36 protein-coding genes and 1 tRNA gene are annotated in these 42,023 nt (G+C 59.0%); 24 read left to right on the top strand and 13 right to left on the bottom strand.

The annotated features are described in order from the left end of the window. Positions 1 to 625: hypothetical protein (locus tag O3A94_13265; GenBank protein MDA1357220.1), on the bottom strand; the 625-nt coding region annotated here is incomplete at its 3' end. A 258-nt stretch (positions 626 to 883) separates the two neighbouring features. After that, on the bottom strand, positions 884 to 1,600 hold the full coding sequence (gene sfsA / locus O3A94_13260) for a DNA/RNA nuclease SfsA (GenBank protein ID MDA1357219.1): 717 nt from the start codon (positions 1,598 to 1,600) through the stop codon (positions 884 to 886). Between the two features lie 114 nt (positions 1,601 to 1,714). Here sfsA and O3A94_13255 point away from each other — a divergent pair, with 114 nt between their 5' ends. The 3 genes from O3A94_13255 (at position 1,715) to O3A94_13245 (ending at position 5,736) form a co-directional block, all read left to right on the top strand. Then, complete coding sequence (locus tag O3A94_13255; GenBank protein ID MDA1357218.1) at positions 1,715 to 2,512, top strand: molybdopterin-binding protein; 798 nt, start codon at positions 1,715 to 1,717, stop codon at positions 2,510 to 2,512. A gap of 55 nt (positions 2,513 to 2,567) precedes the next feature. Further along, positions 2,568 to 2,654 (top strand) — tRNA-Leu (locus tag O3A94_13250). A 1,000-nt stretch (positions 2,655 to 3,654) separates the two neighbouring features. Continuing rightward, entirely contained in the window at positions 3,655 to 5,736 is a 2,082-nt protein-coding gene (locus O3A94_13245; protein MDA1357217.1) for a methyl-accepting chemotaxis protein, read from the top strand. A 221-nt stretch (positions 5,737 to 5,957) separates the two neighbouring features. Here O3A94_13245 and O3A94_13240 read toward each other — a convergent pair whose 3' ends face one another. After that, the gene (locus O3A94_13240) at positions 5,958 to 6,758 is read right to left on the bottom strand and encodes a formate/nitrite transporter family protein (protein MDA1357216.1); all 801 of its coding nucleotides are present in this window, start codon (positions 6,756 to 6,758) and stop codon (positions 5,958 to 5,960) included. Positions 6,759 to 7,321: 563 nt separating this feature from the next. Here O3A94_13240 and O3A94_13235 point away from each other — a divergent pair. Both O3A94_13235 and O3A94_13230 read left to right on the top strand, forming a co-directional pair. Next, positions 7,322 to 8,701 (top strand): FAD-containing oxidoreductase, encoded by a 1,380-nt coding sequence (locus O3A94_13235; protein ID MDA1357215.1) that lies wholly within the window; start codon positions 7,322 to 7,324, stop codon positions 8,699 to 8,701. A 119-nt stretch (positions 8,702 to 8,820) separates the two neighbouring features. Continuing rightward, the gene (locus tag O3A94_13230) at positions 8,821 to 9,570 is read left to right on the top strand and encodes a glucose 1-dehydrogenase (protein MDA1357214.1); all 750 of its coding nucleotides are present in this window, start codon (positions 8,821 to 8,823) and stop codon (positions 9,568 to 9,570) included. Here the strand turns inward: O3A94_13230 and O3A94_13225 are convergent. From O3A94_13225 to O3A94_13215, 3 genes are read right to left on the bottom strand one after another with little or no spacing between them, the layout of a single operon-like run. After that, positions 9,567 to 10,424, bottom strand: coding sequence for a metal-dependent phosphohydrolase (locus tag O3A94_13225; protein MDA1357213.1), 858 nt, complete (start codon positions 10,422 to 10,424; stop codon positions 9,567 to 9,569). The genes O3A94_13230 and O3A94_13225 overlap by 4 nt on opposite strands. A gap of 30 nt (positions 10,425 to 10,454) precedes the next feature. Continuing rightward, positions 10,455 to 11,219 carry a histidinol-phosphatase gene (gene hisN, locus O3A94_13220; protein MDA1357212.1) on the bottom strand — a complete coding sequence of 255 codons (765 nt, stop codon included), beginning with the start codon at positions 11,217 to 11,219 and terminating at the stop codon, positions 10,455 to 10,457. 46 nt (positions 11,220 to 11,265) lie between these two features. After that, the gene (locus tag O3A94_13215; GenBank protein ID MDA1357211.1) at positions 11,266 to 12,051 is read right to left on the bottom strand and encodes an SDR family NAD(P)-dependent oxidoreductase; all 786 of its coding nucleotides are present in this window, start codon (positions 12,049 to 12,051) and stop codon (positions 11,266 to 11,268) included. 148 nt (positions 12,052 to 12,199) lie between these two features. Here O3A94_13215 and O3A94_13210 point away from each other — a divergent pair, with 148 nt between their 5' ends. The 3 genes from O3A94_13210 to O3A94_13200 all read left to right on the top strand — a co-directional run bounded on the left by O3A94_13210 (position 12,200) and on the right by O3A94_13200 (position 14,506). Next, the gene (locus tag O3A94_13210; protein ID MDA1357210.1) at positions 12,200 to 12,532 is read left to right on the top strand and encodes a TraR/DksA C4-type zinc finger protein; all 333 of its coding nucleotides are present in this window, start codon (positions 12,200 to 12,202) and stop codon (positions 12,530 to 12,532) included. Between the two features lie 113 nt (positions 12,533 to 12,645). After that, the gene (locus tag O3A94_13205; GenBank protein MDA1357209.1) at positions 12,646 to 13,749 is read left to right on the top strand and encodes an LLM class flavin-dependent oxidoreductase; all 1,104 of its coding nucleotides are present in this window, start codon (positions 12,646 to 12,648) and stop codon (positions 13,747 to 13,749) included. A gap of 37 nt (positions 13,750 to 13,786) precedes the next feature. Beyond that, positions 13,787 to 14,506, top strand: coding sequence for an SDR family oxidoreductase (locus tag O3A94_13200; protein ID MDA1357208.1), 720 nt, complete (start codon positions 13,787 to 13,789; stop codon positions 14,504 to 14,506). Between the two features lie 100 nt (positions 14,507 to 14,606). On the opposite strand, the gene O3A94_13195 is transcribed toward O3A94_13200, so the two are convergent. Together O3A94_13195 and O3A94_13190 are read right to left on the bottom strand one after the other, a co-directional pair. Then, entirely contained in the window at positions 14,607 to 15,773 is a 1,167-nt protein-coding gene (locus tag O3A94_13195; protein MDA1357207.1) for a mandelate racemase/muconate lactonizing enzyme family protein, read from the bottom strand. 134 nt (positions 15,774 to 15,907) lie between these two features. Then, positions 15,908 to 17,050, bottom strand: a complete 1,143-nt coding sequence (locus O3A94_13190) for a mandelate racemase/muconate lactonizing enzyme family protein (GenBank protein ID MDA1357206.1) — start codon at positions 17,048 to 17,050, stop codon at positions 15,908 to 15,910. Positions 17,051 to 17,186: 136 nt separating this feature from the next. On the opposite strand from O3A94_13190, the gene O3A94_13185 reads away from it, so the two are divergent. Both O3A94_13185 and O3A94_13180 read left to right on the top strand, forming a co-directional pair. After that, a complete protein-coding gene (locus O3A94_13185; GenBank protein MDA1357205.1) occupies positions 17,187 to 18,941 on the top strand; it encodes a hydantoinase B/oxoprolinase family protein in 1,755 nt (584 codons plus the stop codon). A gap of 4 nt (positions 18,942 to 18,945) precedes the next feature. Beyond that, on the top strand, positions 18,946 to 20,985 hold the full coding sequence (locus tag O3A94_13180; protein ID MDA1357204.1) for a hydantoinase/oxoprolinase family protein: 2,040 nt from the start codon (positions 18,946 to 18,948) through the stop codon (positions 20,983 to 20,985). On the opposite strand, the gene O3A94_13175 is transcribed toward O3A94_13180, so the two are convergent. Genes O3A94_13175 through O3A94_13165 form a run of 3 tightly spaced genes read right to left on the bottom strand, consistent with a single transcriptional unit; the run spans position 20,982 to position 24,735 of the window. Then, positions 20,982 to 21,785, bottom strand: coding sequence for an SDR family NAD(P)-dependent oxidoreductase (locus O3A94_13175; GenBank protein ID MDA1357203.1), 804 nt, complete (start codon positions 21,783 to 21,785; stop codon positions 20,982 to 20,984). The two genes, O3A94_13180 and O3A94_13175, sit on opposite strands and share 4 nt — an antisense overlap. Positions 21,786 to 21,801: 16 nt before the next feature. Beyond that, positions 21,802 to 22,533 (bottom strand): GntR family transcriptional regulator, encoded by a 732-nt coding sequence (locus O3A94_13170; GenBank protein ID MDA1357202.1) that lies wholly within the window; start codon positions 22,531 to 22,533, stop codon positions 21,802 to 21,804. Positions 22,534 to 22,539: 6 nt separating this feature from the next. Further along, positions 22,540 to 24,735 (bottom strand): thiamine pyrophosphate-dependent enzyme, encoded by a 2,196-nt coding sequence (locus tag O3A94_13165; GenBank protein ID MDA1357201.1) that lies wholly within the window; start codon positions 24,733 to 24,735, stop codon positions 22,540 to 22,542. A 164-nt stretch (positions 24,736 to 24,899) separates the two neighbouring features. Here O3A94_13165 and O3A94_13160 point away from each other — a divergent pair, with 164 nt between their 5' ends. Genes O3A94_13160 through O3A94_13135 form a run of 6 tightly spaced genes read left to right on the top strand, consistent with a single transcriptional unit; the run spans position 24,900 to position 30,667 of the window. After that, complete coding sequence (locus tag O3A94_13160; protein ID MDA1357200.1) at positions 24,900 to 25,769, top strand: allophanate hydrolase subunit 1; 870 nt, start codon at positions 24,900 to 24,902, stop codon at positions 25,767 to 25,769. A 2-nt stretch (positions 25,770 to 25,771) separates the two neighbouring features. Then, positions 25,772 to 26,749 carry a biotin-dependent carboxyltransferase family protein gene (locus O3A94_13155; GenBank protein MDA1357199.1) on the top strand — a complete coding sequence of 326 codons (978 nt, stop codon included), beginning with the start codon at positions 25,772 to 25,774 and terminating at the stop codon, positions 26,747 to 26,749. Then, positions 26,746 to 27,615 carry a carboxyltransferase domain-containing protein gene (locus O3A94_13150; protein ID MDA1357198.1) on the top strand — a complete coding sequence of 290 codons (870 nt, stop codon included), beginning with the start codon at positions 26,746 to 26,748 and terminating at the stop codon, positions 27,613 to 27,615. Before O3A94_13155 ends, O3A94_13150 begins: the two co-directional genes overlap by 4 nt. A 17-nt stretch (positions 27,616 to 27,632) precedes the next feature. Beyond that, positions 27,633 to 28,529: an NAD(P)-binding domain-containing protein gene (locus tag O3A94_13145; protein ID MDA1357197.1), complete on the top strand. Its 897-nt coding sequence runs from the start codon at positions 27,633 to 27,635 to the stop codon at positions 28,527 to 28,529. Then, positions 28,526 to 29,500, top strand: coding sequence for a biotin-dependent carboxyltransferase family protein (locus O3A94_13140; GenBank protein MDA1357196.1), 975 nt, complete (start codon positions 28,526 to 28,528; stop codon positions 29,498 to 29,500). The genes O3A94_13145 and O3A94_13140 overlap by 4 nt, the downstream gene beginning before the upstream one ends. Positions 29,501 to 29,509: 9 nt before the next feature. Continuing rightward, positions 29,510 to 30,667 (top strand): mandelate racemase, encoded by a 1,158-nt coding sequence (locus O3A94_13135; GenBank protein MDA1357195.1) that lies wholly within the window; start codon positions 29,510 to 29,512, stop codon positions 30,665 to 30,667. Positions 30,668 to 30,680: 13 nt separating this feature from the next. Here O3A94_13135 and O3A94_13130 read toward each other — a convergent pair whose 3' ends face one another. Continuing rightward, a complete protein-coding gene (locus tag O3A94_13130) occupies positions 30,681 to 31,535 on the bottom strand; it encodes an MOSC domain-containing protein (protein ID MDA1357194.1) in 855 nt (284 codons plus the stop codon). Between the two features lie 220 nt (positions 31,536 to 31,755). Here O3A94_13130 and O3A94_13125 point away from each other — a divergent pair, with 220 nt between their 5' ends. The 5 genes from O3A94_13125 to O3A94_13105 are packed head-to-tail and all read left to right on the top strand — an operon-like array spanning position 31,756 to position 37,772. Continuing rightward, on the top strand, positions 31,756 to 33,876 hold the full coding sequence (locus tag O3A94_13125; GenBank protein ID MDA1357193.1) for a hydantoinase/oxoprolinase family protein: 2,121 nt from the start codon (positions 31,756 to 31,758) through the stop codon (positions 33,874 to 33,876). Between the two features lie 9 nt (positions 33,877 to 33,885). After that, positions 33,886 to 35,715 (top strand): hydantoinase B/oxoprolinase family protein, encoded by a 1,830-nt coding sequence (locus tag O3A94_13120; protein ID MDA1357192.1) that lies wholly within the window; start codon positions 33,886 to 33,888, stop codon positions 35,713 to 35,715. Next, positions 35,712 to 35,984, top strand: coding sequence for a hypothetical protein (locus tag O3A94_13115; GenBank protein ID MDA1357191.1), 273 nt, complete (start codon positions 35,712 to 35,714; stop codon positions 35,982 to 35,984). The genes O3A94_13120 and O3A94_13115 overlap by 4 nt, the downstream gene beginning before the upstream one ends. An 8-nt stretch (positions 35,985 to 35,992) precedes the next feature. Further along, positions 35,993 to 36,676, top strand: coding sequence for a cysteine hydrolase (locus O3A94_13110; GenBank protein MDA1357190.1), 684 nt, complete (start codon positions 35,993 to 35,995; stop codon positions 36,674 to 36,676). A gap of 22 nt (positions 36,677 to 36,698) precedes the next feature. Next, the gene (locus tag O3A94_13105) at positions 36,699 to 37,772 is read left to right on the top strand and encodes a nitronate monooxygenase (GenBank protein ID MDA1357189.1); all 1,074 of its coding nucleotides are present in this window, start codon (positions 36,699 to 36,701) and stop codon (positions 37,770 to 37,772) included. 16 nt (positions 37,773 to 37,788) lie between these two features. Here the strand turns inward: O3A94_13105 and O3A94_13100 are convergent, their stop codons facing one another. Continuing rightward, positions 37,789 to 38,538, bottom strand: coding sequence for an SDR family oxidoreductase (locus O3A94_13100; protein ID MDA1357188.1), 750 nt, complete (start codon positions 38,536 to 38,538; stop codon positions 37,789 to 37,791). Positions 38,539 to 38,666: 128 nt separating this feature from the next. Between O3A94_13100 and nanR the strand changes: the two genes are divergently transcribed. The 3 genes from nanR (at position 38,667) to O3A94_13085 (ending at position 41,987) form a co-directional block, all read left to right on the top strand. Beyond that, entirely contained in the window at positions 38,667 to 39,386 is a 720-nt protein-coding gene (gene nanR, locus O3A94_13095; protein MDA1357187.1) for a transcriptional regulator NanR, read from the top strand. A 63-nt stretch (positions 39,387 to 39,449) separates the two neighbouring features. Further along, positions 39,450 to 40,247, top strand: a complete 798-nt coding sequence (locus O3A94_13090; GenBank protein ID MDA1357186.1) for an aldolase/citrate lyase family protein — start codon at positions 39,450 to 39,452, stop codon at positions 40,245 to 40,247. Positions 40,248 to 40,259: 12 nt separating this feature from the next. Beyond that, positions 40,260 to 41,987 (top strand): hydantoinase B/oxoprolinase family protein, encoded by a 1,728-nt coding sequence (locus tag O3A94_13085; GenBank protein ID MDA1357185.1) that lies wholly within the window; start codon positions 40,260 to 40,262, stop codon positions 41,985 to 41,987. Positions 41,988 to 42,023 lie beyond the last annotated feature (36 nt).

Here is a 42,023-nt window from a genome sequence, read left to right as displayed (position 1 = left end):
CTGTAATCAATGTCACTCGGTAGATGCCGTTTGGCATCTCCGTGGCAAATCTCTTCACTCCGACGATTCCGTGCGCTACCACCGGCTTATCCGTTGGGCGGCGCAAGCCCGACATCTCGGTATCGCTTTCGAGGCGTGAATCGTTTGGCGTGACCCGCTCGTACCCTGAAATCTGTTTTGAATCGGGCGTCGCGAAATCGAAGCCGATCGCCGCTTCGGGCAGACTGAAATCTTCATCATCTTCAAAGCGCGTGACGTATTGAGCGTTCAAAGCGTCGGTGGCAGCGTCCGCAATACGTTCCGCTGCATCGGCAAGATGTTCGCTCCCAGCCAATTCGCGAATCATGTCGGAGGCCATTTTCGCGACGCCTTCCGCGTCGCGGCCGTTGGACGCAAAGTAATCGGAGAGCAGCTCGATATCTGATTCGCTGCCGCCGGTTGCCAATTCAACCGCCTGTTCGCGCGAGACGGCGGTGCTGGTCTGGCCGGTACCAACCAGAGCCTCGAACTCGTTCAGGTCCATCTCCTGGGCATGAATGATGCTGGTTCCCGCGAACAACACGAGTGCCAGTGCCAGGCTCGTCGCAAAAGAGCGACAGGAACGGAGAGGGGTGCGAAGGAACATGATATCGATCCTGCTCATTATTTCGTTGTTAGCCCGATCGCCGGCAGCGCCTCGCGCCAGCGGCAAAATTAATACAATCCAACGGTTTATAGCATAGTTCTAAGGCGTATCTTGATACCGGGTCATTTTCCGCTCGACCCCAACAAAGTACCACTTACGATGACATTGTTAACATATGGTGGTGCAGATGGGAAATGTCATCTGTCACAAACTGTAACGTAAATTAATTAACGTAGGTTGACCGTTTTCGACCCTGATTTAGTCAGGCAGTATAAGGGGTAACTGTCGGGCAGTTCGGATTTCTCGCCCGTCTAGCTCACAATCGAAGCACAGCGCTTCGACGCCGCTTTTGCTGGCCGCTTCGAAGGCGGCCGCATATTCTGGGTCGATATCGCCGGCGAGCGCGAAGGATTCGCAGTCGGCGCGCTGCACGAGATAAAACATTACGGCCCGCCCACCGGCCTCCACGACGGCCGCAAGTTCGCGCAAATGTTTGGTTCCTCGCGCCGTTACGGAATCAGGAAATTCCGCTAGTTTTGCCCGGCGCCGAAGATGAACATTTTTGACCTCCACATAGCAGGGCGGTGCGCCGTCCCGCTCCAGCAGCAAGTCGATACGTGAATTTTTGCCGTATTTCACCTCGCGGCGGATGCCGTCGTAGCCATCAAGCTCGGACACCCGCCCCGCCGCGATGGCTTCCGCGACGATGCTGTTCGGCAGCGAAGTATTGATGCCCACTAGGCCACGCCGGCCCGGCGCGACGCGTATCAATTCCCAGGTGTGGCGCAGTTTGCGTTCGGGATTGCGCGCCGGGGATAACCAAGTCTCGGCTCCGGGCGCAGTTAGACCAAGCATGGCTCCCGGATTGGCGCAATGGGCGGTAACGGTGCTGCCATCTTCAAGACGGTGATCGGAAAGAAAGCGCTTGTACCGTTTGATCAGGGTGCCGCGAAGCAGGGGGTCGGGAAACTGCATGCGTTCGAACCTAGGCAATGCGTTGACTTTGGGCAAGGTGCGCTGTCGCTGGGCGGTCAGTAAGCGATGGGCTATGATCTGCATCCCTTTTTTGACATCCCGGAGCGCTCTGTCATGGCCGATTCGACTAAAATCGTTACCGCGGCTCTTCTGTTAATTGGCAATGAACTCCTGTCAGGCCGCACGCAGGACGCAAATCTCAACTACCTCGCGCGTCAATTGACCGCCATGGGTATCCGCCTTGCGGAGGCGCGTGTGGTGGCCGACGGCGAGGCGGAAATCGTCCAGGCCGTCAATGAGCTGCGCGCCCGATATGATTATGTTTTTACCACGGGCGGCATCGGCCCGACACATGACGATATTACCTGTGAATGCGTCGCCAAAGCGTTCGGACGCCGCTATGTCCTGAACCCTCAGGCGCAGGAAATCCTAGAAGATTATTATGATGGATCAGGACGTGAATTGAACGAAGCCCGGCTCAGGATGGCGTATACGCCGGAAGGGGCGGAGCTGGTGGACAACCCGATCAGCAAGGCGCCTGGATTCAGGGTCGAAAATGTCATCGTGATGGCCGGAATTCCAGCAGTTATGCGCGCCATGTTCGAAGCGATCGCACCGAAGCTTGAAGGCGGCAGCAAGGTGATCTCGCGCTCCGTCTCGGTGCTCATGGGCGAGGGCGATATCGCCCGCCCACTGGGCGAACTACAAGCCCGCAATGAGGGATTAGAAATCGGCAGTTATCCATTCGTGCGCAAAGGCAAATTTGGCACTACCCTGGTGCTGCGTGGCGTCGATCAGGCAGCGGTGGACGCAGCTGCCGAAGAATTAAGGACCATCCTCAAGGAACTCGGCGGTTCGCCGGAAGACGAGGCTGCCGTTTCCGATGGAAGTTGGCCGAGGCCTGAGGCCTAGACATGTGTCGGAACTTTGGACAGAAGCGTCAAAGGGGCCTAATTTGCTGCCCGGAGCCCGCGTGGCGGAACCGGTATACGCGACGGACTTAAAATCCGTTGGCCTTACGGCCTTGGGAGTTCGAGTCTCCCCGCGGGCACCAATTTTTTCGATGCTTAATACAAATACGACCCTCCGCCCCAGGGCGGCAAAGATTACGCACTCTGCGCCGTGCGCGGGGCTATTTCCACAATATTACGGAGCGCGAACGGGCCGCAGCAGCGCGCACGGCAGAAACAGAGCTCGTTGAACTGTCGTACCGTTTAACGGCATCGGCGAACCATGCCGGCAACGTGGATCAAGTGACTCAGACCTTCCAAGATGAAGTCTGCGCCTACACCGAGTGGCTGGTTGGTCACGCCCACTAACTCCCGCCACGCCGGCCAAATGCGTTCGTTCTCTCGACTATCTAGCATCTCAATGGTCGTGAGCGTTTCTCGGCGTTCCGCCATGTGCTGAAAGAGGTTGCGCAAAACCTTACGGCCAGCGTCCGTGAGACAGATAGGGCGGCCGGCATTGGCGGCGACGAATTCATCGTCTTGCTAACCGAGGCCGCAGCAAAGGCGGCAGTCGCTGCAGTTGCGCAAAAATTGATTAATGGGTTGTGCACATCCTATCGGTTTGATGGGCATCGCGCTTCATGCGCAAGGCGGGAATCGGTGCCGACCCTTTGTCTCGCCGAGCCGAGAGGCCTTGTGCGAACCGCCGAATTGCTTCTGCACCAAATGCTCGAACCTCGTCATCAGAGACCTGATCATCTGCTGCAAACGAAAATATAGAATCGCAGGTTCGCAGCGCAGAATTACGCGAGCGGCAAAGGCCACTTTTCTTAAGTCTTATGTAACTCTTTCTCCCGATTCGAGAATTAACGGATTTTTTATTTCAGGACGGTATTAACCCGTGAATGAATTTTCATAGCCGTCGTCCCGTAGTGCCTGCTGGAGCGACAATCAGAAATGAAGGGTTGACCTAGCAATGCAAAATCAAACGGCGGAAACATTAGAAAGCGTAAACGGATCGACGGACCCTGCCGCGCTCAAAATATCTGCTAGCGGTGTCTCCCGCACGCGTTCGCGAATCAAGATGAATATCCGCAGCGGTTAATTTTTGGTTTCGCCGCCATTTGCCTGGTTCTTGTCGTTTCTATAGGGACAACAATCGTCAAGGTTGGTGGAATCAACGAACAAGTCGAACGTATCGAGGCGCTGCGGGTCCCGACGGCCTTTGCTAGCGGGACCCTTGTTGCAGAGATATACGCGTCGCTCGCCGCCTTGCGCGGCTGGATGCTGACCGGAAATTCGTCCTTCAAAGATCAGCGCACGGAAGTATGGGACTCGATCGACGCCGTCAGCACGGACATGGATCAACTATCCCAGAACTGGACGAATCCAAAAAACATCGAGAACTGGACAGCGTTTAAAGCGACGCTTGCCGAATTCCGGGCCGCTCAGCAGCGCGTCGAGGCAATCGCCCATAGTGACGACGAACAGCCCGCCACCAAGGTCCTGGTGACCGAAGCGGCGCCGCGCTCGGCTGTCATTATTGCAAGCATTACTGCCATGATCGATGCCGAGGCTAAACTCGGAGCGACACCTGAGCGCAAAGCCCTGTTGGGAATGATGGCCGACGTCCGGGGTTCGATGGGTCTAGGAGTGGCCAACATTCGCGCCTATCTGCTGACCGGCGACGAAAAATTTAAAGCCGGGTTCGACGGTATGTGGGCCAAGAATGAGAGGCGCTTCGCCGATCTTGGCAATAACTCTCATTTGTTTACCGCAGCACAACAGACGGCTTTCGACAAAATGTTGAAGGCGCGGGGCGAGTTCGCGCCCCTGCCACCGCAGATGTTCGAGATTCGCGGTTCCAATAAATGGAACATGGCAAATTTCACCTTGGTTACTGAAGCGGCGCCACGGGCCGGAAGTTTACTGAACACCCTGCTCGGCAAGCCTAACGCTTCCGGCGAACGCGCGGGTGGCATGGTCAATAATCAACGGCAACTGCTCACAAATGACGTCGTTGACGCCACCTACCAGGCCGGCCTGCTTGAGACAATCGTGTGGGCTTTGCTGGGTGTGGGTCTTCTCGGCTCCGGCGTGATCGTGTTTTTCACGTCGCGCTCCATCGTCAACCCAATAACAGCCATGACGTCGGTAATGGGTAAATTGGCGGAAGGCGACAAGACTGTCGAAATTCCAGGTCGTGGGCGCAGTGACGAAGTCGGCGAGATGGCCGGCGCGGTTCAGGTGTTCAAGGAGACCGCCATAGAGACTGACCGGATGCGCGAACAGCAGGCGGAGCAAGAGGCGAATGCAGCACAGGAGCGAATGGATGCCGCCAGCGAGGCTCGAGTGTCCCTGGCCAACGATCTGGATACCCAGATCAGCGGGATGCTCGAGACAGTGTCTTCGGCTGCCACCCAGATGGAGTCAACCGCAACCGCGCTGATCTCCACGGCTGAGGAAACCAGCCGTCAGTCGGGGGTCGTGTCGGTCGCCTCGGAGGAGGCCAGCACCAACGTTCAGACAGTCGCCTCGGCAACGGAAGAACTCTCTAGTTCGATCCAGGAGATCACCCGGCAGGTCGCTGAAGCCAACAACATTGCCAATACGGCGGTCGAGGAAGCCAAGCGCACTAACGATATTGTCCGGGGCCTGGCCACCGGCGCCGATGAGATCGGGAATATCGTCGGCTTGATCAACGACATCGCCGACCAGACCAACTTGCTGGCACTCAATGCCACCATCGAGGCGGCGCGTGCCGGTGAGGCGGGCAAGGGCTTCGCCGTTGTTGCTTCTGAAGTCAAATCCCTGGCCAGTCAGACCGGCCAAGCGACCGAGGAAATCGCTGCCAAGGTGCAGTCCATGCAGTCGACCACCAATGATGCCGTCGGCGCTATCGAAACGATTTCGACAACCATCGGCAAGATCGACGCCATTTCCGCCGCTATTGCCTCGGCCATGGAAGAACAGGGCGCGGTAACTGAGGAGATCGCCCGCAATGTTCAAGAGGCTGCAACGGGCACATCGGAGGTGACTAAAAATATCACCGGCGTCAACGCAGCGGCCGAGCAGACCGGCAGCGCCGCCACCGAGGTTCAGCGCTCGACCTCAGAACTCAACGGCCAGGCCGTAGAGTTGAGAGCTAACGTCTCCAAGATCCTCGACGAGTTGCGGGCGGCATAGATAGAGCGTTCTGAACAGATACTTTGGATCAAGCCCCGCTTCTGCAGCGGGGCTTTTTTCGCTATTGATTGGGCCAAGGCAAGGCTCAGCTCATATTGGTTATTTCTGAGCGGCGGATATTGGCTATTGCTTGCTGTTAGCAGCGGTTACCACACATGACCGATGCCAAATTCGACCGATATATGGCTGGTCTCGCATCCTGGGCGCAGACCCGGCGATGGCTATTTGCTGACCGGATTGCCTTCGAGGTCAACGCGTGGCCGACCGCAAACGAGCCAGTAACCGAAGCCCATTATACCGGCACCACTTATGGCATTGCCGACAGTTACCCAGAGAAGGTTCCAGGCCGCTCCCGAAACGGTGACGCTGTCCGGATGATCCGACAGCAGAGCTACCGCGAAAATAGTCATATTGGCTACGCTGTGCTCGAATCCGGCGGCAATAAATGCGAACAGACACCAAAAGATCAGAACGCATTTCGCCGCGTCGTTCGTTGTTCTTGCAGACGTCCAGATCGCCAGACAAACCAACCAATTACACAATATCGCGCGAGCGACCAACTCTCCCGCCGGGGCGTTCATTTTTCTTGCGGCAACGGCGTTGAGTAGGTCGGCGCCATCCTGGAGGATCGTTCCACCGCCGCCGGCGACGAAAAGTAGGGCAAGGACAATGCACCCGACCAAATTTCCGAACCAAGCTGCGATCCAGCAGCGGGCCAAACCCGAAAGCGAAACCGTGCCGGAAAGCCGTCCCAACGTCATAAACATGGCATGACCGGTAAACAGCTCCGAGCCGGCGAAAATGACTAGGGTAAGCGCAATTCCGAAGCTGCACCCCATCACCAGATTTCGTACCGACGGATCGACAGTTTCTCCGACGCTGAATATCAACAGGACACCGATTCCTATGTATGCGCCGGCCATCATTGCAGCAATTAAGAATCCGAGGGGGTTGCGGCGCAGCGAGTCAGATTTACTGCGCGCGAGCATCGCGAATTCGATGGCCGTTTCGGTGAGCGTCATGACATCGAATTTCCCCGGATTCTCGCTGCAAGACAAGCTGGAAGTTAGACGTTGTCGACGGCGCGGCGGTTTGACACGCCCGGCCCAGGATTCTCCGAGTTGTATCGGAGGAAGCAGTATTAGCTCACCGGCTTCTTCGCCGCCACGGTGCTTGGCGGTCTTGGATTAGGTACTTCCATGGGGCATCAACTTTGGGTTCAGACCGTTGGCGTTGGCGCCACTGCGCTATGGTCCCGCGTGTTCAGTTTCGTTATTATGCTGTTCGTAAGGGCGATCTTGGGACTGCGGGTCAGCGAACATGCAGAAGCCGAGGGTTTGGACATTACGGATCACGGTGAGGGTGGTTATGATTGGTGAGCGTTTAGGTTAAACGGAAATCTGCGCGCGGGACCTCCCGGTCTCCCGTTTGGTTCCTTGATCGGCGCGGAATCGGAATCGCGGCCGGCGCATCGGCAGTGCATTGTCGCCTGAAGGTTTGGCGGCAATCGTTGAACGCTCGACAAATCGATCTAAATTGTTTCGACGCATCAAATATAGGCCGGTTTGGATTGAGGAGTGGGTGAATGCCGACAAGTTTCGACGCGATTATTATAGGCACTGGCCAGGCCGGACCGTCGATGGCGCAGCGCATGACGCGGGAAGGCTTGAAGACGGCGATCATCGAGCGAAAACTTTTCGGCGGCACCTGCGTAAACGTTGGGTGCATTCCGACTAAGGCGCTGGTGGCGAGCGCACGCGCTGCCTATATGGCGCGCCGGGGCAGCGATTTCGGCGTCACCATCGACGGCAACATAAACGTCGATATGAAACGCGTGAAGGCGCGCAAGGATGGCATCGTCCTACAGTCGAACCAAGGTGTGACCAACTGGATGAAAAACATGGACGGCCTGACGGTGTATGAAGGGCATGGCAGCCTGGAAAGCGCCACAACCGTCCGTGTCAACGGCGAGTTGCTGGAAGCTGATAAAATAGTTCTGAACGTCGGCGGCCGTGCGACCATTCCCGATATGCCGGGTGTCCGCGAGATCGATTACCTGACCAACTCCAGCATGATGGAAGTCGACTTCCTGCCCGAACATCTCGTCGTCATTGGCGGCAGCTATATCGGCTTGGAATTCGCTCAGATGTACCGACGTTTTGGCTGCCCGGTCACCGTGATGCACCGGGGAGACAGGCTGGTTGATCGCGAAGATCCCGATGTTTCCGAAGCGATCAAGGGTATCCTCGAGAATGAAGGAGTTGAGGTCCGCCTCGGCGCGCAGTGCGTTGGATTTAAGAAACGCGGCACTCAGGTTGTGGTTTCTGCGGCGTGCGAGTCAGGCCCTGAAGATGTCGTCGGTAGTCATGTATTACTCGCGGTCGGACGCCTTCCGAACACTCATGATCTCGGTTTGGAGGCGGCCGGCATCGAGACCGATGCGCGCGAATTTATTACCGTCGACGACCAACTCGCGACCAATGTACCCGGCATTTGGGCAATTGGTGACGCCAACGGAAAGGGCGCGTTCACCCACACTTCCTATAACGACTACGAAATTCTCGCCGCCAACATGTTCGACAATGATCCCAGACGAGTCTCGGACCGCATCACGACCTACGGGCTGTTCATCGATCCGCCCCTAGGCCGGGTTGGCATGACTGAAACTCAGGTTAGAGAATCAGGCCGCAAAGCATTGATCGGCAAAATGATGATGTCGCGTGTTGGCCGCGCCAAGGAGCGCAGCGAGACACAGGGCTTTATGAAGATTCTAATTGACGCCGAGAGCAAGAAAATTCTTGGCGCATCGATTCTAGGCATCGGCGGGGATGAAATTATCCACTCACTCCTCGATGTCATGTACGCAGGTGCACCGTACACGGTGATTCAGCGCGCGATGCACATTCATCCAACGGTGACCGAACTGATCCCGACAATGTTGGGCGATCTGCAGCCGCTCAATTAGCAAGCATCATGCATTCCATATATTTTCTCTTCGTCGTCACTCAGGCCAACAATTTTAAAGCCTTGAGGGCGGAGGCCAGCTAACCTACCCATCAAGTGAATTTGAGAGGCAACAAAATCATGCTGAAGGATCGTGTTGGACTGGTAACGGGCGGCGCCTCTGGCATTGGGCGGGCGACGGTGTTGGCCATGGCTGCGGCCGGCGCCAAGGTTCTCGTTGCCGATGTAGACGAAGCAGGTGGAGAGGGCGTGGCGGGCGAGGTGCGCGAGGCAGGTGGCGCGGCTGAGTTCCTGCGCACCGATGTGTCCGATGCGGCGGATGTGAATGCCATGGTGGCACGCGCACTGAGCGTTTTTGGCGGCCTCGACGCTGCGTTCAACAACGCCGGAGTCGAGGGTGATCAAGCGCCGCTGCAGAGCCAAGACATGGCGCGGGTGCAGCGCGTGTTCGATATCATGATCAACGGCGTCTATCTCGCCATGCAGGCTGAGATACCGGCCATGCTGGCGCGCGGCGGCGGCGCCATCGTCAATATGAGTTCGATGTGGGGCTTGGCCGGTTATCCGGAATGGTCGCCCTATATCACAGCCAAACATGCAGTTTCCGGCATGACCAAATCGGTGGCACTCGAAGTCGCAGCCCAAGGCATCCGCATCAACGCCGTGGCGCCGGGGCCGATCCTCACGCCGCTCTTGCTGCGCGGCTGGAACAACGATCCCTCAGAGGCGTCGGGGCGCGTGCCAATGCGCCGTATCGGGCGGCCCGAGGAAGTCGCCAATGCGGTGGTATGGTTGCTTTCGGATCAGGCCAGTTTCGTCACCGGCCATATCATGCCGATCGATGGCGGCATGCTGGCAGAGAAAGGCTAACCTTCGCCGCGCTGCGGGCCGAGTTGCGGCTCGCGGTGCTCGGCGGCGAAGACGTGAGCGTAGAGGTTAGCGATCCACTGCTTGCCGTGTTGGGTCATGCGCAAATAATTCAGGCCCTCGCCGATGTACGGCCCGACCGCATCGAAGAAGAAATTGGAGTACCCCGCCGCTAAATCCGCGGGACTGTTGAACCCCATTTTTTTGTTCGCGCCGGTTTCGTTGAACTCGTGAAAAAGGCGGTTGATCTTGCGCATATAGTTGGGGTCTCCCAACTGGCCGATAAGATCGGCAGCGCGCACCAGCCCGGCGACGCCCGTGGTGTCGCGTGCATCGCCTACGTCGGGTACAGGAAAGCGCGTCAGCTCCAACCCAGCGATCACGCGGTCGACATCAAGCATGCCCAATTGGCTGAAGCGCTCGCGCACAAATATCTTGCCGCGCTCGACATGATAGGGCGTGAGGCTGGCGTCGGATGCGCCCTGTGGCGGTGAAAAAGTGTTGCCGACTTGATCGATCACATAGGCGCCGGCAACGTCCCCGATACAGACGCCGCGCACATAGCCGATATCATGGCACAGCAACGCGACCATGAAATGCAACCAGTCGTCGGGCGTAATGCCGCCCTCGCGGATATGTTTGCCGAGCAGAATTTCCTGCCCGGCCAGGGTCACCATTAACGTGTGTTCGACATCGTGATAGAGCGCATCCGAATCGGCGATGCGCTCCAGCGACATGCGCCCGACCCAAGCGATGATATCCGGATAATCTGGTTTTTGCCGGCCGAAATTTGCGGTGTAAGCATCCTTAAGGCGCTCAGTAAACGCGTTGATGGTTATTTCCGTTACGTTTAATATAGCCCGCTCTCCACCGTTCTCCGCACCCGATCAATTTGGTGCGGCATGTTTCAAATATGCCACCGCCTCGGCATGTAATGCCGCGTCGCCGGCCGCGACGACCCAGCCGCCACCTTGTACAGGGGCGCCATCCCAAAGACTGATCACTCCTCCGGCGCCTTCGACAATCGGGATCAGCGCCTGAATGTCCCACGGCATTAGGTCACCCTCGATAACCAGATCGATATGTCCCCCCGCCAATAGAGCGTAATTATAGCAATCACCGCCCAGGCGCAGATATTCGACCCGAGATGCGACAGATTCGAAGGCACGACGCTGGGCATCAGTGTGCATCATTTCTAACTCAGTAATTCCCAATCTAGCCTGCTCAAGCTTGGGGCAGGCGCGGGTGCGCAGTTGCTGGCCGTTCAGGGTGGTTTGGCCAGACACGCCGATAAAGCGTTCACCGACAAACGGCTGGTTCATGGCGCCGAGGACCGGTTCCCCATCTTTCAAAAGCGCGATCAAGGTCCCCCATGTGGTAAACCCGGTGATGAAGGCCTTGGTGCCGTCGATCGGATCAAGCACCCAGACATATTCGGCGTCGAGCTTTTCGTCGCCAAATTCTTCGCCTTTGATGCCATGGTCGGGGAACGTCTCGTTAATCAGGGCGCGGATGGCTTGCTCTGCGCCTCGATCCGCTTTGGTGACCGGTGAATAGACGCCGGGCCCTTTATCGGCCTTATCGACCACATCTACGGGACTGCGAAAATAGCGCTTGATGACCTCACCCGAAGCGTCGCACGCCTTGTGCAGGAGCGCGACATAGGCGGAAAGATCGCCGTCAGATAAATTGGCAATTTCAGTAATAGTTCACACCTCCGCACACATTGATCGCTTGGCCAGTGATATAGCGCCCGTGCCGACCCGCGAGATAGACCGCCATGTCGGCGAGGCTTTCAGGGCCAATCAATGCGCCAAGCATATTGCCGCGCATCGTATTCGAGTAGGTGGTGTCGAAGTCTTCGCCTTTTGTTTCGGCGGTCTTGCGGATCGCGGCGCTCGCCATTTTCGATTCGGCCCAGCCGGGGCAAATCGCGTTGACGCGGATATCCCGTTCGCCGACTTCCATCGCTAGGCATTTCATAAATTGCAGGATGGCATGTTTGGAGGCGTTGTAGGCGGTCCAATTCGCGTCCGCCGATTTGCCGCTGGTCGAGGCGTTAAAAAGAATGCAGCCGCCCGTGCCCGCATCCAGCATGGCCGGCAGCAAATGGCGGGAAACCAAATAGGGCGCCTTGACGTTTGTATCCATGATGCGGTCCCACATCTGCTCGTCCATTTCCGGGACCGGCGCGAAATCTGCCCATCCCGCATTGTTGACGATGATGTCGATACCGCCGAGGCGCTCGAGTGTGTCTGCGCACATGGCCTTGATCTCGGCCGGGTTGAGCAAGTCGGCGGCGACGGAAATAGCGCGACCGTTCGCTGCCTCGATATTGCGCCGGACTTCAACGGTGCGCTCCAAATCGCGGCCATGTAGTGCCACCGTGGCGCCCTCACCCGCCAAGGCTTCGGCGATGGCGAACCCAATGCCGCTTCCCGCGCCCGTCACCAGCGCCCGTTTGCCTTCGAGTCCGTGGTCCATGCCGCAATTTCCCCTTGCCGTGCCCCTTGTTCCTACTCGGAAGCTGTTGCGTTGCCAGCTTTTGACCAATCTAATCGGAATGCAGGGGTACGCAATAGACGAAATCTGGCATGAGACGGCGTTTTGTGTCTCATGCCCGGCGGTGGCAATGGATATCAATAATATCAAGGCGGATTTAGTAGCGCGTCGGCAGGCGCTCGTCGAACTTGCCGAGGAAGCGGAAGGCGCGCAGAAACCGGTCGAGTTGGATCAGACGCGGGTGGGGCGGCTGTCGCGCATGGATGCGTTACAAGGACAGGCCATGGCGCAGGAAACCGCCCGGCGGCGCAACAACGAAGTGGCGCGTATCGACGCCGCGATCAAGCGCGTCGACGAAGATGAATATGGCTATTGCCTGGCATGCGGCGAGAAGATAGCTACCCAGCGCTTGGCGCTCGATCCCATGGCGGCGGTCTGCGTAACCTGCGCCGCGGGCAAATAGTTCAAAAAAGTAGGGGTTAACGGCGGCCGACGATCTGATGGTGAGAGAGTGGTGCATTGCCGAATTATTCGCTATAAGATCGCGCAAATTCGTAATTATGGGAGCACAGGTTGATGAAACACGCATTATTCATGATGCCAATTCATGCGCGCGACAAGGATTACCACGTCGGGCTGGCGGAAGATCGGGAAGCGATCATTCTGGCCGATAAATTGGGCTACTCGGAAGCCTGGATCGGTGAACACTACGCCTCTGGGCCGGAGCAGATCACCTCGCCGATGATGTTCTTAGCGAGCCTGATTACCGAAACAACCAACATCAAGCTGTGCACCGGCGTGATTTGCTTGCCGCAATATCATCCCGGCCAAGTCGCAGGGCAGGCGGCGATGTTTGATCATCTCTCTAAGGGCCGCTTCATCATGGGCGTTGGGCCGGGCGGGCTGCCGCCAGATTTCGAATTGTTCGGCACCATGGACGCTGAGCGCAACGAGATGATGATCGAATCCATCGATATGATCCGCAAGATTTGGTCCGGCGAGCCGCCTTGGGACATTAAGGGCAAACATTGGCACATCAAGATCCAAGATTGGGTGCATGACGATATCGGCCTGGGCCATATGTTAAAGCCCTACCAGAAACCGTTCCCGCCAATAGGAATTTCGGCGATGAGCCCGTTCTCAAGCTCTATCCGTTACGCCGCCCAACAGGATTTTATCCCGCTTTCGGCTAATTTTATCGGCAATTGGTCAGTGAAATCGCATTGGCAGGTCTATGCCGAGGAACGCGAGAAAAATGGCCAGGTAGTGGACCCCTCAATTTGGCGCGTGGCGCGCAACATCCATGTCGGCGAAACCGATGCCGAGGCGGAAGCGTTCGTCAAAGAGGCCAACGGTAGCTGCGATTGGTATTTCAAATATCTTCATACCATTTTCGAGCGCGCCAAGATGAAAGGCGCCTTTGTGATTAACAAAGGCGACGATGGGGATGCTCTCACGCATGAGGATCTGCGGGACAATTACACCATCTATGGCAGCCCGAGCACGGTGGCTGAAAAAATTCTCGCCTTCCGCGATGAGATCGGTGATTTCGGCACTTTGGTTCAAACGGCGCAGGATTGGACAGACGCAGATGCCATGAAGCGCTCGATGAAACTGCTTGCCGAGGAGGTCATGCCAGCGGTCAACTCGGCCATCGGTAACAAGCAGGCAGCCGAGTAGCGGGAGAGAAAAGGTGGATTAGGCGCGCCGGAGGCTCATGGCCGATTACGCCATTGTCACCGGCGGATCGCAAGGCATCGGTCTTGCGATCTGTCGCCGCCTGAAACAGGACGGCACGACCCCAATCATTTTTGACCGCGTCGCGCCGGAAGATTCTAGCGTCGGTGAGTTTCGCGCTGTCGAGCTTTCTGATCTCCAGGCAACGGCGGCGGCGTTGGATTGGGCATTGGGGCTGGGGCCGGTCAGCCGCTTGGTCAACAATGTCGGCGTCGTTATGCCGGCTTTGCTGGAAGATACCTCACTCGAAGATTTCGATGCCTTAATGGCACTAAACGTGAGATGCGCTATCCAGTGCACCCAGGCAGTGGCGCCAGCCATGCGCAAACGCGGCATGGGCCGAATCGTCAACATAGCCAGCCGTGCCGCGCTCGGCAAAGTGCTCAGAACTAATTATTCCGCCAGCAAGGCAGCTCTCATCGGTCTCACCCGCACTTGGTCGCTCGAACTGGCGGCGGATGGCATTACGGTCAACTGCATCTGCCCTGGCCCTATCGCCACCGAGCTCTACAAGAAGGCCAATCCGGCCGATGACCCCCGCACCATTGCGTCCCTCGCGACCGTTCCGGCAGGGCGTATCGGCGTTCCCGAAGATATCGCCCAAGCCGCCGCATTCTTCCTTGCCGAAGGTTCTGGCTTCATCAACGGCCAAACGCTTTATGTTTGTGGGGCTTCAAGCGTCGGGCGTGCAGGCGTTTAACAAGCACACTGACTGACAAGATCCTTTCTCCCGGGACGGGAGGTAGGGGTTACGTTGCAGAGGCGACCCAAGCGCGCATGCGCGCTCAGCACTGGCCGCCTCAAGCCCGTGCGTACTTATCAACAAACGTCTGATTAATCGTAATCCCCAGCCCAGGCCGGTACGGAATCGCCATCTCGCCATTCTCAACCGTGAAATTCTCTTCCGCCATATTGTGCAGCAGCGGATTGGCGCCGAGCGAGTATTCGATGATGGTGGCCGCCGGTGAAACCGCACAAATTTGCAGCCCGGCCGAAAAATGCAGCGGCCCGCCCCAAAGATGTGGCGCGAGCCGAATTTGATGGGCGTCAGCGAGAGCGGCGATGCGCATGCATTCGGTGATGCCGCCACAAATCGCCGGGTCAGGCTGGAAAATGTCGACCGCGTTCAGCAATGCGAGGTCGCGGAAGGCGAAGCGGGTAAATTCGCTTTCACCGGCCGAGATCGGGATGTCAGTCGTGGCGCGCACTTCGGCACATCCGCGTTTGTTGTCGGCATTGACTGGCTCCTCGAACCAAGCGAGACGGCAATCGGCGACCTCGCGGGCAAATCGCTTGGCTTCTGGCACCGAGTAGGTGCCATGCGCGTCCACCATGATGTCGATTTCGGGTCCGAGATGATCGCGCGCCGCATGGACGCGACGCACCGAATCTGCCACTTCTCCATCGCCCGCGCCGACGCGCATTTTCACTGCCCTGAAACCGCCACGTTCGATATAGCTTTGTAACTGTTCGCCGATCTTTTCGGCTGGCGCCCAGCCGCCCGAGGCATAGGCCGGCAGCTTGGCGTGGGTCAGCCCGCCGAGCAACTGCCACACCGGCACATCCAGAGAGCGTCCGAGAATATCCCACAGAGCCATATCGACGGCACTGATCGCGGCTATAGTCAGGCCGCGCCGCCCGAGGGCTGGGAAGGGACGAGCGCGGGCCAGCGCGAAATGCGCCCGCGTGCCGTTATACATGTACTCCCAAAGGCGCGCCGGATCACCGGCATTCTCGCCGATCAGCGCTGGCCCGAGGTCGTCATTAATGAGCGAGACCAGCGGCGCATTGTTGCCGCTGCTGAACACCGAAGCGCGGCCTTCGCCGTAGCCGACCAATCCGGATTCAGTTTCGATCCGCACCAGCGCCGTATCGAAAGCGGCGACAACCCCGAAATCACTGATGTGTTGTTCGGCCTCGGGGATCGGGACGTGAATCCACGTCGCAGTGACCGATTTTATTTTCATGTCGCGCGCTCCATATTTATTGCCCCGCAAACGCTGGGAGGTGGCAACCGCTCCATATGACTCCGGGGGAGTACCTCATATTAACTCGGGCGCATGATCATGCCGAGTTTCATCGAAAGGGCTCGTTCTATCCGTTAGCCGGGTATGTAGCACGGCCCGGGAACAGCCGGATATTGTTCGAGCATGCTTTCGTCGATGTCGAGGCCGAAGCCAGGGGCGTCGTTGGGCATAATGTAGCCGTCCACCACTTCAAGCGGATTGCGCGCCAAATCGGTGCGGAACGGATTGATCGGCGCCACATCGGCTTCGAATATGATGCCGTTCTGGATGGCGCATAGGAGATGCACATTGGCTGCCGCACCGATCATGCTGTGGCTGGTGTGCGGTGCCGCGAGGAAATGCCAGGCGGCGGCCATATCGGCAATTTTCTTAACCTCCGAGATTCCGCCTGCCTTGGTGCAATCGGCTTGGCAGATGGTGATTGCACGGGCTTCGAACAGTTCTCGGAAGGCTTGGCGGGTATAATGGTTCTCGCCCGCAGCGATGGGGATGCTGGTGCGCCTTGAGAGTTCCTGATAGGCCGGGATATTGTCCGGTGCAAATGGCTCCTCCAGCCAATAGACGCGGTTGGTCTCGCAATAATTAATCACTTCGGGCAGGTCGAGCACGGTGTAGCGCGTCGCCGCGTCGACGGCGATATCGATGCCGTCGCCGAAGGTCTTGCGAATATGGCCGACCCGCTCGGCGTCCTTCTTTGGCGTATCACCGACCCGCATCTTGATCGCGTCATAGCCTTGGTCGATAAATCCGGCGACCTCCTTTTCCAGCGTGTCGAGCGGCTGGAAGCCGAGCGTGAGACCGCCGACATAAGCGCGGATTTTCTTCGCCGCTCCGCCGAGAAGGCGATAGACCGGCTGGCCGAGGAGCTTGCCCTTGAGGTCCCATAGAGCGAGATCGATACCGGCCAGTGCGATTATGCTGCCGGCGCCAAGTCCATGGGTTTGAATTTGCTGGCGCTTGATGCGTTCCCAAATGCCTTCGCTGTCGAACGGATCGGCACCGACGATCAGCGAACCGACGCCCTTTTCGATGATTTCCACCATGGCCGTCAGGTTTTGGCCGTGATGCGCTTCGCCGTAGCCGATAGTGCCGTCATCAGCAGTGACCTTGACGAATACGAAATCCCGCTTGACGTTGCGTCCCAATCCCATGCGCAGGACGTTGTCGGTAAAGGGGCGCGAGTGGGCGCTCGCGGTTATTTTTACGATTTTAGCCATGCGGGGTCTCCCGAATCTTGTCCTATTCGTGGGCAATCTACCCCAGCGCCGCGAGGTAGGCCACGTCTGCGCTTGCGGAGTTGACTTTACTCAGGTAGAGGCAACAATCCGCCGCATCATGGCGAAGGTGGACACAATGGCAGACCCAGTAACGGACCCAGTGGCGGCGACAGATATCGATCCGGTAACGCTTGAAATCGTGCGCGGCAAACTGCTGGCGGCGGTCGATGAGATGGGCATCGTCATCGCCCGCACTTCGATGAGTCCGGTGATTTACGAGGTGCTTGATTTTGCCTGCGGTATCCTTGACACCAAGGCCCAGTTAATCGTCCAGACCAACGGCGTCACGCTTTTTACCGGCACGTTTTCGTTTCAGCTTCAAGCCATTCAGAATAAATTCGGCGGCGATATCTGCCCGGGTGACGTCTATATGACGAACGACCCATTCGGGGGCGGCACCCATACCTGCGACGTGGCGCTCATTCGTCCGCTGTTCGATGGCGACAAATTGCGCGCCTTTGCAATTGCCGTGGCGCATTGGAGTGAGGTCGGCGGCTCGGTTGCCGGCAGCATCGCGCCGAATGCCACCGAGATCTATCAGGAAGGCATCCGCTTCCCTGGTATCCGCGTCTGCCGAGATGACAAGTTGCTGCCCGATGTGGTCGACCTGATTCGCGAAAATGTGCGCCTTCCAACGATGTGTCTCGGCGATCTCAATGCCGAGCTTGCGGCAGTGCGCATTGCCGAAGTGCGGCTCCGTGAGATTGAAAAAAAATACGGCTCCGGGGTCATGGATGCCACGTTTGAATACATTTTGGAAACCAGCGAACAGCTCAGCCGAGAGGCCGTGGCCGCCCTGCCGGACGGCAGTTACCGCGCCGTGGATATTATTGACGGTGATGGCATCAGCGATGAACAAATCCCCGTCTGCGTCGAAGTGCGGATCGATGGCGAGCGCATGACGTTCGATTTTACCGGCACCAGCGCGCAGCGTCCCGGTCCCATCAATTGCGCCTATGGTGCCTTGCATTCGGCGGTGAAGACCGTCTTCAAATCGCTCGTCGACCCGCAAGGGGCGTCCAATGAAGGCTGGTTCCGTCCGGTGGAAATCATCTGCCCTGATGGCACCGTCTTCACCGCGAAGAAGCCGGCCCCGACGGGCTGGTATTACGAAGGTTCCGCCCATGCCTCGGAACTGGTGTGGAAGGCGCTGGCTGAAATCGCGCCCGACCGCTTCAGTGCTGGCAGCTATATGTCCCTCTGCGGCGCCTATATTTGTGGCAAGGATCCCGAAAGCGGCGAAATATTCGTCCATATCGAGCCGGCAGTGGGCGGTTGGGGGGCAACCTCCACACGCGACGGCACCGCCGCCCTGATCGCGACGACCGACGGCGACACCTATAATTATTCGGTCGAACTGTTCGAAGCCAAGTTCCCGCTTCTTGTCCGTCAGTACGCGCTCAACACCGACGAAGGCGCGGGCGAGGGGCGCTACCGTGGTGGTTTCGGCGCGGTGCGAGAATTTGATATCCTCGCGGATGATGCCTTTACCTATGCCAGTTTCGGTCGTTCCATTGAGCCGCCGTGGGGCCTCAAAGGCGGCGCCAAAGGTAGCTGTAATTTCATGGAAATTGAAAGCGGCAAGGAGACAATGCGCGTCGCCCGCGTTCCTTATCATGCCTTGCAGCCGGGCGATCGTGTGCGAGTGGTCACCGGCGGCGGCGGCGGCTACGGCGATGCTTTCACCCGCCCGCCACAAGAAGTTCTTGATGACGTTCTGAACGACTACATCACGCCGGCAATTGCGCGTGATCAATATGGCGTGGCGCTGACGCCGGACGGCAGTATCGACGATACGGCAACTCAAACTCTGCGCGCGGCAAGGGGTTAGGGCGATGGGGCGCTTGGCGAGCGATATCGGCGGCACGTTCACCGATCTGGTCTATTTCGACGATGAGAGTGGCACCCTGAAAGTGGAGAAGTCCCTCACCACGCCCAAGGATTTGACTCAGGGCGTTGAGGATACCATCCGCTTGGCGCAAATTGACCCAAACACCGTCGACTTCTTCGTGCATGGCGGCACCACCGTCATCAACGCCATCACCGAGCGCAAAGGCGCTAAGACGGCGCTTGTCACCACACTCGGATTTCGCGATGTGCTCGAAATCGCGCGCGGCAATCGACCCGATCTCTATAATTTGAGCTTCGAGAAGCCGACGCCTTTTGTGCCCCGACGTCTGCGCTTCGAAGTGCGCGAGCGCATCGATGCAAAAGGGCGGGAATTGGAGCCGTTGCACCTTGCCGATCTCGATGCCGTGATTGAGCGCTGCCAGGCGGAGGGCGTTGAAGCGGTCGCCATACAGTTCCTGCACAGCTATGCCGCACCCGAACATGAGGCCGCCTGTGCCACCTATTTACGCGACAAGCTGCCCGGCGTGGCGATCACCGCAAGTCATGAGATCACGCGCGAATGGCGCGAATATGAGCGCGCCAATACCGCGGTGCTGAATGCTTATGTGCAGCCCATCGTGCAGCGCTATTTTGATAGTCTCGAGGGTAGCTTACGCGGCCAGGGCCTGGACTGCCCGTTCGCGGCGATGCAATCGAATGGCGGCTCGACCAGCTTTTCTTGGGCCAAGGCGCACCCCATCACCTTGGTGGAATCCGGTCCGTCCGCCGGCGTCAACGGCGCTGCCCTGGTCGGCAAGCTGTGCGGCGAAGAAGACGCCATCTATCTCGATATTGGCGGCACCACGGCGAAATGCTCGGTGATCGAAGGCGCGCAGGTCAAGGTCACCACGGATTACAAACTGGAATGGACGCGCATCAATCCGGGATACCCGGTCAAAGTTCCGGTCGTCGATATCGTCGAGATCGGTATGGGCGGCGGCTCCATCGCATGGTTCGATAAGGTCGGTGCGCTCAAGGTCGGGCCGGTGAGCGCTGGCTCCGATCCGGGCCCCGCCGGATACGGCCTGGGCGGCACCGAGCCCACGGTGACGGACGCCAAGCTTCTCACCGGCGTGCTCAATCCCGGCTATTTCGCCGGCGGGCGCATCACTCTCGACGTCGCCGCTGCCGAGCGTGCCATGCAAAAAATTGCGGATGGTCTGAAGACCAGTGTCGAAGAGGCGGCGGTAGCGGTCTTGCGCCTAGCCGATGCCGACGCCATCAATGCGCTCAAGCTGGTCTCCATTCAGCGCGGTCACGATCCGCGCGATTTTGTGTTGATCGTTGGCGGCGGCGGCGGCGCCATGCACGCGGCGACGCTGGGCCGTGAGCTCGGCGTGCGAGAAATCATTATTCCGCTCTATCCCGGTTATTTCTCGGCCTGGGGCATGTTGGCGACGGAGCCGCGGCGTGATTTCGTGCAAACCGCGCTGGGCCGCGCCGACAACATGACAACAGCGGGACTGGAGGAGCTATTCGCCGGCCTCGTCGCGGAAGCGGAGGAATATTTCCACGATCAAGATGGCGCGGAGGAGGCGAAATTGGATTTTGAGTTCGGCATCGATTTGCGCTATTTCGGCCAGGAACATTGGGTCACGGTTGGCGCCGCGTTGGACGACCTAAGCGTCGAAACCATCTTGCATGATTTCCATATCGCCCATGAACGCGCTTATACCTTCAAGCTCGACGACACGCCGGTCGAGTTCGTGAATTTCCGCCTCATGGCGACGGCGCGCGTGGCGCGCCCGACCGTGAAGCCGCTCAACGGTGCGGGCCGCTCGGAGGCCGCCGCAGCCAAGGGCACGCGCTCGGTACATTTCGGTGAAGACGGCCGCCATGAAGCGCGGATCTTCGAACGGGACCTGTTGCCCGCCGGCTTTGAAGCCGATGGCCCGATGGTCATCGAAGAACAATCCGCCAACACCATCGTTCATCCTGGCCAGCATCTGCGCGTCGACGAACTCGGCTTTCTGCATATCTCCTAGACGATACTGCGCCCGGCGCAGACGTAAATGGATTGCGCAGTGACGTGGCGCGCGCCGGGGCCGGCGAGGAAGACCATCATATCAGCGACATCCTCGGGCGGAATGATGGCACGCATCGCGTTGACGCGCATGCCTTGGTCATAGAGCTGCTCGAACGGCACACCGCTTTCTTCCGCCATCTGTTCGTGCAATTCCACCGCCATCTCGGTGGCGATCCAGCCGGCGCAAACCGCATTCGCGGTAATGCCGTGCGGGCCGACTTCCTCGGCCAGACAGCGGGTGAAGCCGACCAATCCGGCCTTGGTCGCGTTGTAGATTGAGCGCTCCGCCTGCGCCATGCGCGCCGCGCTCGAAGCGTTGAACACATACGCTCCGCCAGTGCCTTGCGCGATCATAGCGGGCAATGTGTGCTGGGTGACCAGGAAGGGCGCTTTCAAATTGACGTCCATCACTTGGTCCCACTCTTCTTCTTCTAGGTCGACAACCGGACCATGGGCCGCGACGCCGGCATTGTTGATGACGATGTCGATACCGCCCAATCTATTGATCGCCTCAGCGCAAAAGTCTGCGATGGAAGCTGCGTCGGTAAGCTCGCCGGTCACGCAAACGGCTTTGCCGCCGAGCTGCCGCACACTTTCCGAAATCGCATCAAGTTGCCCTCGCCGCCGGGCATGGAGGGCGACGCTGGCGCCCTCGCGCACCAACGCTTCCGCGGTGCGGGCGCCCATGCCGCGTGCTGCGCCAGTGACCAGAGCGCGTTTGCCGACTAGCGAAGGGGCGCGCCGTGCTGAATTCGCCATTTGGCTCACGCCGGGTTCATTTATGAGCCACGCGGCCCATGTTCGCTTGTTGCTCGCCTTGCGGCAGATGCTGCACCAACCACATCATCGCGTGGGAAATATCATGCGCCACGGCTTCGCGCGCGGCGCTGCCTTTGCGCGAGCGCAGCGCATCGACGATCGGCATGTTGGTGGCGGCGGCGCGCCCGGCGAAGCGGATATCGTGAAACAAATAATTGAGCGTCGGTCCGACACGCAGCCAAATACCTTCGATCATATCTAGCAGGAGCGGTGAACGTGCGGCGCGATAGACGGAAAAATGCATTTCCTGATTCTTCGCGAAATAGGTTGGCGCATCGTGGCGCTCGGCGGCGGCGGATACTTCGGCGAAAAGGCCGTCTATGCGGTCGAGTTCGCTGTCTACAATTAGGTGCGCCGCTTTCTCTGCCGCCAGTCCCTCCAGGGCAATCCGAACTTCGCAAATCTCGGCATATTTTGCGCTGGTAACGAACGGCACGCGGGCCGTGCGGTTCGGTCCGAGATCGAGCGCGCGTTCGGCGACGAGGCGTCCGAGTGCTTCGCGCACCGGCATGGCGCTGGTGCCCAATTTTCCGGCGACCCCGCGCAGCGTCACCGCCTCGCCCGGCTGATATTGGCCGGCGATCAGGTTGCGGCGAATTTCCCGATAAACATGTTCATGCAGGGGCACGTCATCTGTGCCGTTGAGATTTGCGTCCGACAGTCGAAGCGCCGAGGGAGCAACCGCCATTCCGTTCTACTCCGCCGCTTCGCGGGCGCCACCACCCATTAGAGCATGAATGCCGGCCACCACTTCATCGACGCCGGCTAGTGCTGCTTGCTCCAAAACCTTGGAAACCACCGGCGCGGACTGAGTGCCGCTGACGCGAAGTATCTGGTGGTCGAGCCAATCAAACAGGCGCTCCTGGCCCTCCTGCACGATGCCCGCACCGAGTGATGGGCCGCGCGACGTTTGTTCCGCCACCAGCAGGCGGTTGGTGCGCTGCACGCTGGCGCCGATGGTTTGCCAGTCCAAGCTCACTGCATCCAACGTGCGTGGATCGATTACCTCGGCGTCGATGCCGCTTTTCTCCACCGCCTCAATGCAAATCGGCACCATGTTGCCGCAGGCAACAATGGTGCAGGCCGTGCCGGGGCGGACGATCCGCGCGCTACCGAAGGGAATGCAGAAGTCGAGATCGTCTGCGGGCACCGGTCCTTCGCTCTGAAACAGGGTCTGGGTTTCGACCACCACCACCGGGTCGTCGCACAGCACTGCGGAATTAAATAGGCCGATATAGTCGAACGGCGTTGTTGGCACGATCACCCGCCAACCCGGCCACAAAGCGAACAACCCGCTTGGGTCCATGGAATGCTGCGAGCCGTAGCCATGCCCACCGGCGGCGCGGATGCGCACGATCAGGGGCACTGTCGACGTTCCGCCGAACATATGCCGCACTTTGGCGATCTGGTTGAACAATTGATCCGCCGCAACCAGACAGAAATCGGCATACATTATTTCGATGATCGGGCGCAGACCATTGATGGCGGCGCCGAGACCCATGCCGGTGAAGCCGTTTTCGGCGATTGGCGTGCCGATCAGGCGGTCGGGGAATTTCTCGGAGATGCCTTTGGTCGCGCCGACGGTGCCGCCGCCGAGACGATGCACATCTTCGCCGAGAACAATTACGCGTTCGTCGCGCTCCATGGCCCGCATCTGGACCGCGGCCATGGCCTCGACATATTTCATCGTCTTGGTTTTTGCCGGGTCGATATCTTCGATTTCTATCATGCGCTGGCCGGCAAGTTCGCTGAGGTCGCCGCGGATGCCGTTATCCACCGTGCCCGGGTCCGGCCAAAGTGCCGGAATGATGCGTAGCTGGTTGGATTTGGGCTCGGTTTCCGTTAGTGCCGCTGACGCAGACGCGACGCTTTCTCCCGCTTTGCGGTCAATTTCCGCAAGCGACTTCTGCGTTACCACGCCGAGCTTCAACAGTTTTTTCGGTAGGGTGATGTAGGGATCGCGCTTGCGCCAGGCTGCCTCTTCTGATTTCTCGCGGTAGCCGAATGCGCTGCCAGGTATCGGGCCATTTTGGTGGAAGTAGCGATAGGTCTGACATTCGATCAGCACTGGACCCTTCTTTTCGCGGATTTGCTTGAGCGCCCATTCCATCGCCTTGCGCATGGCCATAACGTCCATGCCGTCCACTTCCAAAGACGGTACGGCAAGTCCCTGACCGCGCGCCGAGAGGCGGGCCTCTCGCGTCGCCTCGCTAACATGTGTGGAGACGCCATAAAGATTGTTCTCGACGATAAAGACCATTGGCAGATCATAGATCGCGGCCAAATTCATGGACTCATAGGCGGCGCCATTCTGCATCGCGCCGTCGCCGAAGAAGGTCACCGTGATGTTGCCGGTGGCGAGTATTTTGTCGGCCAGCGCGTAGCCTGTCGCCTGGGGCGGATTGCCGCCGACAATGGCGTTGGTGCCAAGTACGCCAGCCTCGTCGCGGCGCATATGCATCGAGCCGCCGCGCCCGCCGCAGTAACCGGGCGTGAGACCCATAATCTCCGCCATTGAGCGATACACCGTATCCTGCATGGCGGCTGGAAATTCGGTGCTGCGCGGATCATAGCCAGCCGGCATTTCATGATAGAGAAAGCGCGAAAGAAATTGGTGGTGGGCGCGGTGGGTGCCGTTGATCTTGTCACCGGCTCCGAGCGTGGAAATGGCGGCGATCGCGCCGCCTTCCTGACCGATGCTGGCATGGGCCGGGCCATGCACGCAGCCGGCCTGCCACAATTCCAGTATGCGTTCCTCAAATTTTCGCACCACAATGAGCTGCTCGAGAATTTGCGCTAAAACCACCGGATCTTCTTTTTTCCAGTCGGCATCGGTGGCCTCAACGCGAAACCAGGGGGTGTTTGTCTTGAGCGGCACAAGCTTTGGCACGTTTTTGTCTCCACTGAACTTTCATTATCGGCGCGTATCCGCGCACGAAACTATTATTGCCGTCTGGCGTGTGATCACATCACGGGCTACAAGTTATAGCAGATCGTCCGGCGTGTCTGTAGGCGGAAGCAACCGCCGCATCGCTGGTGGGGAGAGAATAGCGCGTGATCTACGACGAGCCCAAATTTCTGCCCGGCGGCGACCGATATATCGAAATGGAGCTTGGAGACGAGCTGAATTTCGACCTTAACTTTCTCGTTCACTCGCTCTCGGCGAAAGTGCGCGAAGCGGAGATACCCGGGCTGATAGAGCTACTTCCGAACATGGCATCCATCGTTCTCAGCTACGACCCGGATGGGATCTCCTTCGGCGATTTGAAACGCGAAATTCTCTCGCATTATTATGCCATGGAGTCGCTTGAAAATATCGAGCTGTTGAGCCCGATCTACTACATTCCCGTGCTTTATTGCGACCATGTTACGCGCGCCTGTTGGGAGGATTACTGCGCCAAGATCGGCGACAAGGAATATGATCCCGACCTCATGGTACGGCTCAATGATCTCGACGGTTATGCCCAGCTTGCCCGCATCCATTCCGGCACCGAATATTGGGTGTCGGCGCTCGGTTTCTATCCTGGCTTGGCGTCGTTGATTGCGCTCGATCCGCGCTGCCGGATGACCGCGCCAAAGTACAATCCGCCGCGCACCTGGACGCCGAAGGGCACAATCGGGTATGGCGGCTCGGTGACATGCGTTTATCCCGCCAATACGCCGGGGGGATATCAAATTATTGGCCACACACCGGTTCCGGTTTGCGATATCGCCCAGCGCCTGCCCGCGTTCAAGGACGATCTGGCTCTCCTGCGCCCAGGTGACCGGGTGCGCTTCTTGCCCATCGAACGCGCCGAATATGATTACGTCGAGAGCCGGGTCGAAGAGGGCACCTATGTCCACAATGTCGCGGGCTACGCCAAGTTCTCCATCCGTGAATATCATCACTGGCTTGAAACGCTCGATATGACGGAACGGTTTTAATCATGGCGGTTGTGATCGCAGTGGAGAAAGCTGGTCTGGAAACATCCGTGCAGGATTTCCCCGGCCGCCGCGGCTTTTGGGAGCAAGGGTTTCCGCCTTCTGGCCCGTTCGATATGTGGTCCTTTCGCCTCGCCAATATATTGGTCGGCAATGAACCCGCCGCCGCCGGATTGGAGTGTCAATTTATGGGTCCGACATTGGTTTTTAGCGGCACTTGTGTGATTGCTCTATGCGGTGCTCAAATGAACGCCACGATCGACGGCACCGCCATTCCCATGTGGGAAAGCCTGACTGTGACGGCCGGTCAGAAATTGGCTTGCGGTTTTGCCAGCAAAGGCGCGCGCGCCTATCTCGCGATTTCGGGCGGCATAGAGGTTCCATCGGTGCTTGGTGCGCGCGCAACGTTCCACATGGCTGGTGTCGGTGGCGTCGACGGCCACGCCCTGAAGGTCGGTCAAATCTTGCACGCGAATGGCGGGGAGGGCGTTCCAGGAAGGCGCGTGAAAGAGGCGTGCCGCCCAGCTATTGCCAACGGCAAAGAGTGGCAAATCGAAGTGGTGCAGGGGCCGAATGACGATTGGATCACAGCGGAGGGGATCGACCGGTTCCTCACTAGCGAATGGAAGCTTCAGGCGCGCAGCAACCGCACCGGCTACCGCTTGGAGGGGCCGGATTGGCTGTTCGCCGAAAAGGCTAGCACCAAGGGGCCGGAACATGGCGAGCACCCATCGAACATTCTCGATCACGGTTATCCGGTGGGCTCGGTCAATCTTTGCGGCCAGACGCCGATTATCCTGGTCAATGACGCGCCGAGCGCTGGGGGCTTTATTAATCCGTTCACCGTCCCTTCGGCGGCGTTCTGGAAGCTGGCCCAGTCCAAGCCCAACGATATCTACCGGTTCCACCGGATCTCGGTGGAAGAGGCGCAAGATGCGCGCCGCGCCATCGATAAACTCTGTACCGAGGAGAGCATCGCATGAAGTTTGACGAGGCTAAATTTCTGCCAGGCGGCGATCAATTCATCTTGGTACAGTTCGGCGACGATGGCAGCATCGATCTCAATTTTCTCGCGCTCGGCCTGACGGCGGCGCTCAAGCAGGATCAAACGCGGGGGGTGATTGATACCAACCCGTCCTATAATTCTCTCGTTGTTGAATATGATTCGGACGAAATCTCTTACGCGGATTTGCAAACGGAACTGGAACGTCTGATTGGTGGCTTGGGCTCGGTCGAGGAGCTTGAGCTTGAGAGCCGTCTCGCCTATCTGCCGGCGATGTATCTCGACCCTTGGAGCCGGCAATGCGTTGAGGATTACAGCGAGAAGATATCCCCGCGCGAATATGATCCCGATTACGTCGCCCGTATCAACGGCCTTGATGACGCCAAGCAGTTGGCGCGTGTCCATTCCGGCACCGAGCATTGGGTGGTCGCGGTGTGTTCGACGCCGGGCCTGCCGTTGTTGCGCGCGCTCGATCCGAGATGCGCTATCACCTCGCCCAAATATAATCCGCCGCGCACCTGGACGACGCTTGGCGCGATCGGCGTCGGCGGGCTCTCGACCTCAGTCTACACCACGCCCGGGCCGGGTGGTTACAATTTGATCGGCCGCGTGCCGGTACCGCTATGGGACCCGCGCCAACGTCACCCGATTTTCAAGGACCGCGTCGTGCTGCTCGACGCCGCCGACCGGGTGAAATTCATGCCCATCGGCGCAGAAGAGTTCGAATATATCGAGGCCCGGGTGGCGGATGGCAGTTATGAGTTCAACATCACCGCCTATCAGCGCTTCTCGGTCGGTGCCTACAAGAAGTGGGTGGCGTCGCTCAACCCAGACGGAAAATTTTAGACAAGGACGCAACAATCATGACCGAACGCATTGGGTTTATCGGCCTCGGCGCCATGGGTAAAGGCATGGCGAGCAACCTTCAAAACAAGGGCTTCCAACTAAGCGTGTTCGATGTCTCGCCGACGCCGGTCAGCGTGCTCGTCCAATTGGGCGCGACCGAAACCGCCTCGATCGCCGAGTTGACCGCGGCCAGCGATATCGTCGTCACCATGCTGCCAGGCTCGCCGGAAGTAGAAGCCGTTGTGCTCGGCGAGGGCGGGGTGCTCGCCCATGGCCGGGAAGGCATGCTTCTTCTCGACATGAGCACTGTCGATCCGCTAACGACCGACGCCCTTGCGGCGAAACTCGACAAGTCCGGTATGGCGATGGTGGATGCGCCGGTTGGCCGCCTCGCCCAACACGCCAATGCTGGAGAAAGCCTCTTTATGGTCGGCGCGTCGGACGCAGATTTAGTCCGCGTGCGTCCACTTCTCGAAGCCATGGGCACCACCATCCACCATTGCGGCGCGGTCGGCAGCGGCATGCGCACGAAGCTGGTGAACAATTATCTCGCCATCGTCTCGTGCCAGATGAATGCTGAAGTGCTGACGCTTTCCGCCCGCTTCGGCCTAGATTTGCAAACCACGCTCGATGTCATTCATGGTACGACGGCGACCAACGGCCAGCTCAAAATCAACTACGCCACGAAGGTACTGACTGGCGATATCGAGCCCGGCTTCGCGATCGATCTTGCGCATAAAGATTTATCTCTGATCTTAAATGCCGCCAATCAAGTCAAGGTGCCGTTGCCGATCGCCGCGGCGGCGCGCGAAAGCGTCAGCCTGGCGCGCAGCACGAAGTTTCATGACAAGGATTTCTCCGCCCTCTTGGATCATTGGTGCGAGCGCGCCGGTGTGAAGGCGCCGCGCTTATGATCGAAGTATTGAAAGCTGGACTCGAAACCTGCGTGCAGGATTTTCCCGGCCGCAAGGGCGCGTTCGGCATGGGTTTCCCGCCGTCCGGGCCGATCGATCATTGGTCTTTCCGCCTCGCCAATATCCTGGTTGGCAATGCACCGGGCGCGGCGGCGCTCGAATGCCAGTTCATCGGCCCATCGCTGAGATTCGGGGCTGCCACCGTAATCGCCATTTGCGGCGCCGACATGGTGGCTAAGCTCGATGGCGCGCCCGTGCCGCTTTGGCAAAGCATCGCCGTTGCTGCTGGGCAGGTGCTTGTATTGGGCTCAGCGATAAACGGCGCACGCGCCTATATCGCAATTGCCGGCGCGATCGATACGCCGCCGTTTCTTGGCTCACGCGCGACATTCGTGCTCGGCGATTGCGGCGGCCTGAATGGCGCGGCGCTGCAAGTCGGCGGCGAGATTCCGATCGGAGCCGGGGAAGGCGTACCGGACCGGAAGGTCAAGAATTCTAGCCGCCCGGCGATATCCGCGAACGGGCGCTGGCAGATAGAAGTTTGCGCCGGACCCAATGATGATTGGATCGATGCCGCCGGGCAGAAGCGCTTTTTGACAAGCGATTGGAAGCTCTCGCCAAAAAGCAACCGTGTCGGCTTTCGCCTCGAAGGACCGGAATGGACGTTCACCGACAAGGCGACCAATAAGGCGCCCGAGAACGGTTCCGACCCGTCCAACACCATCGATCACGGCTATCCCATCGGCGCGATTAATCTCTGCGGCCAGACGCCGATCATTCTGCTGCACGATACCTTGACGCTGGGCGGCTTTATCAACCCCTTCACCGTGCCTTCCGCCGCGTTCTGGAAGCTCGGCCAATCGCGCCCCAACGAGCATTATGCGTTCGAGCTCATCTCGGTGGAAGAAGCGCAGGCCCGCAAGCGCGCCATCAATGCGCTGTGTGGCGAAGACAGCATCGTAAAGGCATAAGTCGCTCCCATGCGCATTGTCGAAATACGCGAGAAGAGCGTTCCCATGGGTGCTGCCATGCGCAACGCCGTTATCGATTTCAGCAAGATGACGGTGAGCGCGGTGGCCGTGGTCACCGACGTAATTCGCGATGGCAAACCGATCATCGGTTTCGGCTTCAATTCGAATGGCCGCTACGCGCAAGGAGAAGTGATCCGCGCCCGCCTGGCACCACGTATCCTCGACCTGACGCCGGAACAGCAGCAAAACCAAGCCGGCGATAATCTCGACCCCAAAGCTCTCCGCGCCGCCATGATGCAAAACGAAAAGCCCGGCGGCCACGGCGAGCGTGCCGTTGCCGTGGCTGCAATAGAGATCGCGCTGTGGGACGCCGCCGCCAAGGTAGCCGGTGTGCCACTTTGGCGTTTGCTCGGCGGCGAAGCGGCGGAAAACCGAGTTTTCGTCTACGCGGCGGGCGGCTATTACGATGAAGAAAAAGGCATCCCGGGCCTGCTGGCAGAGGTCCGCGGGTACTTGGACACGGGCTATGGCTGGGTGAAAATCAAGATCGGTGGCGCGCCGCTCGACGACGACATCAGGCGCATCGAGGCCGTGCTGGAGCTATTGGGCGGCGATGGCGGGCGCTTGGCGGTGGACGCCAACGGCCGCTTCGATATCGAGACCGCGCTCAAATATGGCGCGGCCATGGCGCCCTATGGTCTGCGCTGGTTTGAAGAGCCTGGCGATCCCCTCGATTATGCTCTCAATGCCGAAATCGTGCGGTGCTACCCACATGCCGTCGCCACCGGGGAGAATCTACTTTCCCTGCAAGACGCCACCAACCTCATCCGCCATGGCGGCCTGCGCCGGAGCGTCGACTATCTGCAATTCGATCCTGCCCTGGCCTACGGCGTCTTAGAGACCATCGCCATTGTCGATATGATGCAGGAGCTGGGCTGGTCGCCTCGCCGCTTCATCCCACACGGCGGCAACCTCCTCGCCTTAGCTTTGACAGGCGCGCTCAATCTCGGCGGCTGCGAATCCTACCCCGGCGTCTTCCAACCCTTCGGCGGCTTCGCCGACGACACCCCAATAGAAGACGGCTACGTCATGCTGCCCGATGCCCCAGGCATCGGCTTCGAACGCAAGGCGGCGCTTTATGATGTGCTCAAGCGGTTGTTGGATTAAGCGGCGGACGGTTTCACTCGACCCGGATCGTATCTCCCTGGCGCATATCTCCGCCCTTCAACACAAAGCCGTAGACGCCAACACAAGGCAGCACTTCGTTGTCGAGGACGGGGACCGGCAGGCTGTTATGTTCGACGATGGTGGAGACGATTTTCATGTCCTTTTCGATGCCACCATGCTGTGCCTGGGTCGGGATCAGACACCTGGGTGTGGGGTCGGTGATGTGCAGACGCACGTCTTTGCCGATGGCGACGGTGCGCCCGACCCAGTCATTCTCAACGAAGCCGTGCCGGCCTTCCGCCGCCTCGATAATTAGGTTGGGGCGGAAGCGCTTGGCATCGAAAGCGATGCCGGGGCTAAGCTCGGATAGGCGGGCGAGGGTTGCGGTGGTCAGCAGGTGGATTGCGGCATAGTCGGAAAAGCGGCCCGCCATCATGATTTCGCCGATATCGAGAATGGTTTCCTCGGCTTCGAGGGGGTCCATACGTTCGAGGCTGACGGTCTCGGGGCGCACCGTCGTCAGCGCGACCGGCCGCCCAACGGTCTCGGACAGGCGGGCGTCTATATCGCCCCCGCCGCTGATCACGCTTTCCCCGCCCGGCCAGTTAATCTGCACCGGTGGCAACGGCGCGCCTGCGCTCGGCGGCGCGCTGTAGGCGGAGCTGAGGGTCAGCAGGCTGCCCCATTTTTTCGGCATTTTGGCGCTGCCGACCTTGCCATTCGCCTGGTCGATCACGGCATAGCCGCGATCGCCTAAGAGCCCGCCTTCGGTAACGAGGGCCTCGCCCAATTCTTCGCCGCCCATCGACTTCACGGCATAGCGCCAGATGTTCTGGATGGTTCCGACGGCGTTCGATTGGCTCGTCATGTGCCGTCTCCTCGTTGTGCGCCATCGTCAGTTAGGTCTCAGATTGCGTGCCACGTCCTGAGGCCGGGTTGGCAGGGCTGGAATGCATCCAGCTGGAAGCCGTATTCTAACAGCCGGCTGCGGCTGAAACGCAGCGAAATAACGTTGCAGGAGTAATTGTTCCGTTGCGCCCCGCGCGCCATTATGGAGGCTGCAATATTCGACCGAAATTAGGCGCCTTATGGAAAAATCGAAAAGCAAACGCTATGTCGTTGCCACCGACGTCGGCGGCACATGCACCGATACCATCGTCTTTGCGCCGGGAGAGCCGCTTTATCTCGGCAAAGCTCTCTCAACGCCGCCCAATTTTGCTGAAGGCGTGATGAATTCTATTCGCTCCGCCGCCGATACCATGGGCCTCTCTTTCGCCGAATTGTTCGCCGCCACGTCGCTGTTCGTGCATGGCTCAACTGTTGTCGACAATACGCTGCTCACCCGCGATGGCGCGCTTACCGGCTTGCTCACCACCGAGGGATTCGAGGATACGCTCCTGATCACGCGCGGCGCCTATGGCCGCTGGGGCGGGCTCAGCGAAGACGGCATCAAGCATCCGGTGGCGACCGAGCGTGCCGAACCGCTTGTGCCGGGTGATCGTATTTGCGGCCTGCCCGAGCGGGTCGATTACAAAGGCGCGGTGCTGCGCGCCCTCGACCTGGAAGCCACTGAAAAAGCGGTGCGCCATCTAGTTGAAGAGAAAGGCGTCGAAGCGCTCGCCGTCTGCTTTCTCTGGTCGTTTTACAACGCTGAACATGAGCACGCCGTGCGCGAGGTGATTCAGCGCGTGGCGCCTTCGATATATGTGTCGCTGTCGAGCGACATCGCGCCAGTGCCAGGCGAATATGAGCGAACTTCGACCACTGTAATCAACGCCTATGCCGGCAACATCGCGTCCCTGTATCTCAACAATCTACAGGACCTGCTCACAGCCGAGGGCTATGACGGGCCGCTGCTGGTGATGCAGGGCTATGGCGGGCTATTGCCGGCCAAGGAGGCCGCAGGACGAGCCGTCGGAATGATTGAGTGTGGCCCGGCGGCGGGTGTTATCGGCAGCCGATATCTTGGCCATTTGATGGGCGACGATGATGTCATCGCCGCCGATATGGGCGGCACCACGTTCAAGGTCGGAGTCATTCAGGGCGGCGAGTTCGATTACGCGCGCGAGCCGATGGTCGACCGATTTCACTATGTCGCTCCGAAAATCGAAGTGGTGTCTATCGGCGCTGGTGGCGGCAGTATCGTGTCGCTCGACCCGCGCACCAATGTGCCGAGCGTCGGTCCGCGCAGTGCTGGCGCCCGGCCGGGACCGATCTGCTACGGCCAGGGTGGTGAAGAGCCAACACTAACCGACGTCATGATCCTCGTTGGTTACATGGATCCAGAAAATTTCCTCGGCGGCGCGATAACCCTCGACCTGGAGCGCACGCGCACTATTTTTAAGGAGAAGATCGCCGATCCGCTTGGCCTCGGTGTGGAAGAAGCGGCGATTGGGATATTCCGAATTGCAGCGGCGCAAATCTCCGACCTTATTCATGAAATTACGGTCGAGCGCGGCCTCGATCCGCGCGATTTCGTACTTCATGCTTTTGGCGGAAGCTGTCCGATCGTCTGCGGCATCTTCGGCGCGGAATTGAATGTTAAACGAATTGTCGTTCCGTACACCGCGTCGGTGAACTGCGCATTCGGCTTGGTTTCAGCGGATATTGTTCATGAGTACAGTGTCACCAAGACCCTGCCAGTGCCAAGTCCTGCCGAAGATATCAACGCCATCTATGAATCCATGATCGGCGACGCAAAAGCTCAGCTGGCCAAGGAAGGTTTCGCCGATTCTGGTACCGCCTTCGAATGGTCGATCGATCTTCGCTATGGCCGCCAAGTACATGAGGTGACGACTCCGGTACGTGGCAAAACGCCTCTGGACGAAGACGCTCTGGCCGCCCTGGTCGATGATTTCGAGGCACTGTACGAACGCAAATTTGGCAAGGGCTCAGCCTACCGTGCGGCGGGCATGGAAATGACCATGTTCCGGCTCACCGCGCGTGGCCTGATGAAACGCCCAGAAATCGAGAAAATGGCGCTCGGCGGCAAAGATGCTAGCGCTGCTATAACCGGGCGTCGACCGATCTTCGTTGATGCTGCGGGCGCTCTGGTCGAATCCGATATTTACGATTTTGAGCGCCTTACGCCCGGCAACGAAATTACCGGCCCGGCGGTCATTCACACGCCGATCACCACCATTGTCCTGCAGGACAAACAGACCGGTTATCTTGACGAATACCGCAACATGGTCATTCATTTCATCTGAGGCAACGCCATGGACCCGATCACATTTTCAATTATTCGCCACCGGCTTTACCGCGTCATCGACGAAGCGGTAATAACGCTCAAGCATGTCTCAGGAAGTGCCATCACTAATGAGGGCCACGACCTCATGGTGTCGCTCTATCGTGCGGATGGTTCTCTGCTGATGGGCGGGGTCGGTTTCCTGCATCATCTGACCAGCGCCGCGGAAGCCTGTAAGACGATCATCCGGCGCTTTGACGGGCGCATCAACCCAGGTGATGTGTTCCTTACCAACTGCCCGTATACGGCAGCGCTGCATACCTCCGATGTTTACCTCGTATCGCCGATTCACTATGAGGGCAAGTTGGTAGCGTGGAGCGCGTGCTTCGTCCATGTCTATGATATCGGCGCTATGGTGCCGGGCGGGTTCAGTCCAGATTCGCGCGATATCTTCACCGAGGGTTTCTCCTCGCCCGGACTCAAACTTGTGGACCGCGGCGAAATGAATACCGACATCATGGATACCATTTTAAACATGGTGCGGGCGCCCGAGATGGTGGCGCTCGATCTGTCCTCGATGATCGCGGCCAACAATGTGGCGCGCGAACGCATGGTGGCGCTGGTCGATAAATACGGCGCCAAACCGGTCGATCAAGCGTGCCAAATGCTGGTCGACCAATCGGAGCAAAGCTTCCGCGAGCGGTTGCGCGAATTGCCCGATGGGCGTTGGGAATCACGTCAATATTTCGATATCGAAGAAGAGACCTATCATGTTCTTCTCGCCATGACCAAAAAAGGCGATACGCTCAATTTCGATTTCACCGGCTCGAGTGCGCAATCGAAATACGGCATCAATTGCGCTTACTGGGCCGCCTGGGGCGGGTTCTTCGCGCCGCTCTTCCCGCTGCTTTGTTACGACATTACCTGGAATGACGGAGTGCTGCGCCCGATTTCGATGATCGCGCCGGAAGGCTCGATTGTGAATTGCACGCGCCCGGCGCCGATCTCGCTCGCCACTGTTGGCGCCATACAATCGGTCAATAACGCCGCCTGCATTTGCATCTCTAAAATGCTCTCCGCGAGCGAAAAATATGCCAAAGAAGCGACCGCGGTCTGGCACGGTAGCCATTTTGCGATTTTCATGTTCGGGCAGAATCAAAAAGGCCAAGAAGCTATCGGCATCATGACCGAGACGTTCGGCGGCGCCGGTGGCGGGCGCAGCTTCGCCGACGGCGTCGATGTTGGCGGGGAAATACCCAACCCCATTGGCCGCATGGCCAATGTGGAAACCACCGAAAGCCATTTCCCTGTGCGCTACTTGTTCCGCCGCGCCACCATCGATTCCGGCGGCCCAGGAAAATACCGCGGCGGCACCGGGCTTGAATATGCCGTCCAACAGCATGATTCACCCGATGGCGGCATCAATTACGTGGTCTCCGGCAAAGGCACCAAATTTTCCATGAGCGATGGGTTGGGCGGCGGTTTTCCTGGCGCGCCGTGCAACTTCCGCTGGGTGCACAACAATGAGGCGGCCGAAGCGGGCAAGAACGTCAATCCATTCGCCATGTCGCCGCAGCAAATGACCGGCGAGCAACAGTCGATTTCGTGGGGTGTGTTTCCGTTGATGGATCAGGACGTGCTCTATGTCCGATCCGACGGTGGCGGCGGTTACGGTGATCCGTTGGCGCGCGAGCCGGAAAAGATTGCCCGCGATGTGCGTGAAGGCAATGTAAGCGAAGGCGTGGGGCGCGATGTATATGGGGTCGTGCTCAACGCTGAAGGCGGCGTGGACGCAGCGGCGAGCGCTTCGGCACGTCAAGCCATTCGCGTCGGCCGCCTGAGCCAGGAAGCAGCAGAATGAGCACACGCATTTCGGCTTCCCTGGTGGTGAACGAAAAGGCTGAAATCGCCTGCATGGCATGCGGACACGCGCTTGGGCCGTCGGGCGAACCCTGGAAAGAAGCGGCGCGCCTCAGTGAAACCACCTTAAAAGGCGCTGGCGGTGAGCCCTATTCGAACGCCGCCAACGTGCTGCTGCGGCGATTCTACTGCCCCGGTTGTGCGGCACTCCTGGATAGCGAAACGGCGCTGGCGGGAGATCCGTTTCTCAACGACGTCGTACATATATAGGGGCGGCCATGCATGATATCGAAATCCGCCCGGAAATTATTGCGCGTGTCATGGCCCGGCGCGGGCGACTGCATCTATTCGAGAAATTGACGCCGGCGAAAACGGCGCTTGTCGTCATTGACATGCAGAACACGTTTCTCCGTCCTGGTGCGCCGGTCGAAGTACCGAAGGGCCGCGAGATCGTCGCCAACATCAATCGCCTAAGCGCGCGCTTGCGGGCAATCGGCGTGCCCGTGATTTGGGTGACGCACGCCAACGGCAGCACAGATGACAAAAGTGACTGGCCGGGATTTTTCGACTATTTCGTCGCCGCCGAGGTGCGGCAGAAAACCATCGACGGGTTGGCGCCTGGCGCAGAGGGGCAAAAAATATGGCCCGATCTTGATGTTTCGCCCGAAGACGCCCAAATTTTCAAGAACCGTTACAGCGCGCTGATAGCGGGATCGTCTTCGCTCGAAAGCCTGCTGCGCCGCGACGATATCGACACGCTGCTGATTGCTGGCACCAAGACCAATGTGTGCTGCGAATCAACGGCGCGCGACGCCATGATGCTCGATTTCAATACCGTAATGCTGTCGGATTGTTGCGCCGCGCTATCGGACGAGGAGCACCGCGCCACGTTAGAAATCATCATTCAGCAATTCGGCGATGTGATGACGCTGGACGAAGCGCTCGCGGCGCTTGAGAAATAGCCTGGCGGCGAAAGCGGAAGCAATGGCCGGTTGGCCCAGAAACGACCTCACTGATCTCCTCGGAATCGAGCATCCAATTATTCAGGCGCCGATGGCGAGTGCGGCCACACCGGCGCTAGCTGCCGCGGTGAGCAATGCCGGCGGACTTGGCTCGCTCGGCTGCGCGGCATTTACTCCGGAGCAGTTCCGCGATCAGGTCGGCGCGGTACGGGCCAATACCAACCGCCCCTTCAACGTAAATTTTTTCGTGCATGATGAACCGCTTCATGACGCCGACGCGGAGAGCGCGATGCGTGCCCACCTCGCGCCCTATTATGCTGAAATGGCGCTAGGAGAGACGCCGGCGGCGCGGTCAATTTATCCGATATTCGGCACCGAGATGCTCGACGCCGTCACAGCGCTCAAGCCGGCGATTGTCAGCTTCCATTTTGGCCTGCCCGAGCCCGCCATAATCGAAACCTTGAAAGCGGCAGGCGCGGTCATTCTCGGTTCCGCGACAACGGTGCGCGAGGCCGTGGCGTTGCAAAATGGCGGCGCCGACGCTGTCATCGCGCAAGGGTTTGAGGCCGGCGGGCATCGCGGCACGTTTCTAGGCGACGTCGAATCCGGCACCGTCGGCACCTTCGCGTTGGTGCCGCAAGTTGTCGATGCGGTAAGCCTGCCGGTGATCGCCGCCGGCGCTGTCGCCGATGGGCGCGGCATTGCGGCGGCGTTTGCGCTCGGCGCCAGCGGGGTTCAAATAGGCACCGCTTTTCTCGCCTGCCCGGAAACCGACATGCATCCCGTGCACCGCGAATTGCTGCTGCATGCGCCTGGTGAGACAACCCAGGTGACGCGTATGATTTCCGGCCGCCCGGCCCGAGCGATCATCAACCGCTACATTGCCGAGATGAACGAAAGCGGAGCCGAGCCCTTGGCGTTCCCGCTGCAATACAGCTTGTCCGGCCCGCTAAATGCGGCCAGCCGCAAACGCGATGAGAGCGATCTCATGGTGATGTGGGCGGGGCAGGGCGCGGCACTTGCGCGGCCCATGCCGGCGGGCGAACTGCTGGCTAAGCTCGCCGCAGATGCCCAGGCGGTGATCGCCGCAATGTGACTCCTGCCCGGGTAAATTAGTTCATATAGGTGCCGCCATTGACGTTGAGGGTGGTGCCGACGCAAAAAGCGGCATCGTCTGAGGCGAGGAAAAGCGCCGCGGCGGCGATTTCTTCGGTCTTGCCGAGACGCCCGATGGGCATCAGGTCATTAACCAATTTGGCGATCACCTCTGGCTCGATGCCGGCCAGCATGGAGGTGTCGGTCGGGCCCGGCGATAGCGTGTTGACGCAAATGCCGTCGCAGATGGCTTCAAGCGCAAGGCATTTGCTGAACGCGATGACCGCCGCCTTGGAAGCGGCATAATGGCTGAGACCGGGATTGCCGCGATGCGCGACCTCGGACGCAAAATTGACGATACGGCCCCATTTGCGCTGGCGCATGGCGGGCATCACAGCGCGGCAACATAGGAATGTGCCGCGTAGATTGATGCGCAGCATTTGGTCCCAGTCCGCCACGGCCATTTCCTCGACCGACGAAGCGCCGGCGATGGCGGCGGTGTTGATCAATATGTCGATCGCTCCCACCGCCTTCGCAGCGGCGGCGAAGGCGTTTTCAACCGAAGTCTCGTCGCCGACATCGACAGCCGCGCCATAATGGCCCGAGCCAGGGCCATTCAGGGCCGCAGCGGTTTGCGCCGCGCCGTCTCCATTAAGGTCTAGCAGCGCCAGCGTGGCGCCCTCAGCTGCGAAGCGACGTGCAATAGAAGCGCCGATGCCACCCGCGCCGCCGGTGATCGCCGCTTTCTTGCCAGAAAGTCTTGCCATATTTTTCGCTCCGTCTGATGTGAAATGCCGTGCCCAGGCTATTGTTCGCGACCCGCCATGGAAAGAGGTGATTACGCGCGCCTGGACGCTATCCATTATCGCGGTGTTGGTGGTATAACAGGTACACCATGGAAAGAGAGATAATCACGCGGCGACGACTTTCAGATGAGGTAATGGATCGCCTAGAAGGTCTTATTCACTCGGGCGAATTCGGCCTCGGCGAAAAATTGCCGTCGGAACGCGATCTGATGGAACGCTTCGGCGTCGGCCGCCCGTCGGTGCGCGAGGCGCTGTTTTCGCTGCAGAAAATGGGCCTTGTCGCGATTAGCAGCGGCGAGCGGGCGCGAGTCACCAAACCAACGCCTGAAACCGTCCTCAATGGACTGACCGGAACCGTTCGTCACATGCTGGCGGATGCGAAGGGCGTGCGCCATCTACAAGAGGCGAGGCTATTTTTCGAGATCGGCTTAGCGCGCGATGCCGCACTGCATGCGGGGGACGAAGATATTGCCAGGTTGGAAAAGGCGCTGGCGGAAAACCGGCAAACCTTGGGCGATATGGAAGCGTTTGAGCGCACCGATGTCACCTTTCATTACGTTCTCTCTGAGATTCCGAGAAATCCTGTATTTGTCGCAATTCACGAAGCGGTGGTCGGCTGGTTGACCGAACAGCGCCACACGTCGCTGCGCAAGGCGGGCGTGGCCGAAAGCGCTTATGAATGGCACGCCAAGATCTTCCGCGCTGTCGCCGATCATGATGTCGATGCGGCAGAACAGGCCATGCGCGGCCATTTGAACGACGTGTCGCAACAGTATTGGCGCGTCAAAGGGAGCGCAGAGACAGGGTAGTGGCGACGCAATATCTGGCCGCCACAGCCGACAACCACATAACGGTAAAAAGGGAGACAAGGGGTGGCGCAAGATAGTCTAAAGGAGATGGCCCAATCGCGGCGCGGCAAGTTCGGCACGTTTTTGGTTGAGTTTAATACGCCGGGTATCGGGCAGATCATGAAGGCGGCCGGATGCGATTTCGTCCTTCTGGACATGGAGCATAGTGGCTTCAGTTTCGAATCACTCAAATCGATGCTGCGCTATATGCAGTCGGCGGAGCTTCCCACCATCGTCCGTGTGCCGTCGCGCAATTATCATCACATTGCGCGCGCTCTCGACATGGGCGCCGAAGGCCTGATGCTGCCGATGGTGAGCTCCGGTGAGGAAGCGGAGCAAATCGTCGCGCACGCCAAATATCCTTCGCAGGGCCATCGCGGCGTCGCGCTTCAGGTTGCACATGACCGCTACCAACCCGGACCGGTGTTGAAGAAACTGCGCGACGCCAACAAGCGCAGCACCATCTTCGCCCAGATCGAAACGCCCGGCGGCGTAGCAAATGCGGACGATATTGCTGCCGTCAAAGGCATCGATTGCTTGTGGATCGGACATTTTGATCTCAGCGCTTCGATGGGTATTCCAGGTCAGTTTGATCACCCAGATTTTAAGGCCGCAGTGAAGAAGGTCGGGCGCGCCTGCCAAAAGCATAAGAAATCTTTCGGCCGTCTGGTGCCGGATGTCGCAACTGGCGCCGCGCTCTTCCGCCAAGGTTTCGATTTCATCTGCTACTCGGGCGATGTGTGGATATTCCAGGCAGCCCTCAAGGACGGCATCGATCAACTACGAGCCAAAAGCAAAGGCGGGCGTTCCAAGGGGCGCTAGAGAAACCTGATCATGGCACAGGCAGAAAAAGAGATGGATGTCGTGACGATGAATATCATCGAATCGACGTTGCTCTCGATTTGCCGGGAAATGGGCATCACACTCATGAAGACGTCCTATTCGACGATCTTTAATGAATCGCTCGATTTCACCTGCGCCATTGCCGACACCGAGGGCGAGATGATCGCCGTCGCCGATTACTGTCCGGCGCAAATCGGCGGCATGCCGCTGTTGATTAAATCCTGCGTGCGCGAGATGGCCGGCGACAAGATCGAGGAAGGCGACGTGATCATGCACAACGACCCTTATCGGGGCGGATTGCATACGCCGGAACACACCTTCTTCACGCCGATCTTCGTCGATGGCGAATTTCTCGGCTACTCGGTTTCCATCGGTCATGTTGCGGAGACCGGTGGCATGGTGCCGGGTGGTTTTTGCAGTGAAGCGACGGAGATATTTCACGAGGGCCTGCGGGTGCCGCCGGTGCGCATCAAACGGTGCGGTGTGGATGTCGACGCCGTGTGGAAGATCGCACTCGCGAATGTGCGGACGCCGCGCCACAATTACGGCGATTACCGCGCCCTCATCAGCGCCTGCGAATTGGGCGCCCGGCGGGTCGGCGATTTGGTGCGGAAATACGGCACCCAGACATACCGCAAAAATTGCAGCGATTTGATGGATTACTCAGAAGCACGAATGCGGGCCGAGTTGGTGGCGCTGCCGGACGGCAAATATTCCTTTGACGACTATATGGAAGACGACGGTATCAGTGATCGTCCGTACCGGATTTCCGTCGATGTTTTCGTCCAGGGCGACGAAATCATTGTCGATTTCGGGCGCAGCGATGAGCAGGCTCAAGGCGCCATCAACGCTACGCTCGGCGTCACTTGGTCAGCGAGCTTCAATGCGCTCCTGCATTTGACGGACCCGACCATTCCGCGCAATTCGGGCTGCTTCCGCCCTATCCAGGTGCTCGCCCGGCCGGGCACGCTGGTTAATGTGGATTATCCGGCGCCCGAAGTCGGTGGCAATACGGAAACCCATCCGCGCATTGCCTATGCCGTGATCGGCGCGTTGTCGGCATGCACGCCAGAGCGCGCCTTCGCCACCGATGCGGCGACCCATTGCAATTTTCTGTTTGGCGGGCAGGACCCGCGCAACGACGAATATTATGTGTGTTACGACTTTCTCTGCGCTGGCTGGGGCGGCCGCAGTTTCGCTGACGGCCATGACACGGTGAACTGCATCAACGGCAATTGCCGCACCATTCCGGTTGAAGTTTTTGAAACGCGCTATCCCTGGCTGGTCGAGAATATGAGCCTGGCCGAGGATTCGGGTGGTCCGGGAAAATATCGCGGCGGGCTCGGCTGTACCAAAACACTGCGCTGCATCGAAGGTGAAGTCACCATCAGCCATATGGGCGATCGCCACAAAATGCGCCCGTGGGGTTTGTTGGGCGGCGATGAAGCCAACAACGCCTCGCTCTTGATCCGCCCTGTCGGGGCCGAGGATTGGCGTAATGTGTGTGAGCTTTACGGCAAGGTTTCGCCGAGCAAATTCGGCAACGTGACGTTGCACGAGGGAGACCGTATCCGGCTCACGACCTGCGGTGGCGGCGGCTACGGCGACGTGGCCGAGCGCCCGCATGAATTGATCGCCGAAGACGTGCGCGAGGGATATGTCTCAAAGCATGCGGCGGCGGCGCGCTTGTCTGACGTCAGCGCCTATGGAACAAACTAGTCGGATTGCATAAGGGAGGGTTTCTGTCTCATCGTA

Source organism: Pseudomonadota bacterium (assembly GCA_027624955.1).
Taxonomy (GTDB): Bacteria; Pseudomonadota; Alphaproteobacteria; order UBA828; family UBA828; genus PTKB01.
This window is presented reverse-complemented; position numbering and strand designations above follow the sequence as displayed.

Bases quoted from the DNA above. Each gene is read 5' to 3' on its own strand.
- O3A94_13255 (MDA1357218.1), top strand. From the start codon at position 1,715: ATGGCCGATTCGACTAAAATCGTTACCGCGGCTCTTCTGTTAATTGGC.
- sfsA (MDA1357219.1), bottom strand. From the start codon at position 1,600: ATGCAGTTTCCCGACCCCCTGCTTCGCGGCACCCTGATCAAACGGTAC.
- O3A94_13195 (MDA1357207.1), bottom strand. From the start codon at position 15,773: ATGAAAATAAAATCGGTCACTGCGACGTGGATTCACGTCCCGATCCCC.
- O3A94_13235 (MDA1357215.1), top strand. From the start codon at position 7,322: ATGCCGACAAGTTTCGACGCGATTATTATAGGCACTGGCCAGGCCGGA.
- O3A94_13130 (MDA1357194.1), bottom strand. From the start codon at position 31,535: ATGACGAGCCAATCGAACGCCGTCGGAACCATCCAGAACATCTGGCGC.
- O3A94_13100 (MDA1357188.1), bottom strand. From the start codon at position 38,538: ATGGCAAGACTTTCTGGCAAGAAAGCGGCGATCACCGGCGGCGCGGGT.
- O3A94_13125 (MDA1357193.1), top strand. From the start codon at position 31,756: ATGGAAAAATCGAAAAGCAAACGCTATGTCGTTGCCACCGACGTCGGC.
- O3A94_13215 (MDA1357211.1), bottom strand. From the start codon at position 12,051: ATGGACCACGGACTCGAAGGCAAACGGGCGCTGGTGACGGGCGCGGGA.
- O3A94_13110 (MDA1357190.1), top strand. From the start codon at position 35,993: ATGCATGATATCGAAATCCGCCCGGAAATTATTGCGCGTGTCATGGCC.
- O3A94_13145 (MDA1357197.1), top strand. From the start codon at position 27,633: ATGACCGAACGCATTGGGTTTATCGGCCTCGGCGCCATGGGTAAAGGC.
- O3A94_13210 (MDA1357210.1), top strand. From the start codon at position 12,200: ATGGATATCAATAATATCAAGGCGGATTTAGTAGCGCGTCGGCAGGCG.
- O3A94_13185 (MDA1357205.1), top strand. From the start codon at position 17,187: ATGGCAGACCCAGTAACGGACCCAGTGGCGGCGACAGATATCGATCCG.
- O3A94_13230 (MDA1357214.1), top strand. From the start codon at position 8,821: ATGCTGAAGGATCGTGTTGGACTGGTAACGGGCGGCGCCTCTGGCATT.
- O3A94_13115 (MDA1357191.1), top strand. From the start codon at position 35,712: ATGAGCACACGCATTTCGGCTTCCCTGGTGGTGAACGAAAAGGCTGAA.
- O3A94_13135 (MDA1357195.1), top strand. From the start codon at position 29,510: ATGCGCATTGTCGAAATACGCGAGAAGAGCGTTCCCATGGGTGCTGCC.
- O3A94_13205 (MDA1357209.1), top strand. From the start codon at position 12,646: ATGAAACACGCATTATTCATGATGCCAATTCATGCGCGCGACAAGGAT.
- O3A94_13150 (MDA1357198.1), top strand. From the start codon at position 26,746: ATGAAGTTTGACGAGGCTAAATTTCTGCCAGGCGGCGATCAATTCATC.
- O3A94_13200 (MDA1357208.1), top strand. From the start codon at position 13,787: ATGGCCGATTACGCCATTGTCACCGGCGGATCGCAAGGCATCGGTCTT.
- O3A94_13120 (MDA1357192.1), top strand. From the start codon at position 33,886: ATGGACCCGATCACATTTTCAATTATTCGCCACCGGCTTTACCGCGTC.
- O3A94_13140 (MDA1357196.1), top strand. From the start codon at position 28,526: ATGATCGAAGTATTGAAAGCTGGACTCGAAACCTGCGTGCAGGATTTT.
- O3A94_13180 (MDA1357204.1), top strand. From the start codon at position 18,946: ATGGGGCGCTTGGCGAGCGATATCGGCGGCACGTTCACCGATCTGGTC.
- O3A94_13175 (MDA1357203.1), bottom strand. From the start codon at position 21,785: ATGGCGAATTCAGCACGGCGCGCCCCTTCGCTAGTCGGCAAACGCGCT.
- O3A94_13190 (MDA1357206.1), bottom strand. From the start codon at position 17,050: ATGGCTAAAATCGTAAAAATAACCGCGAGCGCCCACTCGCGCCCCTTT.
- O3A94_13155 (MDA1357199.1), top strand. From the start codon at position 25,772: ATGGCGGTTGTGATCGCAGTGGAGAAAGCTGGTCTGGAAACATCCGTG.
- O3A94_13170 (MDA1357202.1), bottom strand. From the start codon at position 22,533: ATGGCGGTTGCTCCCTCGGCGCTTCGACTGTCGGACGCAAATCTCAAC.
- O3A94_13240 (MDA1357216.1), bottom strand. From the start codon at position 6,758: ATGACGCTCACCGAAACGGCCATCGAATTCGCGATGCTCGCGCGCAGT.
- O3A94_13085 (MDA1357185.1), top strand. From the start codon at position 40,260: ATGGCACAGGCAGAAAAAGAGATGGATGTCGTGACGATGAATATCATC.
- O3A94_13105 (MDA1357189.1), top strand. From the start codon at position 36,699: ATGGCCGGTTGGCCCAGAAACGACCTCACTGATCTCCTCGGAATCGAG.
- nanR (MDA1357187.1), top strand. From the start codon at position 38,667: ATGGAAAGAGAGATAATCACGCGGCGACGACTTTCAGATGAGGTAATG.